This is a genomic window from Moryella indoligenes (assembly GCF_030812885.1).
GTDB classification, from domain to species: Bacteria; Bacillota; Clostridia; order Lachnospirales; family Lachnospiraceae; genus Moryella; species Moryella indoligenes.
The window spans coordinates 1-57,671 of the sequence record NZ_JAUSTO010000012.1; the positions used below are offsets into that span (position 1 = coordinate 1).

General features: G+C 51.9%; 45 protein-coding genes (1 of these 45 running past the window's edge). 8 read left to right on the plus strand and 37 right to left on the minus strand.

The genetic code is table 11. From position 1 onward, the window contains the following. Positions 1-211 precede the first annotated feature (211 nt). From J2S20_RS08955 to J2S20_RS08970, 4 genes are all read right to left on the minus strand, one after another. Positions 212-1,510, minus strand: a complete 1,299-nt coding sequence (locus J2S20_RS08955) for a TRAP transporter large permease (protein WP_307255078.1) — start codon at positions 1,508-1,510, stop codon at positions 212-214. Beyond that, complete coding sequence (locus tag J2S20_RS08960) at positions 1,507-2,001, minus strand: TRAP transporter small permease (protein ID WP_307255079.1); 495 nt, start codon at positions 1,999-2,001, stop codon at positions 1,507-1,509. The genes J2S20_RS08955 and J2S20_RS08960 overlap by 4 nt, the downstream gene beginning before the upstream one ends. Positions 2,002-2,106: 105 nt before the next feature. Beyond that, positions 2,107-3,180, minus strand: a complete 1,074-nt coding sequence (locus J2S20_RS08965; protein ID WP_307255080.1) for a DctP family TRAP transporter solute-binding subunit — start codon at positions 3,178-3,180, stop codon at positions 2,107-2,109. Positions 3,181-3,279: 99 nt separating this feature from the next. Next, positions 3,280-4,008 carry a GntR family transcriptional regulator gene (locus J2S20_RS08970; RefSeq protein WP_307255081.1) on the minus strand — a complete coding sequence of 243 codons (729 nt, stop codon included), beginning with the start codon at positions 4,006-4,008 and terminating at the stop codon, positions 3,280-3,282. 224 nt (positions 4,009-4,232) lie between these two features. Here J2S20_RS08970 and J2S20_RS08975 point away from each other — a divergent pair, with 224 nt between their 5' ends. Together J2S20_RS08975 and J2S20_RS08980 are read left to right on the plus strand one after the other, a co-directional pair. Then, positions 4,233-4,868: a class II aldolase/adducin family protein gene (locus tag J2S20_RS08975; RefSeq protein WP_307255082.1), complete on the plus strand. Its 636-nt coding sequence runs from the start codon at positions 4,233-4,235 to the stop codon at positions 4,866-4,868. 35 nt (positions 4,869-4,903) lie between these two features. Then, complete coding sequence (locus J2S20_RS08980; RefSeq protein WP_307255083.1) at positions 4,904-6,424, plus strand: xylulokinase; 1,521 nt, start codon at positions 4,904-4,906, stop codon at positions 6,422-6,424. 261 nt (positions 6,425-6,685) lie between these two features. Here the strand turns inward: J2S20_RS08980 and J2S20_RS08985 are convergent, their stop codons facing one another. From J2S20_RS08985 to J2S20_RS09035, 11 genes are all read right to left on the minus strand, one after another. Beyond that, positions 6,686-7,555: a bifunctional 5,10-methylenetetrahydrofolate dehydrogenase/5,10-methenyltetrahydrofolate cyclohydrolase gene (locus tag J2S20_RS08985; RefSeq protein WP_307255084.1), complete on the minus strand. Its 870-nt coding sequence runs from the start codon at positions 7,553-7,555 to the stop codon at positions 6,686-6,688. A gap of 22 nt (positions 7,556-7,577) precedes the next feature. Further along, on the minus strand, positions 7,578-8,342 hold the full coding sequence (locus tag J2S20_RS08990; protein ID WP_106611739.1) for a sulfite exporter TauE/SafE family protein: 765 nt from the start codon (positions 8,340-8,342) through the stop codon (positions 7,578-7,580). Positions 8,343-8,567: 225 nt separating this feature from the next. Beyond that, entirely contained in the window at positions 8,568-9,515 is a 948-nt protein-coding gene (locus J2S20_RS08995) for a D-2-hydroxyacid dehydrogenase (RefSeq protein ID WP_307255086.1), read from the minus strand. A 224-nt stretch (positions 9,516-9,739) separates the two neighbouring features. Next, positions 9,740-11,095, minus strand: a complete 1,356-nt coding sequence (gdhA, locus tag J2S20_RS09000) for an NADP-specific glutamate dehydrogenase (protein WP_106611426.1) — start codon at positions 11,093-11,095, stop codon at positions 9,740-9,742. Between the two features lie 218 nt (positions 11,096-11,313). Next, the gene (gene gltS, locus J2S20_RS09005; protein ID WP_307255087.1) at positions 11,314-12,507 is read right to left on the minus strand and encodes a sodium/glutamate symporter; all 1,194 of its coding nucleotides are present in this window, start codon (positions 12,505-12,507) and stop codon (positions 11,314-11,316) included. 135 nt (positions 12,508-12,642) lie between these two features. Further along, positions 12,643-13,617, minus strand: coding sequence for a DNA-binding domain-containing protein (locus tag J2S20_RS09010; RefSeq protein WP_307255088.1), 975 nt, complete (start codon positions 13,615-13,617; stop codon positions 12,643-12,645). A gap of 2 nt (positions 13,618-13,619) precedes the next feature. Then, on the minus strand, positions 13,620-15,002 hold the full coding sequence (locus tag J2S20_RS09015) for a sensor histidine kinase (RefSeq protein WP_307255089.1): 1,383 nt from the start codon (positions 15,000-15,002) through the stop codon (positions 13,620-13,622). Between the two features lie 5 nt (positions 15,003-15,007). Further along, positions 15,008-15,520, minus strand: coding sequence for a hypothetical protein (locus J2S20_RS09020; RefSeq protein ID WP_106611423.1), 513 nt, complete (start codon positions 15,518-15,520; stop codon positions 15,008-15,010). 179 nt (positions 15,521-15,699) lie between these two features. Beyond that, positions 15,700-17,232, minus strand: a complete 1,533-nt coding sequence (nhaC, locus tag J2S20_RS09025; RefSeq protein ID WP_106611422.1) for a Na+/H+ antiporter NhaC — start codon at positions 17,230-17,232, stop codon at positions 15,700-15,702. 130 nt (positions 17,233-17,362) lie between these two features. After that, the gene (hutH, locus tag J2S20_RS09030) at positions 17,363-18,895 is read right to left on the minus strand and encodes a histidine ammonia-lyase (protein WP_106611421.1); all 1,533 of its coding nucleotides are present in this window, start codon (positions 18,893-18,895) and stop codon (positions 17,363-17,365) included. A gap of 342 nt (positions 18,896-19,237) precedes the next feature. Further along, the gene (locus tag J2S20_RS09035) at positions 19,238-22,117 is read right to left on the minus strand and encodes an AAA family ATPase (RefSeq protein ID WP_211292136.1); all 2,880 of its coding nucleotides are present in this window, start codon (positions 22,115-22,117) and stop codon (positions 19,238-19,240) included. A 156-nt stretch (positions 22,118-22,273) separates the two neighbouring features. Here J2S20_RS09035 and J2S20_RS09040 point away from each other — a divergent pair, with 156 nt between their 5' ends. Then, positions 22,274-24,298, plus strand: coding sequence for a urocanate hydratase (locus J2S20_RS09040; RefSeq protein WP_106611736.1), 2,025 nt, complete (start codon positions 22,274-22,276; stop codon positions 24,296-24,298). 114 nt (positions 24,299-24,412) lie between these two features. After that, on the plus strand, positions 24,413-25,669 hold the full coding sequence (hutI, locus tag J2S20_RS09045) for an imidazolonepropionase (protein ID WP_106611420.1): 1,257 nt from the start codon (positions 24,413-24,415) through the stop codon (positions 25,667-25,669). Between the two features lie 83 nt (positions 25,670-25,752). Here hutI and J2S20_RS09050 read toward each other — a convergent pair whose 3' ends face one another. The 4 genes from J2S20_RS09050 to J2S20_RS09065 form a co-directional block, all read right to left on the minus strand. Further along, positions 25,753-26,442: a hypothetical protein gene (locus J2S20_RS09050; protein ID WP_242934035.1), complete on the minus strand. Its 690-nt coding sequence runs from the start codon at positions 26,440-26,442 to the stop codon at positions 25,753-25,755. A gap of 67 nt (positions 26,443-26,509) precedes the next feature. Then, entirely contained in the window at positions 26,510-27,352 is an 843-nt protein-coding gene (locus J2S20_RS09055) for a metal ABC transporter permease (protein ID WP_106611418.1), read from the minus strand. Then, on the minus strand, positions 27,349-28,068 hold the full coding sequence (locus J2S20_RS09060) for a metal ABC transporter ATP-binding protein (RefSeq protein WP_106611417.1): 720 nt from the start codon (positions 28,066-28,068) through the stop codon (positions 27,349-27,351). Before J2S20_RS09060 ends, J2S20_RS09055 begins: the two co-directional genes overlap by 4 nt. 18 nt (positions 28,069-28,086) lie before the next feature. Further along, positions 28,087-29,322 carry a metal ABC transporter substrate-binding protein gene (locus tag J2S20_RS09065; RefSeq protein ID WP_151154466.1) on the minus strand — a complete coding sequence of 412 codons (1,236 nt, stop codon included), beginning with the start codon at positions 29,320-29,322 and terminating at the stop codon, positions 28,087-28,089. Between the two features lie 285 nt (positions 29,323-29,607). Between J2S20_RS09065 and J2S20_RS09070 the strand changes: the two genes are divergently transcribed. The 3 genes from J2S20_RS09070 to J2S20_RS09080 are packed head-to-tail and all read left to right on the plus strand — an operon-like array spanning position 29,608 to position 33,311. After that, on the plus strand, positions 29,608-30,111 hold the full coding sequence (locus J2S20_RS09070) for an RrF2 family transcriptional regulator (RefSeq protein ID WP_106611415.1): 504 nt from the start codon (positions 29,608-29,610) through the stop codon (positions 30,109-30,111). 37 nt (positions 30,112-30,148) lie between these two features. Further along, a complete protein-coding gene (locus J2S20_RS09075) occupies positions 30,149-32,056 on the plus strand; it encodes an acyl-CoA dehydrogenase family protein (RefSeq protein ID WP_106611414.1) in 1,908 nt (635 codons plus the stop codon). Between the two features lie 37 nt (positions 32,057-32,093). After that, the gene (locus J2S20_RS09080) at positions 32,094-33,311 is read left to right on the plus strand and encodes an FprA family A-type flavoprotein (protein ID WP_307255096.1); all 1,218 of its coding nucleotides are present in this window, start codon (positions 32,094-32,096) and stop codon (positions 33,309-33,311) included. Between the two features lie 125 nt (positions 33,312-33,436). Here the strand turns inward: J2S20_RS09080 and tpiA are convergent, their stop codons facing one another. The 5 genes from tpiA to J2S20_RS09105 form a co-directional block, all read right to left on the minus strand. Beyond that, positions 33,437-34,192: a triose-phosphate isomerase gene (gene tpiA / locus J2S20_RS09085; RefSeq protein WP_106611412.1), complete on the minus strand. Its 756-nt coding sequence runs from the start codon at positions 34,190-34,192 to the stop codon at positions 33,437-33,439. 13 nt (positions 34,193-34,205) lie between these two features. Then, positions 34,206-35,423, minus strand: a complete 1,218-nt coding sequence (locus J2S20_RS09090) for a phosphoglycerate kinase (protein ID WP_307255099.1) — start codon at positions 35,421-35,423, stop codon at positions 34,206-34,208. Between the two features lie 180 nt (positions 35,424-35,603). Then, on the minus strand, positions 35,604-36,632 hold the full coding sequence (gap, locus tag J2S20_RS09095; RefSeq protein ID WP_106611410.1) for a type I glyceraldehyde-3-phosphate dehydrogenase: 1,029 nt from the start codon (positions 36,630-36,632) through the stop codon (positions 35,604-35,606). Positions 36,633-36,750: 118 nt separating this feature from the next. Then, positions 36,751-38,421: a Na/Pi cotransporter family protein gene (locus tag J2S20_RS09100; protein ID WP_307255101.1), complete on the minus strand. Its 1,671-nt coding sequence runs from the start codon at positions 38,419-38,421 to the stop codon at positions 36,751-36,753. A 209-nt stretch (positions 38,422-38,630) separates the two neighbouring features. Continuing rightward, complete coding sequence (locus tag J2S20_RS09105) at positions 38,631-39,110, minus strand: NUDIX hydrolase (RefSeq protein ID WP_307255102.1); 480 nt, start codon at positions 39,108-39,110, stop codon at positions 38,631-38,633. Positions 39,111-39,511: 401 nt separating this feature from the next. Here J2S20_RS09105 and J2S20_RS09110 point away from each other — a divergent pair, with 401 nt between their 5' ends. Beyond that, positions 39,512-40,411 (plus strand): DMT family transporter, encoded by a 900-nt coding sequence (locus J2S20_RS09110; protein WP_307255103.1) that lies wholly within the window; start codon positions 39,512-39,514, stop codon positions 40,409-40,411. On the opposite strand, the gene J2S20_RS09115 is transcribed toward J2S20_RS09110, so the two are convergent. The 13 genes from J2S20_RS09115 to J2S20_RS09175 form a co-directional block, all read right to left on the minus strand. After that, on the minus strand, positions 40,386-41,453 hold the full coding sequence (locus tag J2S20_RS09115) for a M24 family metallopeptidase (protein ID WP_307255105.1): 1,068 nt from the start codon (positions 41,451-41,453) through the stop codon (positions 40,386-40,388). The two genes, J2S20_RS09110 and J2S20_RS09115, sit on opposite strands and share 26 nt — an antisense overlap. 76 nt (positions 41,454-41,529) lie before the next feature. Beyond that, entirely contained in the window at positions 41,530-42,414 is an 885-nt protein-coding gene (pepI, locus tag J2S20_RS09120; protein ID WP_307255107.1) for a proline iminopeptidase, read from the minus strand. 49 nt (positions 42,415-42,463) lie between these two features. Then, complete coding sequence (locus tag J2S20_RS09125; protein WP_106611404.1) at positions 42,464-43,063, minus strand: helix-turn-helix domain-containing protein; 600 nt, start codon at positions 43,061-43,063, stop codon at positions 42,464-42,466. A 55-nt stretch (positions 43,064-43,118) separates the two neighbouring features. Next, positions 43,119-44,087 (minus strand): ABC transporter ATP-binding protein, encoded by a 969-nt coding sequence (locus tag J2S20_RS09130; protein WP_307255109.1) that lies wholly within the window; start codon positions 44,085-44,087, stop codon positions 43,119-43,121. Continuing rightward, the gene (locus J2S20_RS09135) at positions 44,084-45,112 is read right to left on the minus strand and encodes an ABC transporter ATP-binding protein (protein ID WP_307255111.1); all 1,029 of its coding nucleotides are present in this window, start codon (positions 45,110-45,112) and stop codon (positions 44,084-44,086) included. The genes J2S20_RS09130 and J2S20_RS09135 overlap by 4 nt, the downstream gene beginning before the upstream one ends. Positions 45,113-45,121: 9 nt before the next feature. Continuing rightward, positions 45,122-46,090 (minus strand): ABC transporter permease, encoded by a 969-nt coding sequence (locus tag J2S20_RS09140; protein ID WP_307255112.1) that lies wholly within the window; start codon positions 46,088-46,090, stop codon positions 45,122-45,124. Positions 46,091-46,101: 11 nt separating this feature from the next. Then, positions 46,102-47,019, minus strand: coding sequence for an ABC transporter permease (locus tag J2S20_RS09145; protein WP_106611401.1), 918 nt, complete (start codon positions 47,017-47,019; stop codon positions 46,102-46,104). Between the two features lie 93 nt (positions 47,020-47,112). Then, the gene (locus J2S20_RS09150) at positions 47,113-48,768 is read right to left on the minus strand and encodes a peptide ABC transporter substrate-binding protein (RefSeq protein ID WP_307255114.1); all 1,656 of its coding nucleotides are present in this window, start codon (positions 48,766-48,768) and stop codon (positions 47,113-47,115) included. A gap of 154 nt (positions 48,769-48,922) precedes the next feature. Next, positions 48,923-51,382, minus strand: a complete 2,460-nt coding sequence (locus J2S20_RS09155; protein WP_307255116.1) for an excinuclease ABC subunit UvrA — start codon at positions 51,380-51,382, stop codon at positions 48,923-48,925. Then, a complete protein-coding gene (locus J2S20_RS09160; RefSeq protein ID WP_307255118.1) occupies positions 51,351-53,447 on the minus strand; it encodes a zinc-ribbon domain-containing protein in 2,097 nt (698 codons plus the stop codon). The genes J2S20_RS09155 and J2S20_RS09160 overlap by 32 nt, the downstream gene beginning before the upstream one ends. A gap of 71 nt (positions 53,448-53,518) precedes the next feature. Beyond that, positions 53,519-54,136 (minus strand): TetR/AcrR family transcriptional regulator, encoded by a 618-nt coding sequence (locus J2S20_RS09165; protein ID WP_106611399.1) that lies wholly within the window; start codon positions 54,134-54,136, stop codon positions 53,519-53,521. Between the two features lie 32 nt (positions 54,137-54,168). Then, the gene (locus J2S20_RS09170) at positions 54,169-56,106 is read right to left on the minus strand and encodes a CapA family protein (RefSeq protein WP_307255120.1); all 1,938 of its coding nucleotides are present in this window, start codon (positions 56,104-56,106) and stop codon (positions 54,169-54,171) included. Between the two features lies 1 nt (position 56,107). After that, positions 56,108-57,671: the 3' portion of a DUF3160 domain-containing protein gene (locus J2S20_RS09175; protein ID WP_307255122.1), read on the minus strand. Its footprint extends 830 nt past the window's final position; only the last 1,564 of its 2,394 coding nucleotides appear in the window; its start codon lies beyond the right edge, outside the window; the stop codon is at positions 56,108-56,110.

The window sequence follows — 57,671 nt, forward strand, 5'->3', positions numbered from 1 at the left end:
CATCATCAAAAAGAGACCAGCACCAGCCAGTCTCTTTGTAAACCGGAATGCAACCTCCCGGAGGGTATTCATTTATAAGCAACTATGGACTCAGGGCAGGGTGAGAGGGGTTGCATCTCGTTTTACAAGTGAGGGTTCCATCTATGGAAACTTAATTCTTTACCAGCTCCCCCCATTGAGCTCTATAAAAAGGCTTCATCCTACTATCAGGTTATACGCTCCCCCCCAACAAACATGGCAATAGCTCTGTTATCTGCGGTACAGCAAAAGTAAGCACTGCCATAACTGTAACTGTTGCAATTACATAAATGGTATCCGGGAACGCCTCATCTATTTTCATATTTAATACACGACACGAAGTAAATAAATTAACTGACAGAGGAGGCGTTAAGCTTCCCACCATAAGCGCCATGAGCATCGCAATTCCAAAATGTAAAGGACTCATTCCAATGGACACAGCAATAGGTAATAATATCGGTGTCACTAAAATAATGATGCATACAGTTTCCATAAAAGTCCCTAATAACAATAGCAGCAAAATCATAAAGGCCATTATCATATATGGATTATTTGTTACATTCAGCAGCCAAGTTGCAAACAGGGCTGGAACATTTTGAATCGACATAATCCAACCAAAAGGGGTTGCCATTGATATGATAATCATTATAACGCCCGTTGTAACAACACTATCTGCTGCAACTTTCACAAATTCATTAACAGAAAGCTCTTTATAAACAAACGTTGCAAGAATAAACGCATAAATTACGGCCACCACCGCAGCCTCTGTCGCAGTACATATTCCGGAAAAAACACCTCCTAATATTGCAACAGGCATCAATAGAGGAAGTAACGCGCTGACAATTATTTCAACTCTTTCCCTTGCTGTATAGACATGCTGATCTTTATTCTCTTGTTTTTGTCTTTTAGAAGCAAAAAAGCCATTCATAATGATCAACGAAACTATACATAATATGCCTGGTAGTACACCACCCAAAAACATATTTCCCACAGATACACCTGAAGCTTGTGCATACACGACCATTACAATACTTGGAGGAATAATGCAGGCCATGGTGCCCCCCGCAGCAATTAGGCCAGCAGTAAGCGCCTTGGGATAACCCGATTCAATCATTGAAGGCCCCATGATCTTTCCAATTGCCGCTGCAGAAGCTACTCCTGATCCAGAAACCGCTCCAAAAAAACCACAGGCCGCCATTGCCGTTGCCCCCAATCCCCCCGGCACTTTTCTTAAAAGCATATTAGCCAGTTTAATAAGTCGGGGAGTAGTTCCATAAACCATCAACGAGCCCGCAAAAATAAACATAGGCATTGCTAACATATTAAAACTCTTTGCACCCCCAACCATCCTTTGCACAACAATCGATAAATCCGGACCTCCATCTATCCACAACAAGGTCATACAGGATATGCCAATTGAAAACGCCACAGGAACGCCAATAACAAGACAAATCCCTAAAGAAATGAACAGTGACATCAGCCCTGCGCTCATTGATTAAAAGCCTCCTCCATAAAAGAAACATCTCTTCCCATCATTTTGCAAATAACAACATACAAATGCGCCAGATAAAATGCAATCATCAATATTGATCCCAGCACAATAGCCAAGTAATTGATGCTCATTGGTAAATGTAATGCCGCTGTATGCATTGAAAAATTCTTTAGTACTCCTAAATACGAGTATCTTATAACTATACTCAGAAAAGCTATACTTATTAAATCATCAATCATCTCAAAAATACTATATAGTTTGTTCGGTAATAGCCTGATAAAAAAATCTATTCTAGTATTACTATTATTAATCGTCGCTATTGCAGCTCCAAAAAAAGTCACATAAATCATTAATATACTCGCAACTTCTTCAACCCAAGTAAAGGAATGACCAAAAAAATTACGATTAACAACCTGCATCGCCACTATAACTGTCAAGAAGCAAATCGTAAAACAACTCAGTAATCTCAACCCCTTTTTAATGATTTTCAAAAAGATCAGCAATTTTTGCTCTCCCTTCCTGATAATACAGGCTTGTTTCCTTCCCGAAGCGAAACAAGCCTGTATTATTCCACAACATTTAATATCATGTAAACATTATTTATTAAAAGACGTCGCTAAATCAATCCACGATTGACCATCTGAATATTTATTTGCAAAATCCTGCCAGATAGGCTTCATGACATTCTGGAACGCCTCACTGTTTACATTATTTACTTCCATTCCTGCATCCTTTAGCATATTCAAATACTTTTCTTCATCATTTTCTTTCAAATCAATTTCCTTTGCCTTAGCTGCTTCTTCCACAAGAATATTCTGATACTCCTGTGGAAGACTGTTAAACCAATTGGCATTACAGACAAAAGGAGCTGCATCATACATATGTCCGGTCAAAGAAAGATACTTTTGGACATCCTGTAAAGAAGATGTATAAATATTGGCCAGTGGGTTTTCCTGCCCATTGATAGTTCCATTTTGCAACCCTGTATATACATCTGAAAATGGCATAATTACAACCGATGCATCAAGAGCATCATACATAGCAACCTTCATTTCATTCTCATTGGTTCTAAATTTAATTCCTTTGACATCCTCCGGCTCCGCGATTGGACGCGTATTATTTGTCATATGACGATATCCCGATTCCCAAATTGAAAGCACTTTATATCCCATAGGTTCAACCAATTCCGAAGCATATTTTTCTCCAAGTTCTCCATCCCACGCTTTTCTAGCGTTATCAATATTTGTAAAAAGAAATGGTAATAACGCAAAATTCACTTCCGGATTAATGCTTGAAAAATTAGCCGCTCCCATTTGAACACATGCTTCTGTATCTCCATTTCTCACCTGCTCCACAAGGTCCGTCTCCCCGCCGAGAGCTGAATCCGGGAAAATCTGAACTTTAATTCCTCCATTAGTTCTTGACTCTACGGCTTCTTTAAAACTCTGCAAAGCAATAGTTGAAGGATTTGTCGAAGATACAGCCGAACCTATATTCATTTTATATACATTGACGTTTCCATCAGGGCTTTTTTCTCCTGCAGTACTTCCTGCATCAACACCTGTACTACTCTCTGGCACTGTAGTTTGATCAGGGCTCTTCACTCCGCACCCCCATAATGACGTCAGAGCAATAGCTCCTGCAATAACACACACTATAATCTTTTTCACAACACATTCCTCCTTAATATATTTTAACTCGTTAGTAACTGTATATGCACTCAGCCTAATTTCTTAAAGCTGAATTTACATTTAGAATATCTGTGTTCTTTACGTCTCATATACTCTTTTGATATTCCTCAGTTTCAAGCATTTCATCTGAGTTTCTTCATCAATAACGTAATCGTCGCACGCCCTCAAAATATGTCTAATTACTGCATTAATCATCCGACGTGCATCCAATGCACGTATTGCATCTGCTATAGCTTGATGTTCTATAAGATTCGCCTCCAAAATACTAAGTTTTAATGGAGCATGTGTTGATTCCAAATATGCCAAATAAGTAGTTTTATTTGTGTCAAGTTCCATATAATACTGATAAACCTTTTCATTCCCACAATATCTCATGTAACACCGATGAAATTTTGTTTCATTAATCACCCAGTCCTCATACTGAATGCTGGCTCTGGCGGAAATTTGTTTCCTCATCTCTTCCAAAACAGCATCCAATTCTGCAATCATCTCCGTATGTTCGCGAGCTTCTTTAATAATATTATCCGCATAAAATATCTCACACATAAGACGTGCTTCAAGAGCATCAATCAGTTCAGAATTCGTGTACCTTTTCACAATCATGCTGCGTCTTGGCAAATCCTCAACGTATCCTTCCGCCACCAAACGATTCAACGCATCCTTTATTGGAGTATGGCTAACACCAAGCTCCTCTGATAACTCTCGTACAATTAATTTCTTTCCTGCAGGATATTTCCCTGTATAAATCTTATTTCTAATTGAACTCGCTATATTATCCACCAATGATCTATCAATATTTTTATCCACTTCGCCCTCTTTTTTACCTAAATTTTTTTATTTATTTGCATACTATCACATTTCAAACCTTAATTAAACTCTATTTTTAGTCTAAATTATTATATATTTTTTGTATAATATCCACAAATATATCGCTGCTTTTTTATTTATATATATATTAATTTAATTATTTGTTATAATATCGATATGTAGTTTTTACTTATATTTTTTACCCAAATTTATGGAGGCAACAAGTGAGATCAACAGATATAATTCCAAAATTATTAAACTATTGCCATATGATTCAAGCAAAAGGTTTAACCTGTGGCTCAGGCGGAAATATCAGTCTTATGTGTGATGACGGCGTACTCATAACTCCTTCAGGAAAAAGTTTTGAGTCGCTTTCTGCTTCTGATTTTGTTTTATTACGCGAGGATGGCTCTTACCTTTCATGTAACGGCCTTGTTCCTTCAAAAGAATGGAGAATGCATTTAATGTGCTACAAAAAAAATACTGTCAGGGCCGTCGTACATTTACACAGTACATTTTCTGTTATTCTGGCTTGCTCAAATAACATTAATAAAGAATGCGCCATCCCAATATACACCCCCGGTTACGGTATGCGCGTTGGCCGTTTACCGTTAATCCCATATGCAACGCCTGGATCTCAAGAGCTTAGTACAATGGTTTATTCAGCATTAAAAAGCCACAAGGCTGTGCTACTGCAAAATCATGGATATATAGTCACCGATAGTTCTTTGGAATCTGCAATTAATACAGCTGAAGAAATCGAAGAAGAGGCAAAATTACACGTGTTTTTACGCGGACAAGGCATAACCCTAACCGGTGTTCAACAGCAACAGTTGGGAATCACAGATCCAATCATATAACTTCAGACAACTTCTGTTATTCAAAAGGAGCTTTCATGAAAAACCATTCTGCTATTACATTATTAGGAATTGATATCGGCACTACCGGCACTAAATGTACCCTTTATAATAAAGATAGCACTATAATAGCACAGGCCTACACCGAATACCCTATGATACACCCGCGTCCCGAATGGACCGAGCAGAATCCTGACGTTTGGTGGCAGGCAACCTGTTCCAATCTAAAACAAATTTTCGCTGATAAAAAGATTAATCCAGCTGAGATTGCAGCCATTGGGCTTAGTTGTACCAATGCAATCACCATAGTAGACAAAAATGGCATTCCTTTATATAACGCAATTGGTCACCAGGATAAACGCGCAGACAAAGAAGTTGAATGGCTCAAAAAAAATATCGGCAATGACCTTATCGAATCTCATTGTAACAATCAGTTAGCTAAGGGCTCTTTTAGTTTACCTTCTATAAAATGGTTTTTTAATCATTTCCCAAAATTATCTACCAAAGCATATAAAATATTAATGCCCAGTGGGTATATAATATATAAACTAACCGGAATATTTTCGATGAATATTCCCAGAATGAGTTTAACTCTATTAGGAAATATCCATACCGAACAATGGGACGCAGAGATTGCAAACAAGGCCGGAATCCCCGCAAGAATTTTACCTCCGCTATACGAACCTACAGACATAGTAGGCGTTGTAACCGAAACCGCCGCAAAGATAACCGGATTAACTGCAGGTACACCAGTGTGCGCAGGATGCCTCGATACAGTCGTCTCTACCCTCGCTTCAGGGGCTGTCAACGTTAATGATATGGCTATTACCATTGGAAGCAGCGCACGAATCTGTTATATTTCTGACCAGCTACCTCTTAATCACAAATTATTAACCACAAGATCTCCTTACAAAGGTCTTTATACTATAATACAGTCCACGGATAACGCCGGGGTTTCATTACGTTGGTTCCGAGATGTTTTTGGACGGGCAATAGAATCCGATGCCCGCACACGCGGTTGGAGTATCTATGACTATATGGATTACATGGCTGCACAGGTTTATCCCGGTTCTGGTGGCTTGATTTATCTTCCCTATTTAAATGGAGAAAAAGCCCCTATTTGGAATTCTAAAGCCAAGGGCGTTTTTTTTGGCATTTCCTTGGACACCACATATGCCACATTTATACGCGCGATAATGGAAGGTGTTGCTTTTTCAATCAAACACTGTTTAGAAGAATTCCCAAAGTCAAATCCCTCCAACGCCCCTATTCCCATTGGGGGCGGCGGTGCCCAAAGCCAAATATGGTGTCAAATTATATCTGATGTATTAAATCTCCCCGTAATACAATTAAAAACATCAGAAACAGAAACCCTTGGCGATATGATAATTGCTGCGCAAAGCGTTGGAATCAAAGAAATCACCAACGAATACGGAAAAGAACTTGCCTCACACGGAGCTTTAATAGTTCCCAATATCGACAACGCAAAATTGTATAACCGCCAATATCAAAAATATAAAAATATATATATTCATTTAAAGGATGATTTTGATACTTAATTTCACAGTATAAAAGCTCTGATTTTAGAAACGAAAATGTTCTTCGTAGTCATGGCCACCAGCCTAGCCGGTGGTTTTTATCTAAGGCTAAAACCGATTGGTGTCCCACCTAGGTTTTTGTTTCCTGTTCACTTTTCGTGTTCCGAAAAATGAGCAGGAAACATGCCATACCAACAAGCGTGGGGGCTGTTGTTAAAAAAAAACAACAGCCCCCACTAAGAATTATTCAAGAAATCTCTCAATATTAGTCCAAGCGCAAAATTACTTCACCACCAATTCTCTCTTCATCACCCGCTCTGCGGCCTCCACCACATGCTTGGCGAGCACTGCCGAGGTCACAGTTCCGACCCCGCCCGGCACCGGGGTGATCGCCTCCACGACAGGCTCGACCTCATCAAAGCATACATCTCCGCAGATGTTTCCGTCCTGATCCTGATTGATTCCGACGTCCAGCACCACCTGCCCCGGAGACACATATTCTCTCGTCACCAGCCCGGCGCAGCCTGCGGCGGAGATCAGGATCTCCGCATTTCTTGCGTGTGCGGCGGTGTCTACCGTATCAATATGGCACATGGTCAGTGTCGCGCAGCGGTTTAAGAGCATGGCTCCGACCGGTCTCCCGATAACCAGGCTCGCACCGATCACTGTAACACGGGCGCTCCTTACCTGATAGCCATAAAAATCCAGTATCTCCATGCATGCCTGCGCTGTGCTCGGCGGAAAGCTCCCCTTCCCGCCGGTAAACACATCTCCCAGTGCTCCGCGGGTGATGCCGTCCATATCCTTCTCCGGATTAAGCAGTGCGCATACTTCACGCTCCGCCTCCGGATCCGGAAGCGGGCGAAACATCAGACAGCCGTGAATCTCTTCCCGCTCATTGATCTCCCGTATACAGGAGAGCAGCGCCTCTCTCGAACAGTCTTCCGGGAGCACATAGCGCTGCACTGCGATGCCCAGCTTCTCACAGCGTTTTCCAGCGCCGCGTTCATAGGCCACATCCGCCGGGCGCTCCCCCAGCCGCACAGTCGCAAGCGTCGGCACGACACCTCTCTCCCTAAGCTTCTTCACCCGCTCCGCAAGCTCCGCGCTGATTGCTGCGGCAACCGGAGCGCCCTTCAGTAATCTTGCCATACCTTCTCCCTCCGCCACACTTCTACAGCAACTCCGACACTACCTTCAGAAACAGCAGAACCAGCACTGCCAGCATGATGGGCCGCACAATTTTACTGCCCTTCTCCATCACCATTCCTGAGCCGATATAAGCCCCCAGCATATTGCAGAGCGCCGCGGCTGCCCCGAGCGGAATGAGCACGGTCCCGTTCATCAGAAAGATCACCAGGGAGGTCAGGTTGCTGGTGAGATTGATCGCCTTTGTCTGTCCATTCGCAGTGGCCATGCTGAGCTTTGAAAAAATTGTCAGCAGCACTATGAGAAAGGTTCCGGTCCCCGGGCCATACAGCCCATCATACATCCCGACCGCAAAGGCAGCGAGCGTCGCGCTGATATAGCTCCTCCGGGTGATGCGCTCATGTTCCTTCCCGATATCCTTCAGTATGTGCTTGTTCAGTACGGCAAAAGCAACAAGAGGCAATATTGCCAGAAGAATAACCAGCATCACCCGCTCGTCCAGGCGGAGGGAAATGTGTGCGCCCAGCGAGGAACCAACGACCGCCGCTACAATTGTCGGCAGCGCCAGACTCCAGTTGATCATCTTCTTTCTCGCAAAACGCACAGTGGCGAGCGTAGTTCCGCAGGCGGAGGAGAGCTTGTTGGTTCCAACCGCGAGGTGCACCGGCAGGCCCGCAAAAAGGAAGGCCGGGAGCGAGATTAGCCCGCCTCCGCCTCCGATGGCGTCTACCAGACCCGCCACAAAAACCAGCGGGCATACAATCAAAAACGTGAGCGGTGTGAGTGACATTTCATTTCCGTCCTTTCCTGCCTGAGCGATGATCTGATATCTGCACAAGAACCCTGATTTCAGGGCTTCATTATAGACCCGGAATACCTCTTCTGTCCACGCCAAAACAGCAGGCATCACTGTGCCGCAATATCTCTTTTCAAAAGTCCGCCTAAAAGGGACATCGCCGCCTGCTCCACAGGAGCAGGCGGCGATGTCCTCTATATTTTGACTCTCATACCCTCATCAATTAAAACCCATAACTTCCTTCACTTTGCCCGTGATGTAAACGCCGATATCTCTTGCCGCATCCGTAGACTGAGCGCCGAGATGCGGAGTGATAATAAAGTTATCACAGTCAAACAGCGGGTTTGTGAACTCATCGTTTCCGCTGAGTCCGCTGCCGGCAAGCTCATTCTCCAGAACGTCAGAAGCATAGCCGCCAATTCCGCCTTCCTTCAGAGCCTCACACATATCTGCCTCATTGACGATGCCGCCGCGGCTCATGTTCAGAACCACTGCGCCGTCCTTCATCATCTTAATGGACTCCTTATTGAAGAGATCCTTGGTCTCCGGTGTCAGCGGAACGTGGATGGAGATAAAATCGGAAGCCTTGATCAGCTCCTCAACACCCATTCCCTTTGCGCCCTCTCTCTCAAAATCCTCCGGCTTTAAGTAGGGATCGTAGGCAACGATATCCATCTTGAACGCCTTGCCCAACTCACCGACACGGCGGCCAATGCGGCCAAAGCCCATGATGCCGAGCGTCTTTCCGCGAAGCTCGCGGCCGATGTACTTGTACTTATCCCAGATGTGGTTGACCTTCACATCATAGTTTGCCGGGATGGTGTTTCTGGAGATGTCGAGCATCTTGGAGATCGTGAGCTCTGCGACCGCATTTGCATTGAGTCCGGGTGCGTTGAAGACCTGGATGCCCTTCTCCTTCGCATACTCCATATCGACGTGATTCAGGCCAACTGCGCAGACACCGATGACCTTCAGCTGCTTAGCTGCGTCAAGGATATCTCTGTCAATCTTCGGATCAACGCGCATAATCAGCACATCGACATCTGCGATCTCCTTTATCATCTCTTCCTTGGAGAGCGGCTTCCCATCAGAGGTTTTGACCTCCATATATTTCTTCAGCTCTTCTGCGATTCCGGCATATACCGCATCGGTAATCAAGCATTTCATAGTACAATTCTCCTTTCGCGATTTATCTGCTGTTCATCATTGCACGGCCGTACCCGGCTCAAGGCCAAAGCTCTGTCTGATAGTCAAATGACCGGGCCCTGAGGGCCCGGTCACACTCAATCCTCCGGATCAGCCCGTAGAACAGGTTCCGATCCAAGGGGGTGACCGGAACCTGTGCGGAGCTTATGAGCTCACCTTAAAGTGAACCGAGCGAAGCGCATGGATTAATATGCGCGGCCCTGCTTAACCATAGCGTTGGCAACCTTCTCGAAGCCAACAATGTTTGCGCCTGCAACGAGGTTGTAGCCGAGGCCGTACTTCTTGGCAGCCTCTGCGGAGTTGTCATGGATGCCCTTCATGATTCTGTGCAGCCACTTATCAACCTCTTCGCCCTCCCAGAACAGTCTCTCGGAGTTCTGAGACATCTCAAGTGCGGAAACGGAAACACCACCGCAGTTAACAGCCTTGGACGGAGCAACGATCATGTTCTTCTGCTCCATGAGGAACTTCAGAGCTTCGTTGGTGGTCGGCATGTTCGCAACCTCGATGTAGTACTTGATGCCGTTTGCAACGATCTTCTTTGCCTGCTCAAGGTCTACGTCGTTCTGAGTCGCGCAGGGCATAACGATATCAACATCCTTCAGGCCCCACGGCTTCTGGCCCGCAAAGAACTCAACGCCGAACTTGTCAGCATAATCCTGAACCTTGTTGCGGCCGGAAGCTCTCATCTCAAGCATGAAGTTGATCTTCTCCTCAGTCACAACGCCCTCCGGATCATAGACATATCCGTCCGGTCCGGACAGGGTAACAGCCTTTGCACCGAGTGCAGCGAGCTTCTTGCAGACGCCCCATGCAACATTACCAAAGCCTGCAACCGCAACTCTCTTGCCCTTCATCTCATCCTTCTCGTGCTCGAGTACGGACTGGAGATAGTAGACAGCACCGTAGCCGGTAGCCTCCGGACGGAATGCAGAGCCGCCGAACAGCGGATCCTTACCGGAAAGAGCACCGTTCGCATAGGAGCCGGTCAGTCTTCTCCATGCACCGAACATATAACCGATCTCACGTCCGCCGACACCGAGGTCGCCAGCCGGGCAGTCAACATCCGGTCCGATGAACTTATAGAGGCCCTGCATGAAGGACTGGCAGAATCTCTGGATTTCCTTATCGGACTTGCCGTTCGGATCGAAGTCCGCGCCGCCCTTTGCACCGCCGATCGGCAGGGTGCTCAGCGCATCCTTGTAAACCTGCTCAAAACCGAGGAACTTGACAACAGACATATTTACGTTCGGAGCGAAACGAAGGCCGCCCTTGTACGGTCCAATTGCAGAGTTGAACTGTACTCTGTAACCGGTATTGACGTGAAGCTTTCCGTTATCATCCTCCCACGGAACGCGGAACATGATGGTTCTCTCCGGCACTACCATTCTCTCGAGGATTGCATTCTCCTCATACTCCGGATGCGCATCAATCAGCGGGCTGAGAGAAGAAAGAACTTCCTCAACGGTCTGGCAGAACTCAGGCTGATCGGCGTACTTCTTCTTGACGTCTTCAATCACTCTCTCGATATAAGCGTTCATGTAACATTCCTCCTATAAAATTATAAAGGTTAATGTGTTCATGGTGCAATTCATCTAGCGATGAATCATATCATAGCTTCCATTATATACTATTTCTACAGGAACGGTTATCAGACTTCTCTATGCGGTTATCGCGGATAGCGATAGGCAACCCGTTAACGCGCTGAACAGCTGACGTCTTCTGCACTCCGGAGCGTCCCATTCCCGCTTATGCTGTTTCAAAGAACATTTGCAAATCCTGTAATAATCGCCGCATTTAAAAAGTCAATAAAGAGCGAACCGACCAGCGGCACGATCATGAAGGCCACTGGGGCCGGGCCGTAAGCATTGGTGATCGCCTGCATATTTGCCATGGCATTCGGAGTTGCCCCCATGCCGAAGCCGCAGAAGCCGGAGGATATCGTCGCTGCATCGTAGTCTCTGCCCATAACGTTAAAAACTACGAATGAGGCATAAAGGAACATGATCACCGTCTGAAGCAACAGTATCACCACCATGGGAAGTGCCAGAGATACCAGCTGCCAGAGTTTCAGATTGATCATTGCAAGGCCGAGGAAAAGGGACAGACAGACATTCCCGAGCGTTCCCATTTCCTGCATGGGCATCTTCACTCTGCGCATCTCCTGCACATTGCGGATGATGGCTCCTACAATCATCGCGCCGATATAGCCGGGGAGCGTAATCAGGCGACCGAGCAGCGCAGAGACAATGGTTCCAAGTCCCACACCGACGACGATATATATCGCCGCGTCCATGATATTTTCCTCTGTCAGGACCTCTGTATCCCCCACCGCAGCAGGTGCATCTGCGAGCTGTCCCTGCGCGCGGAGCCCCGCGGACTTCAGTCCGTAGGAGCGGATCTTTCCGTACGCAATGGGACCGCCTATCATACATCCCGCGATGAGACCGTAGGTTGCAGCCGCCACTGCAACAGTCGTTGCATTCTCAACACCCAGTCCTTCAAGGAAGGGGCCGAACGAGCCCGCCGTTCCATGTCCGCCGACCAGTGGGATGGATCCCATGGCAAGCCCGATGCGCGCATCCAGTCCGAACAGTTTCGCGCCAATGCCGCCGATTACATCCTGAATTGCGCACATCAGCACGGCAAGAAGAAGAAATTTAATTACCCCGATGCCGCCCTTCTTCAGCATGCCGAAAGCAGCCATGTAGCCCACGCTGCAGAAAAAGCCTGTCATAAACACATTCTGCAGCGTTGTGTCCATCTCAAATTCCACAACACCCGCGCTTCGCAGCACCAGATGCAGGAGCGCGAAAATCAGCCCGCCGACCACCGGCGCCGGTATGCAGTAGCGCCGCAGAAATTCAACGCGCTTCACCAGCACCCTTCCGATGAGCAGCATAATAACCGCAAGACCAAGCGCCTGATACATATCAAGTTTCAAAACCTGCATAGCAACCTCCTCCTTACACCGCAACTCCGTCTCTGCACACTCATGCCGGCAGCAAACGCGCTCCGACACCCTCCCGTGCAGTGAGCTCTCTCTGTATCCAGTGTATGAAAGGGCTACAAAAAGTTACAGAAAGCTTCAGAAATTCTTCAGATTTCTTTCAGCAATCAGCATAAGACTATCAATAAAGGTCTTTATTGAGACCTTTCCACCAGCCGCCCGCTTTCCACGCACATAATCCATCTCCGCGCGCACCTCCTCAAAGGAAAAGAGCGTGCTCGCATACTCTGTAAAAATGTCGTTCATAAAATCCTCTATGCCCAGATGGGCGAGGTTGGTGAGTCCCACTGAAATCGCGCGGCGCATCCGCTGCTCCATGCTCTTCGGCGCATCGCTCAGCTCGCCGCAAATATCACGCACGCTCTCCCGACTCATAAAGCGCCCCTCCTCCCTGAGCATCACGCAGATGCGGATAATGTCAGCACTCCCCTTCTCTCCCGCCATGCCCAGTTTTCCAAGAATTTCTGCGACCTGACGCTCAAAGCCGTTCCCGCGGGACGACACGCGCCCTGCGCTCTGCTTTCCACCGGAAGCCTCCGGCCTCCGCGCCACTGCGTCTTCCGAATACTGTGGCCCCTCCGGGTACCGTGTGCCTTCTGGGTACCGTGTGCCCTCCGGGTACTGCGTGCCCTCCGGGTAAAACATACTCCTCAGATGTGCGATGGTTCTCTCATTTCGGAGCTGCTTTGCCACTGTTGCGATCACAGAGCTGACCTCAATGATATTAATCGGCTTATTGATAAAGAACTCCACACCCGCATCATAGGCCTTCGCGATCATGTCCTTGGAAGAGACCTGCGAGATCATGATGAATTTTGCATGACAGCCGAGCGCACGAAGCTCCCGCACCAGCGCAACGCCATCCTTCCCCGGCATCAGAAAGTCAACGAGGACAATGTCCGGCGCTGCCGCAAGTATCTGCTCTGCCTTCGGAAGATGTCCCATTGTGCTGCCGAGCACCACACCGAGCTCATGATCCTCTATCATATCCTGAAGGATCTCTATCATCGTATCATCGTCCTCAACGATATAAATTCCCGGCTTCTCCTTCATGCTCAATCCTCCTCTCCCTTCTCTGTTCGCCGTGCCGCACGCAGCTTCACCCTCTCCTCATAGCTCTGCCTCTCCGTGTCTGTGAGCTCCAGCACAGCCGCGGGAATTTCCACTGTAAAGGCTGCGCCGTGCCCGAGTGTCGACTCCACAGAAATCACGCCGGAGAGCCTCTCCTCCACAATATTTTTCACTCCTGCAAGCCCAACTCCCCGATAGATATTTCCCGTCTTCTCATCAAACTTACTGGAATAACCGAGCCGAAATATCTTCTCCCAATTCTTTCTGACTATGCCCGGACCGTCATCTGCGACACGGAAGATATAGCTCTCCCCCTCCTTCCACTCCATCACAAAAATAGTCCCGCTGCGCCGTATCCCCTCAATCGCCTCAATGGCATTGCTGGCCAAATTTTTCAGTATCATCATGAGCGCGTAATGCCTGCCCGTCATAAAATCATCGCGGCAATCAAAGATCAGTCGAATGTTCAGTTCTTTCTCCCGGAGTACGCCGTGCAGTGTCGCCTCAAGAATTTCCATCAAATCGCGAAAGTGCATATGATCCTCATCATACTCGCTGTTAACTGTCTCCTCCACCCCCTGAATAATACGGAAATAGTCCTTCTTGATCTCATGCACATCCCGCGCAATATCAAAGGCCATGCGCCCCAGCTCCTCGGAACCTGCCTGCTGCATGATCTCGCTCAGCCTGTAGGCGTTCCGCATCACCCGCTCTATCTCATCTGAATTCTTATGCATAAGATAGAGCTCATTTTTGAGCCCTGTCGTGATCAGAAACAGACGCTGATACCTCTGTTCCTGTTCATTCCGCACCTGCAGCTCGCGGTACTGTCTGTCCAGAAGCAGCAGTCCCAGTACCATCGCCGTGCGGGCCAGCGCAATGAGGAATAAACTCTCAAATGCCTGCAGATCCGGCTTTTGTGCATGAAGCAGGCTGATGCGGAGCAGTATCTCCGCCATATTTGCACCGAAATCACTGAAAAAAGCCGCGACAGTGACACGCGGCGTCGATGCAATATTGCGATTTCTGATCTGCAGCTGAAACAGCAGTCCGTAAAAAATGTAATAGAGAGCGCCCGGAACCAGCTGCAGCACCGCTGCCTCCAGGCCCCTCCGTTCAAGCAGCAAAAGCAGCAGACGAAACAGAAATACAATTCCGGAGCTCCAGAGACAGATGGACAGTGTAGGCAGCTGGATTCCCACTGTCATCAGCAGCACCGGAAGCAGAACAACAGAGGCAGATATGCGAAAGTCACTTAAAAATACATTCAGATAGAGCTGTGACATCACCGCAATCAGCGTTCCGATCAATATGCTCCGTCGCAGTGGATGGAACTCAAAGGGTCTGCGTCCCGGCCCACAATCCATCGCCCTCATTTCTTTCTGCCGTAGTAGCGCGGCACGCTCTGTTCCCTGCCCTCATCCGATTCCGCCACTCTGATATGATGCTTCTGGCGCCGCGCAAGATCCATAATTTGCTGAGACTCCTCCCGCGTAAAGAAGAGGCGCTTCACCCTGTCGCCGTGGCCAAAATAAAGTGCCACCAGTGTCGGATGCTTTAAGTCCTCTCGCACAAGCGTTGAGATCTCATCCCAGCTGCAAAGTTCATAATGCGTCGTGATACGCATCTGATAATAGGTCTCCACTCCGCGCTCCGTCACCACCACCTGTTTCTTCATGAGCAGCACAAGAATATAGAGCAGCCCGAAGAGCAGGGCAATGCGAAATCTTGTGATGAGCCCCCCCAGCACCAAGAAAGCGCAGAGGAACCAGCAGCCGTAGCGCACCCACGCCTTTCGGGGCTTCAGTTCCCTCGCCTCGATCACCAGACCCTGAAGGTCTTCCCATGGAAGTCCTTTTTTATTTCTCTCTTTCTCTGCACTCATACTCCGATATCCTTTCTCTGTACGAATTTTTATTTTATCTGCGCACCAGCAGCGCCGGAATTTCCTGTGAAGTGAAAAACGGATGTGCCGACATCGTCAGCACATCCGTCAGTTTCATTTATAGTACCACAGAGCTTTCTGTCACAGCAAGCCTGTGTGCTCGTTCTATACACAAATCTTTACTTCGCCGGAACCGGAGCCTTTCCTGCTGCGCGGAGCGCCTCGAGATTCTTCATAGCGATCTCATGCGCCTCCTCCGGAGCACCTGCCGGCTTGTGCATGGTGGTCTTTCCGAATAGATTCGTGTATGCGCCGTCAGCCCAGAAGATATTCCTGCCGAGGAAGGCGGTGATTGCCGCATAAATCGGGTTCAGAAGGTTCACAAAGGCATAGGGGAAGTACGCGAAGGGATGTACACCCAGAACGCCCATCTGGTATGCACCGCAGCCTGTCCAGGGGAACATGACCGCCCAGAGCGTACCTGCATCCTCAAGAGTACGGGACAGCATGTTGCGCGCAAGACCCATCTCATCGAACTTATCCGAATACAGCGGTGCCGGAACACCGATACCCAGGAACTGGTCACACATAGTTGCATCGCAGAACAGGGAGGTGAGCAGGGTAGCAAGAACCAACTGACCAACGCTGTGGAGCTTGTGCTTCAGACCGCCAAACAGGGACTCGACGCAGCCGCAGCGCTCAAGCGCGCCGCCGTAAGCAACTGCAAGAAGGATCAGATTGATGGTCCACATCTGATGATCCATACCGCCGCGGTTCAGGAGCTTATCCGCGATCTCATTTCCGGTCTCAACAGAGAAACCGTAGTGCAGCGCACCAAAGATATCTCCGATATTGGTCATGCCCTGTGTGAACATCGCAAAGAGAACACCGCAGAGTACGGAGATCGCGATCCCGACGAGTCCCGGGACCTTCATGACGCAGGCCAAAATAACCACAACGATCGGGAGGAGAAGCAGCGGGCTCAGGTTGAAGTTTGCAGCAATTGCCGCCTGGAGATCCTTTGCGACACTCGCATCATAGCCGGAGATATTTCCGCTCATACCGAGAATGGTGTAAAGAATCAGAGCAATCACAAAGGTCGGAGCTGTGGTGGAAACCATGGCCGTGACGTGATCGAAGAGGCCGGTTCCGGAGACAGCTGCCGCAAGGTTGGTGGTGTCGGACAGCGGGGAGAACTTATCGCCGAGGTAAGCACCGGAGATGATCATACCTGCGGTGATGGCCGGGTTGATGCCGAGACCCGCACCGATTCCGAGGAATGCGATACCGACAGTAGCAGTTGCAGTCCAGGAGGAGCCGCAGGCAAGACCTACGATCGCGCACATGATGCAGCCGACCGGCAGGAAGAGCTGCGGGGTCAGAAGATCCAGGCCGTAGTAGATCAGAGCCGGGATGGTTCCGGACATGATGAAGGACGCGACCAGAAGTCCGACGGTGCAGAGGATGAGAATCGCCTCCAGCGTCGCATTCAGACGATCCAGCATACCGGCGAGTATGTCGGAGAAGCTGTGTCCGCAGAGGCTTCCGATGATGCAGGCCACACAGATGGATACCGCCAGCGGCATATGTGCATCCGTATAACCGGTATCTCCGACAAAGCCCATCAGCATCAGTCCCATCATGACGACAATCGGAATGATCGCCTCCACGACATTGGGGAGTCTTACCGGTCTCTTTGTTGTTTCACTCATAACTTTGAACCCCTCTTTCTTATGATGTTGTTTCTCCAGTTCCACTTTACTTAAATCTTACAGCCGAATCCTGCATCATTCCGGGTCCGGCTGCAACAAACACGGTAACTATGAGCGCTCAGCGCGTGAATTAATACTCGATCTCTCCGCCGATCGCCTTCTCAACTGCCTCGAGAAGGGAACCGTCCTTGATGATCTCCTCGCAGTAGTTGATATCACCATAGAGCTCTCTGTCCTCATCCAGAGTCGCAACCTTCTTGCGGATGAGATCATAAGCCGCCTGTGTTCCCTTACCAAGGCCCTTGTTGCCTCTCAGATCAATACCCTGGCAGGCAACCATAAGCTCCATAGCCAGAACTCTTCTCACGTTGCGGCCAATCTCAGCAGCCTGTCTTGCAGCGATCGTACCCATGCTGACATGATCCTCCTGACCTGCGGAGGAAGGAATGCTGTCAACACTTGCCGGGTGCGCGAGAACCTTATTTTCAGAGACCAGAGCCGCTGCGGAATACTGAACAATCATGAAGCCGGAGCAGACGCCGCCACGGGTGGTAAGGAATGCCGGAAGCCCGCTGTAAGCCGGATTCACGAGGCGCTCAATGCGGCGCTCGGAAACATTGGCCAGCTCAGACTCCGCAATCTTCAGGAAATCAAAGCTCAGTGCCATCGGCTGTCCATGGAAATTACCGCCGGAGATTCCTGCCCGATCCTCCTGGAAGATGATGGGGTTATCCGTCACGGAATTGATCTCGATATCAACATGATCCGCCACATAACCTATGGCGTCCTTGGATGCGCCGTGAATCTGCGGGCTGCAGCGAAGGGAGTAGGCATCCTGTACGCGAAGCTCACCCTGCCTCGTGGTGTTCTTGCTGCCCTCAAGCAGTCTCCTCAAGTTCTTTGCAGTGACAGTCTGCCCTCTGTGCGGACGAACTGTATGTACGCGCTCCTCAAGCGCATCCATGACCCCGTTCTGTGCCTCGTAGCAGAGCGCATCTGCAATATCAGCGACCTTCAGAAGACGAATTGCATCATAGAGTGCGAGGGAGCCTACAGCTGTCATAGCCTGCGTTCCGTTATTCAGTGCAAGACCTTCCTTTGCGGAGAGCTCCACCGGCTGAATCCCGGCGCGCTTCATTGCCTCGCCGCCATCCATGAGCTCGCCCTCAAACCATGCCTTGCCAAGGCCGATCATGACCAGAACCATATGAGAGAGCGGAGCCAGATCACCGGAAGCGCCCAGGGAGCCCTTCTCCGGAACAAACGGCGTCACACCCTTGTTCAGCATATCAATCATGGTCTGAAGGGTCTCGAGACGGATGCCGGAAAAGCCCTTGGACAGATTGTTGACTCTGAGCAGCAGCATGCCTCTCGCAATATCCTCTGCAAAGGGATCGCCGGCACCGACCGCATGAGTGATGATGAGGTTCTTCTGAAGATCTCTGCACTCATCTGTGCTGATCACTACATCACTGAATTTGCCGAAGCCGGTCGTAATTCCGTAAACAACCTTCTTCTCTGCAACCAGATCGTCTACAATCTTGCGGGAAGCGAGAACCTTCTCTCTGCTCTCCTCCGAAAGCTCTACCACTGCATGATTGCGGCAGACAGCTACGATCTGATCTACAGTGAGATCCTGACCTGTGATAATTACCTTCTCCATGTCTGTATCCTCCTAATTTGTGCTTCGGCTGCGGACTCTCTCAAGGCGCACCGACTCGACCGTTACCAAAAGCTGATACAGATATTGTAATAAAGGTACGTCTAAAAAACGTCCATTTTATAGACGTTTTTTAGATCTTTTTATACTTTCTTTATATTTTATGGTGATTTTAGTAAATTTTTTTTGTGATTTTAAGGTATTATTTCATCACTTTAACCTGATAGCATTCTACCACATTATCACACTATCAGTCCAGAGTTCTTTGTATTTTTTCGTCTCAGACAAACAAGCCTGCTCTCCCGTCTCCGTAGTTCGCAGACATCCCCGGACAGCTGTTCTGCATTATATCCCCAGCTGCGTCTCAGTCTCCCGAAGCAGCTGCTCCGTCAGAGGATTCCCTATCTTTTCTGAAATAATCTTCGCCTTCTCATAGTGAATACGCGCAGCATCGCGGTGCCCGTCCGCAAGAGACACCAATGCAAGATAGACCTCCGTGCGCTCCAGACCCCAGCGATAGCCATTCCGTTCAAGACTCTCTCTCGCCTTATCAAGATAGATATGGCTCTCCGTATAGCGTCCCTGCAGATACTTCACCTGTCCGATATTTGAATAGATCTGTGCCATCCCATTGGTCGCCACCGGCCCCTGTCCAATATGCACTGCCTCATTGTAGTATTGCAGCGCCTGCTCATACCGCTCCTGCCAGCGATAGATGTCCCCTATATAGGAGTAGCAGGCCGCGATACTCGCCTTGTACTTTTCCTCTCCCCCCTCCCGCTCTGAAAGCAATCGGAATATTGAGATCGCTTTGCCAAGTATCTCCTTTGCCATAGCGTATTCCTGGCGCCGGATCAGATACCAGCCGCGAAGCCTTAAGAAGGTCGCGTACTCGTCCCGCTCCTCCTCTCCAATGATTCCAAGTCCCATGGAGACATACTGATCTACCTTCTCCACCGCATTGGTCTGGATGCCATGAAAGATATGCTGTCTGTAGCAGGCCAGCAAGGTCTTGCGCGCATTCAGACGCCTCGCTATCACCATACTGCGCTCTATATTCGCGATGCCGGAATCATACTCTCCCGCCGCAATATCGTGACGCCCCATAATGTAGTGCATCTGCATCTTCATTTCATTGACCTCGCGGGAATTGTCCTGAAGCTGTATCACCTGCTTCGCAAGCCCCAGCATTTTCTCCGCCTCCGCCATAACTGCAAAGCTGTCGCCCAGATCCGATACGTCACTGTGAATAATAGGAAAATTCTCGTTAATAATTGTATAAAATTCCTGCAGGTAGCGTATCTGATACTGAAAAGCCCGCACCTCATTGTGCGCTCTGCCATAGTGATAGGCAATCACCGGAAGCTCTGCAAAATTGTCCCCATAGCGCTGCTCATAGTAATTCGCCAGCATTTTATGATACAGCTGTGTTTTTCCTGCGCTCTGATGCTCATAGATATATTCCTGGAAAATGCGGTGCACAAATTTATAGTACACCTCCCAGCCGACCAGCACCTCCTGTACCAGATTTCCTCTCTGCAGTCGATCCAGCGCACGGATAAGCTGCAGACGATCCACACCATTCAGCAGAAGCTCCAGCTCCTCTATGCTGATCTTTTCCGGGAAGATCGCCATGCATCCAAGCACTTCCCGCTCCTGATCCGTGATTCCGGAGAGACGGGAACTGATAACCAGGTTGATTTTCGGCGTCTTCTCAAGCGTAAAGCCCTTCTCCCGGATAATGGCGATCATCTCCTTTAGGAAAAATGCATTCCCCTCTGTCAGCTCATAAATCTCCTGACGCTCCTCCGGCCGGCTCTCCATCTCCGGAAGCGCGCGAAGCAATATCTTTTCTGTCTCCTCCTGGGAAAAGGGCTGCAAAGCTATGAAGCGGATACGATCCTCTCGGACCAGCACCTCCAGCTGATGCATAACTGCCGCCTCATAGCTCCCCTGATAGGTGCAGATCACCTTCAGACGATCCGGAGAGATGCTTCGAACGAGCCGCACCAGAAGCTGAAAGCTCACCTGATCCATCCACTGAATCTCATCAAAGGCCAGCAGAATTCTATGTTTCTCACTGATCCTTCGAAAAAGATCCAGCATGCTCTGCTCAATTAGCTGGTAGCGCATATGCCCGCTCTCCCCGTCTGCCGAGAGCGCGCCGGAGAGTCCGGGAAGGTTTCGCATACCTTCAGGTATCATACCGGACAGCGCCCCTTCTTCAGCCAGCTGCCGGACATCCTGAAAAATATCGTTCCACGGACTCAGGAAAAACTCTGCGCCCTGTCGATAGCACACCGCCACAAGCGAAATCATCTTGGTTCCGGCGGAAATTCTGCGACAGCAATCCAGAAAGCGACTTTTTCCGACGCCCTCTTCCCCCTCAACCGCGATAAAGTTCATGCGATCACCGTTCTCCTGTGCCAATATACCGCTCACCTGAAACAGCTCCCGCTCGCGTCCTACATAGTCCACCTCGGCTATGCCGTTCCCGACACTCGGAACCCGCTCCTTCATATTAAAAATACGGTGAAAGAGCTCCCTTGTTCTCGCCGAGGGCTCCTCGCCGACATCCTCCTTCAGCACCTTCACAAGATCATAATAGAGACGTATCGCCATGTGATAGCTTCCATTTCCCGCATAGAGATTCATGATCTCATAGTACAGATTTTCATTATAAGGATCATTTTTCAAAAGTATATTTCCACAGGCCTGCATCTTTGCGATGTCATGCTCCCGCGCTGCCGCCTCCAGCCCGCGCTGCGCGTCGAGCGTTGCGGCCTCTGCAAGTGAGGCGCGCACAGACTCTGCCCACTCTTCAAACTCATAGCAGTTTTTGATAAAAAAGTGGTCCAGAAAGACAGCGCCTTCCTCCCGTTCCGATTCCGGTGCATCCAGGTCAATATGAATCTTTCTTTCCGGGTTCAGACTGATACCTGTGTGTCCGCTGGTGAGCAGAGCCTCCCGGCCGAGCACCTGCCGGACCTGATAGATCGCGTCTCTCAGCTTCTTCTTGCCCGCACTCTCTCCCTCGTCACCCCAGAGCAGACTGATAACCTCCTCCCGCGTGACGCTTTTTTTGACACAGAGATAATAAAAGAAGCCCTCCGCTTTTTTATAAGGAAAGGACAGTTTTTCCATCCCACGCTTTACTTCCGGATTTCCGCAGAGTCGCACCGTAATCGCATCCATCATTCGCACCTCCATCTGTACATCACCCATTATATTCTTTCTTATATGAAAGCGTCCAGTAAAAATGTCGAAAACTTCTTCTGTACAGAGTGGTAATTTGACGTTTTTTTGACTGCTCGCAGTTATACTGGTCTTATACAAAGTAATTATCAACAGAATCATCTACGAAAGGAAGGCACCGCTATGATGACGAACAAAGAAATTGGCGCTTGCATGACGGTAAAGCTGGACCCGGTACTTCCGGAGTATCCTACTTTTAATCCGCTGATCCGCCGTGCTCCGAAGAGAGATCTGGAGCTCACCGAGCATGAGATGAAGCTCGCGTTAAAGAACGCGCTCCGCTATATCCCGGAGGAGCTTCACGAGCAGCTGGCTCCCGAGTTCATGGAAGAGCTTCTGACCCGCGGCCGTATCTACGGCTATCGCTTTATGCCGAAGGGCGAGATCCACGGCAGACCGATTGACGAGTACAAGGGAAACTGTGTACAGGGTAAGGCGTTCCAGGTTATGATTGACAACAACTTAAGCCATGAGATCGCACTCTATCCCTACGAGCTCGTCACCTACGGCGAGACCGGCGCTGTCTGCCAGAACTGGATGCAGTATCAGCTTCTCAAGAAGTACCTCGAGATTCTGACCGATGAGCAGACCCTCGTCGTCATGTCCGGTCATCCGCTCGGACTCTTCCACTCCCACAAGCAGGCTCCGCGTGTCATCATCACCAACGGCCTCCTGGTCGGTGAGGCGGACAATCTCCGCGACTGGACCAGAATCACCGCTATGGGCTGCTCCAGCTACGGACAGATGACCGCCGGTGGCTGGATGTACATCGGACCGCAGGGCATCGTGCACGGAACCTTCAACACCATCCTGAATGCAGGCCGCAAATACCTTGGCGTTCCGGAGCAGGGCGACCTCTCCGGTCACCTCTTTGTGACCTCCGGACTCGGCGGAATGAGCGGTGCGCAGCCGAAGGCCATTGAGATCGCGCGCGGTGTGGGTATTGTCGCTGAGGTCGATGCCTCCCGCATCGAGACCCGCCACAGCCAGGGCTGGGTGAGCCGTGTTGCAGAGAGTCCGGCTGAGGCATTTGAGATCGCACATGAGTACATGGAGAAGAAGGAGCCGATGTCCATCGCATTCCATGGAAATATCGTTGACCTCCTCCAGTACGCAGTTGATCACAACGAGAAGATCGAGCTTCTCTCCGACCAGACCTCCTGCCACGTTCCGTACGACGGCGGCTACTGCCCGCAGGGTCTTACTTTTGAGCAGAGAACTGAGATGCTGGCAAATGACCGCGAGCAGTTCATCAAGCTTGTAGATCAGACCCTGACCAAGCACTTCCACCTCATTCAGGAGCTGGTAAAGAGAGGTTCCTACTTCTTCGACTACGGCAACTCCTTCATGAAGGCCATCTTCGACGCAGGCAACCCGGATATTGCCAAGAATGGTCACGATACCACCGAGGGCTTCATCTTCCCGTCCTATGTTGAGGATATCATGGGACCGATGCTCTTCGACTACGGCTATGGCCCGTTCCGCTGGTGCTGCCTCTCCGGCAAGCATGAGGATCTCCTGAAGACCGACCACGCTGCCATGGACATTATCGATCCGAACCGCCGCTTCCAGGATCGTGACAACTGGGTATGGATCCGCGACGCAGACAAGAACGCTCTCGTCGTTGGCACACAGTGCCGCATCCTCTATCAGGATGCACTCGGCCGCCGCGACATCGCTCTGAAGTTCAATGATATGGTGAGAAAGGGTGAGATCGGACCGGTCATGCTGGGCCGCGATCACCACGACACCGGCGGCACCGATTCTCCCTACCGTGAGACCTCCAATATCTACGATGGTTCGCAGTTCACCGCAGATATGGCTACGCAGTGCTACGCGGGTAATGCTGCGAGAGGCATGAGCCTGATCGCACTCCACAACGGCGGCGGCGTAGGCATTGGAAAGTCCATCAACGGCGGCTTCGGCCTGGTTCTTGATGGAAGCGAGCTCACAGACCAGATCATACGCGAGTCCATTCCGTGGGATACCATGGTTGGCGTCTCCAGACGTAACTGGGCAAGAAATGAGCACTCCATCGAGACAGTCGCTGCATACAACAAGCAGTTTGCAGATTCCGACCACATCACCATCCCGTTTGTTGCGGACGATGCGCTCGTTGAGAAGACCTATAAGGCTGCAATCAGCAAGTAATTTCAACTGAATATCCTGTGCGCGCACAGCGCACCGAGGAGGGGGGGGTCTGGCCGAAAGCTGTCCCCCCTCCTTCGGGATATCAGACACAGACAAGACAGACAGGAGTATACTATGATAAGACGTTATATTCGCCACGCTTCCGAGCTTGTTACCTGCCACGGAACTGCTCCGAAGCACGGAAAAGACATGTCCGACATCGGCATGATGAAAGACGGAGCCGTACTGATGGAAGATGATAAGATCGTCCTTGTGGGCAGCACCGAGGAGCTGGACCAGAAGGTCGATCAGGCCTCATGTGAGGTGATCGACGCAAGTGGCAAGGTTGTGATGCCAGGCTTCGTTGATTCTCACACGCACTTCCTCTTCGGCGGCTATCGCGCGGACGAATTTACCTGGCGCTTAAAGGGCGACAGCTATATGTCCATCATGGAGCGCGGCGGCGGCATCAACGCAACGGTTGTTCCTACCAGAAACGCCAGCGTTGAGGAGTTCGTAGAGCTGGGACGCGAGCGCATGAACCGCATGCTGGAATTCGGCGTCACCACAGTCGAGGGCAAGAGCGGCTACGGCATGGATCATGACACCGAGCTCAGAATGCTCGAGGCCATGAAAATCCTGAACGAAAGCCATCCGGTCGACGTCGTCTCCACCTTCTTGGGACCGCACAGCGTGCTCCCGGAGTACAAGGGCAGGGAGAGAGAGTTTCTGGACTTCATGCTCGAGAAGGTTATGCCGGAAGTAAAGGAGAAGAATCTCGCTGAATTCGCAGATATCTTCACAGAGAAGGGCGTCTTCGATATTGAGGATTCCGCCTACTACCTGGAGCGCGCCAAAAAGCTCGGCTTCAAGCTGAAAGTCCATGCAGACGAGATCACTCCGAACTTTGGCGGCTCTGAGATGGCCGTAAAGGCAGGAGCATTCTCCGCAGACCATCTCCTGAAGGCATCGGACGAGGGGATCCGCATGATGGCAGAGAGCAGCACCATCAGCACCCTGCTTCCGCTGACCGCCTTCTGTTTAAAGGAGCCCTATGCGCCGGCAAGAAAGATGATTGACAGTGGCTGCGCCGTAGCACTCGCCTCTGACTTTAATCCGGGCAGCTGCTTCAGCAACAACATTCCGCTCATTGTGGCTCTCGGCTGCATCTACATGAACATGAGCATCGAGGAGGTGATCACTGCCCTTACCATCAACGGCGCTGCAGCTGTGGACCGTGCGGATCGTATCGGCAGTATCGAGCCAGGCAAGCAGGCGGATATCATTTTCCTGAAGTTCCCGTCCATCAGCTTTATGCCTTATCACACCACCATTAACCTTGTCGACACCGTCATTAAGAGCGGCAAGACAGTCTACGAAAAGCAGTGGTAAAGAGCTTTTGCAATTCAAAATCCGCATCAGGAGGCACAGTGCTTCCTGATGCGGATTTTTCTTGATTTCATCACAGTCTGTACTTACTCCACCACTGCATTCGACAGCACAGCATACTGATATCCGTTCTCTCCGTAGGTATCGAAGGTGCCACGCACTGTGACCTCTTCACCCTCCGCCGGGTACTGACTCTCGTCTGTCAGATGAAATTCTATGCCCTGTGCACAGCAGGCTGTCGCGTCCTGAACGATACAGGAATAATACTTCTGTCCCGTCCCGCTGTCTGTGTAGATCGCCGTGATCCCCCTCATGCGTATGGTCTTTCCCATATAGTCCTGCGGAAGCACCATAATATTGTACACCTCAGAAAAAACCATGGTACTGCTGAGCATCGTCAGGTCAACATCCACATCTGATTTGAGATCATCCGTACCCGGGATTCTCCTCTCTGTGGCGGCGCCGTGTCCCGGCAGAACATCACCGGATGAGACAGGCGCATCTGCGGCGGATTCAGCTCCGGCACTGCTCTCTGTCATGCCCTCCGCCTGTTCAGTCACACCCGAGGTCCCCGGTGCTGCAGCGTTTTCCTTCTCAATCCCCGCAGCGAGTGCATCTGCAACGCCAGATGTAGCACTGACTGCGTGATTTGCATCCGCACGTGCCCCGCTATTCTTCCCGCAGGCGGTGAACAAAAGGGCCAAAAGTACCAAAAACAGACAGCGCGTATGCCTTAAGCCTCTCTGTCGTATCAGCCGTGAACTTCTATCAGCCATCTCCAAATTGATCTGTCTCAACGCTCCGTCCTTTCTCTCATGCCTTCTACACTCTCTCGCTTCTCTCTTATACACGGCCTCTTCTCAGCGCAGATACGGCGCAGCACAGCCCGAAGGCCAGGACATCTGCTGCTACAATCGTAGAGCCAACCGGTGTACCTGCCAGAATCGACACCAGTATTCCAAGCATGGCGCAGCTCACGGAGAGCGCAGCAGAGAAAAGAGTCACATTTCTGAAGTTATGAAAGATCCGCATTGCCGAGAGCGCAGGAAAGATCACCAGTGCCGAGATCAGAAGGGAACCGACGAGATTCATCGCCAGCACAATAATCACCGCAACAGTCACCGCAATCAAGAGGTTATAGGCATCAACCGCGGTCCCGGAGGCCCGCGCAAAGCTCTCGTCAAAAGTTACCGCAAAAATCTTCTGATAATAGAGCACAAAAAGACACACCACGATCACCGAGAGTACAGCGCAGAGCTTCACCTCCCGGCTGGTCAGCGTAAGGATGGAGGTGGAACCAAAGAGCGTGCTGCACACATCTCCGGAGAGATTGGATGAAGCCGAGAATACATTCATTAGGAGATAGCCGAAGGCCAGCGCCCCGACAGAAAGCATTGCAATCGCAGCGTCGCCCTTTATCCTGGCATTCTGCCCTGTGCGCAGCAGAAGAACTGCGCAGAGTATCGTAACCGGGAGTATAAGCACCATTTGGTTTGTGAGTCTCAGAACCGTTGCAACAGACATTGCCCCAAAAGCAACATGAGACAGCCCGTCTCCGATGTAGGAATAACGCTTCAGCACAAGTGTCACACCAAGAAGCGAGGAGCTCAGTGCAATCAGCACACCGACCGCCATAGCGTAGCGCACAAAGGGATATTGCATATAAAAAACAATTTTCTCTATCATTTCTGTCCTTCCGCCATCACGCTTTCTTCCCGGAGAAACCACTCACCAATTCTGCTGCTGCGGTACTGCTCCGCAGTCCCGAAAAAGACATTTTTTCCGATATGAAGTATGTGGCTCGCATAACGGACTGCCGCCGTGATATCATGAGAGATCATGATAATCGTGATCCCCTCCTGATTCAACCGCTGAATCAGACTGTACATATCTGCCGTCACCTTCGGGTCAAGACCGGATACAGGCTCGTCCAGAAGAAGCAGCTTCTGAGTAGCGCACAGCGCACGGGCCAGAAGCACCCGCTGCTGCTGCCCGCCGGAAAGCTCCCGGTAGCAGCGCTCAGCCAGATCCTCAATGCCCATGCGCTCCAAGTTTTTCTTTGCAAGCTGTTTCTCAGCACGACTGTAGAAAGGCCGCAGCCCCGTACGCCCCTGACAGCCGGAGAGAACAATCTCTCTCACGGAAGCCGGGAAATCTCTCTGCACTACAGTCTGCTGCGGCAGATATCCAATTTCATTGGGCATGAGCCCATCTCCAAGCTGCACCGTCCCTTTCAGTGGTTGCAGGAGATGCAGGAGTGTCCGCATCAGCGTAGTCTTTCCGGAGCCGTTCTCTCCGACGATACAAAGATAATCTCCTGCATTCACCTCAAAATTCAGATGCTCCAGTATCGCACCTGTGTCATATCCCAGGGACAAATCCCTGCAGCTGATTTGAGCCATGCCCTGCGCCTTTCTTTCTTACTGAAGCGCTGCCTTCAGCACCTCAAGATTCTCTGTCATGATCGACAGATAGCTGACCCCGGCAGCAACATCCTCTGCATCTGTAGCCTGCATGGAATCCATGGTCAGAATCTGCTGATCCTTTGTCTTCGTGTTCTCCTTGATAGTCTCAGCTATCTTGTGTTCCGGACCCTCAATCGTCATGATGGCCTTCAAACCAAGCTCATCAACCTTCTGCGAGAGGAAGGAGATTGTCTCAAAACTCGCCTCTGTCTCGGCAGAGCAGCCGACAAAGGCTGCATAGTAGTCGAGACCGTAATCGTCCACCAGATAGCGGAAGGGGAAGCGATCTCCAAAGAGCAGAGTTTTCACTGCGGCGCCGTCCACCGCCGCCTGATATTCCTGATCCAGGCTGTCCAGCTTCTCACTGTAGCTCTTCAGATTCGCCGCATAACTCTCTGCGTTTTCTGCGTCAAGCTCCGCGAGCGCCTCCTCAATTGCGGTGCAGAGAACCTTTGCATTCCTCACAGAGAGCCATACATGCTCATCATACTCCGGCTCATCACCGTGGTCATGATGATGCTCGTGCTCCGCCTCCCCATGCTCGTGGTCGTGCTCTGCCTCGGCGCTCTCATGCTCATGGTCGTGATCCCCGTCCTCGTGGTCGTGCTCTGCCTCGGCACCCTCATGCTCATGGTCGTGATCCCCGTCCTCGTGGTCGTGCTCTGCCTCGGCACCCTCATGCTCATGGTCGTGATCCCCGTCCTCATGGTCATGCTCCTCACCGTGGTCGTGGTGATGCTCGCCCTCCTGCATACCTTCAACCATCTCCTCCTCCTTGACATTCTCGCCAAGCGTCTCAAGGAGATTAATCACCTTCATATCTTCATTGGTCGCTTCCTTCAGCGCATCTTCAACCCAGCCGTCAGACTCGCCGCCGACATAGATGAAGAGATCGCTGTCTGCAATTTTCATGATATCTTCCGCAGTCGGCTGATAGCTGTGAAGATCCACGCCGTTATCCAGCAGCATCGTCAGCTCCGCATGCTCCGCATTGGAGCCAAGAATCTCCTTCACCCAATCATACTCTGGATAGATCGTCGTAACAATACTGAGTTTTCTGCTCTCCTCAGCCTTTGCCGCAGTTTCAGCCGCAGTGGTCGTTGCCGCACTCTTTGCACTGCTTCCGCAGCCCGCAAGCGCAGACACAGCCAGCACAGATGCCGTCATAATAGCCGCAATATTTTTCTTCATAACTCTCTGCTCCTTATCACCCTTTTGAAAGCTTTCCTGTTCTTAACCCCAGTACTTCCGGCGCTGTAAAATTTGATTACGCGTTCCTGCGCGCTCACATGATGATTTCAACTCGCGAAATTGAAAACTGTTTTCAATATTATTCCTGTCACTGCAATTTGTCAAGGAATTTGAGAAAGAGTTTCATTTTCATTCTTTTTTCCTGAGTCTTTCCCGGATACAGGCCGAAAAGATTGTTAAAGTTTTAGTAATTGTTGACTTTCATAGTCAACAATACTATAATACATGCATAAGAAACAGGAGAAAAACACCTTTTCTCTCATTTTTTTCAGAAAAGAGGGGATATATCTGCTGATCACCAGAGAAGTCGACTATGCGCTCCGCATTTTGCGAGACCTTTCAGACGGAAATCTGCACGTCATGAAGGAGCTCTGCGAACGGGAGATGGTTCCGCACAAATTTGCCTATAAGATTATAAGAAAGCTTGCCGATGCCAAACTGATTCAGGCTACCAGAGGTGTAGGAGGCGGTGTGCGGCTCACTGCCGATCTCAGTCAGATCACACTGTACGATCTGCTGAAAATCATCGATCCGGGCCGTCATATCAGTGCCTGTACGGCAGCAAACTACCAGTGCGAGTGGCGTGAGCGGGACAAGCGCATCTGCCGCATGCACATTCAGCTATCCCGTATTGAGCGCGTCTTCAATACGGAACTGAAGCGCAATTCTCTTCAGACCCTGCTCTTCGGAGATGATCTTCCGGAGAATTCCGGCACAACAATGAAATGACATCATATAATTTATCTAAATATAAAGGAGGCGAACTATGTTATTTAAAACAACTGAAGCCCATGAGGCGCTTCGTGCAGAGATCCGCCAGTTTGCGGAGGCCGAAGTCAAGCCCTACGCATTTCAATGGGATCAGAACAACGAATTCCCCACAGAGGTTGTCAAAAAGATGGGGGAGCACGGATGGATGGGGCTTCCCTATCCGAAGGAGTACGGCGGCGCGGGACTGGATGTCCTGAGCTATGCAATCGCAGTCGAGGAGCTGTCCCGCGTGGATGGGGGCGTCGGCGTAATCCTCTCCGCACATACCTCTCTCGGCTCCTGGCCAATCTTTGCGTTCGGCACAGAAGAACAGAAGCAAAAATATCTCGTTCCATGCGCAAAGGGTGAAAAAATTGCGGCCTTTGGATTAACTGAGCCAAACGCCGGCTCCGATGCAGGCGGGACCGAGACCGTAGCAGAGCTGAAAGGCGACTACTACCTTCTGAACGGTGAAAAAATCTTTATCACAAACGGCGGGCAAGCAGACGTCTATGTCGTATTTGCAGTCACAACACCGGGCATCGGCACAAAGGGTATCAGCGCCTTTATTGTAGAGCGGGGCATGGAGGGCTTTGAGTTCGGAGATCACTACGACAAGCTCGGAATCCGCTCCTCCGCAACTGCCCAGCTTCTCTTCAATGATGTCAAGGTTCCGAAGGAGAATCTCCTCGGCAGAGAAGGGCAGGGCTTTAAGATCGCTATGGCAACACTGGACGGAGGCCGTATCGGCATAGCATCCCAGGCTCTTGGTATCTCCCAGGGCGCCTTTGAGAGTGCCGTAGAGTACGCGAAGGAGCGTGTCCAGTTCAACAAGCCAATCGCTTTCCAGCAGGCCATCTCCTTCAAGATCGCGGATATGGCGACAAAGATCCGCTGTTCCCGCTTCCTCGTGTACAGCGCAGCCGATATGAAGGAGGCGCATGAGCCTTATGGTATGGAAGCTGCCATGGCAAAGCAGTACGCCTCCGACACTGCAGTGGAGGTGACCAATGAGGCACTTCAGATCTACGGCGGAAATGGCTACCTGAAGGGCATGGACGTGGAGCGTTTCTACCGCGATGCAAAGATCACAACCATCTATGAGGGAACCAATGAGATCCAGCGCGTCGTCATAGCTTCTCACATACTCGGCAAAGAGCCGAAGCAGAACATCGTACTTCCTCTTTCCTCCAAGCCGAAGGATGTCACCGGACCGCGCAAGAAGATCCTCTTCAAGGAAGGCAGTGCAGAGGAGCGCGTCGCAGGCCTCGTCGAGAATCTGAAGCAGGATGGCTACGACTTCACTGTCGGCATCCCGATCGACACTCCGATCACCAAGGCTGAGCGCGTCGTCAGCGCAGGTCAGGGTATCGGCGACAAGAGCAATATGAAACTCATCGAAAATCTTGCAAAGGCAGCCGGCGCAGCCATCGGTTCTTCCAGACCGGTCGCAGAGAAGCTCCACTATGTACCGCTGGATCGCTATGTGGGTATGTCGGGTCAGAAGTTCCTGGGCAATCTCTATATCGCCTGCGGCATCTCCGGCGCAATCCAGCATCTGAAGGGACTTCGCGACGCGTCTACCATTGTTGCAATCAATAAAAATGCAAATGCACCGATCTTCAAAAACTGCGACTACGGCATCGTCGGCGATGTAAATGAGGTGCTTCCGCTGCTTACCGCCGCACTCGATACCGGCAAGAAAAAGGAAGCTCCCGCAATGAAGAAGATTCGCAGAGCCACCCCGAAAAAGGAGCGTCCTGCATACAAGCTCCACGTCTGCGACGGCTGCGGCTACGAGTACAATCCGATGCTCGGCGATCCCTCCGCAGATATCGCGCCCGGAACCACCTTTGACAAGCTGCCTGAGGACTGGGTATGCCCGGAGTGCGCGGAACCAAAGGAAAATTTCGTAGAGGTCTGAATACATAACCCATTTACACGCATAAAGGAGGAACCGTATGCATTGCGTAAGAAAAATTACAGATGATCTGTTCTGGGTCGGCGCCAACGACAATCGCCTGACACTGTTTGAAAATATCCACCCGATTCCGAGAGGTGTGAGCTACAACTCTTATCTGCTTCTCGATGAGCAGAGCGTCCTCTTCGACACCGTTGACTGGTCCGCCTGCCGTCAGCTTCTCGAAAACGTTCGCTTTCTTCTTCAGGGACGCGAGCTCGATGTTCTCGTCATCAACCACATGGAACCGGATCATGGTGCATCTATCGAGGAGGTTCTGATCCGCTATCCGAAGTGCAAGATTATCAGCACTGAGAAGTCCTTCATGCTCATGCACCAGTTCGGCTTTGACATTGACAGTCATGAGCAGATCCAGGTCACCGACGGCGATACTGCCTGCTTCGGCCGGCACACAGTGGCCTTCGTGACTGCTCCCATGGTCCACTGGCCGGAGGCGATGATCACCCTTGATACCACAAACGGCGCGCTCTTCTCCGCAGATGCCTTCGGCTCCTTCATCTCTCTCAATGGAAAGCTCTTCAACGATGAAGTGAATTTCGACCGCGACTGGATCGACGAGGCACGCCGCTACTACACAAATATCGTCGGGAAGTATGGCCCGCACGTACAAAAGCTCATCGGCAAGGCAGCTCCGCTCCTCGACCAGATCAAGTTTATCTGCCCACTGCACGGCCCGGTATGGAGAAGCAATATCGACTACATTCTCGACAAGTATCAGCACTGGAGCAGCTATGAGCCGGAGTCCAAGTCCGTCATGATCGTCTATGCCTCCATGTACGGCAACACCGAGGCGGCTGCCCAGGCGCTCGCGGCGAAGCTCTGTGAGCGCGGCATCACAGACATCGCGGTCTACGACGTCAGCAAAACCCACGTGTCCTATCTGATCGGCGAGGCCTTCCGCGTGAGCCACATTGTTCTGGCCTCTGTGACCTACAACCTCGGCATCTATCCGGTAATGCTGAACTTCTTAAATGACATGAAGGCGCTGAACCTTCAGAACCGCACCTTTGCCATCGTAGAGAACGGCTCCTGGGCCGTAAAGTCCGGAGATCTCATGTATCAGTTCCTTGACGAGCAGATGAAGTGCATGACCATACTGAACGAGCGCCTCTCTCTTGCCTCCTCCTTGAAGGAGTCTCAGGTGGATGAGATGGACAATCTCGCAGATTCCATCGCGGCAAATATGCGCGAGAACTAAACGCTGAAACCACGTCCGGCGGGATTTATGATTGGAAGCATACGCCGCTGGGCAGAGCGAAAGCAGCAGCAGGGCAGAGGAAAAATCCTCTGCCCTGTCGCTGCTTTTTTCACTTCATGTTTTACTTAAGCGTTCTTATAATTCACGATTGTTCCAAAATCCGGCTTCAGAGCCGCACCGCCGATCAGACCACCGTCAATATCCGGCTGTGCGAGCAGCTCCCTGCAGTTGCCTGCGTTCATGGAGCCGCCATACTGAATGCGGATTGCCTCTGCCGTCGCCTCGTCATAGAGTGCTGCGATGGTTCGACGGATGCCGCCGCAGATTTCTTCCGCCTGAGCGGTCGTCGCAGTCTTTCCGGTCCCAATGGCCCAGATCGGCTCGTATGCAATGACCACGCCCTTCGCCTGCTCCGCACTCACGCCGGAAAATGCGATCTTGATCTGCATATTGATCCAATCCATCGTGATACCGGCCTCTCTCTGCTCCAGACTCTCTCCACAGCACACAATAGGCTTAAAGCCGTGTTCCAGAAGCTTTAAGAGCTTTTTATTGATGATCTGATCTGTCTCCGCAAAATACTGTCTCCGCTCAGAGTGACCTATAATCACGTACTCAACACCTGCATCCTTCAGCATCTCCGGGGATATTTCTCCTGTGAAAGCACCCTTTTCCTCAAAATAAACATTCTCCGCGCCGAGATGTACAGCGCTTCCCTTCAGCGCCTCCCTCACGGGGATAATGTCAATCGCCGGAACACAGTAGACAACATCCACCTCCGGGTTCTCAACCAGCGGGGCGAGCGTCTTCACCAGCTCTATCGCCTCAGACGGTGTCTTGTTCATCTTCCAGTTCCCAGCAATAATTTTTCTTCTGCTCATGCCTCTGCTCCTCTCAGTCACGATTGTCTGCCGCAGCTACGCCCGGAAGCTCCTTGCCCTCAAGGAATTCCAGAGAGGCACCGCCGCCGGTAGAAATATGGGTCATCTTGTCCGCAAAGCCGAGACGCTTCACCGCACTCACGGAGTCGCCGCCGCCGACCACAGTCGTAGCGTCCGGAAGCTCCGCAACTGCTTTGCATATCTCCAGCGTTCCGACTGCAAAGTTTTCAAATTCAAATACGCCCATGGGACCATTCCAGACCACGGTCTTTGCTCCCTTCAGCGCATCCTTGAAGAGCTCCACGCTCTTCGGGCCGATATCCAGCCCCTCCCAGTCATCCGGAATCTCAGAAACCGCCTTGCGCTCTGTGTCGTTTTTGAACTCCTTTGCAATTACATTATCGACAGGAAGCAGAAGCTTCACGCCCTTCTCCTTTGCCTTTGCAACCATATCGAGCGTGTACTGGAGCTTATCGTCCTCACAGAGCGATCTTCCGATCAGATGTCCCTGTGCCTTGCGGAAGGTGTAAGCCATGCCACCGCCAATAATCAATGTGTCCACCTTGTCCAGAAGATTATTGATGACATTCAGCTTGTCAGAGACCTTCGCGCCCCCCAGAATCGCAACGAAGGGGCGAACCGGATTCTCCACCGCCTGCCCGAGGAAACGAATCTCCTTTTCCATGAGATAGCCTACTACGGACTCTGTACAGTACTTCGTCACGCCGACATTGGAGCAATGAGATCTGTGGGCGGTTCCAAAGGCATCATCCACAAAGATGCCGTTGTCGCACAGCGCTGCGAGCTCCTTTGCGTAGCTCTCTGCAGCCTCATCCTTTCCATACTTTGTCTCTTCTATGCGGTAACGGGTGTTCTCAAGCAGCAGAACCTCGCCGTCCTTCAGCTCTGCAGCGAGCTTCTGTGTCTCCTCTCCCGTGACGCGCGGATCAGAGACAAATTTCACCTCCCTACCGAGGCGCTCGCTGAGTGCGGGCGCAACCGGCTTCAGGCTCAGTTCTGGAAGCGGTTCTCCCTTCGGTTTTCCGAGATGGGAGCAGAGTATCACTCTAGCTCCCTGCTCCAGCAGCTTCTTAATGGTCGGAAGTGCGCCATCAATGCGGTTATAGCTCTGAATCACACCATCCTGAATTGGTACATTAAAATCACAGCGCACCAGCACTTTTCTGCCCTTCAGCTCCTTCAGATCGTCCACTGTCTTCTTGTTTAACATCGCTCTCTCCTTTTTCACTGCATCATAAAAAGCGGGAAGCTCTTTGCGCACAGACTTTTGCCTGTATCATCACACCCGCGCATCCGCTGTACCAGACACAAAAGGGTCCGGCCCCAGAGCCGGACCCGCTATGAGTCACTTTTCAGCTGATGCTGTAATCACGAAATGAATTCCGTCGAATTATGCCAGCTCCGCAAAATACTTGATGGTGCGAACCATCTGAGAGGTGTAGGAGTTCTCATTGTCATACCATGAGACAACCTGAACCTGGTACAGATCCTCACCGATCTGGCTGACCATGGTCTGCGTCGCATCAAAGAGGGAACCGTATCTCATGCCGATGACATCGGAGGAAACGATCTCATCCTCATTGTAGCCGAAAGACTCGTTCGCAGCTGCCTTCATCGCAGCGTTGATCTCCTCCTTCGTAACATTTGCCTTCTTCACAACTGCCACAAGGATGGTGGTGGAACCGGTTGTCACCGGAACACGCTGTGCAGAGCCGATCAGTTTTCCATTCAGCTCCGGAATGACAAGGCCGATCGCTTTTGCAGCACCGGTGCTATTCGGAACAATATTCGCAGCGCCCGCTCTGGATCTTCTGAGATCGCCCTTTCTCTGCGGGCCATCGAGAATCATCTGATCTCCGGTGTACGCATGGATGGTGCTCATGATTCCAGACTGAATCGGAGCGTAGTCGTTCAGGGCCTTTGCCATCGGTGCGAGGCAGTTGGTGGTGCAGGACGCCGCGGAAATGACATTGTCCTCTCTGGTCAGTGTCTTTTCATTGACGTTGTACACGACGGTCGGAAGGTCATTTCCTGCCGGAGCGGAGATAACAACCTTCTTTGCACCCGCTGCGATATGTGCGGATGCCTTCTCTTTGGAGGTATAGAAGCCCGTGCACTCAAGAACAACATCGACACCGATCTCACCCCAGGGAAGATTCTTCGCATCCGCTTCCTTATAGATGGTGATCTTCTTTCCATCGACGATAATGTGATCCTCACCGGCCTCAACTGTGTGTCTGCCCTCACCGATGCGGCCCATGAAGCCGCCCTGCGCGGTATCGTACTTGAGAAGATGCGCGAGCATCTCCGGCTTCGTCAGATCATTGATCGCAACAACCTCATAGCCCTCTGCCTCAAACATCTGTCTGAATGCAAGACGACCAATACGTCCAAAACCATTAATCGCAACCTTTACCATTGGATTACCCTCCTGACTCTCATAGCAGAAAATGTTAAATAATAGTCAATTTACTTCAAGCTTATTGTACTCGCCGCTCCCGCAAAAAGCAAGCTTACAGTGAAAATATATGTCTGCCTCACATCTCATTCATGATATATTCCGCCATGTTCTCAGCGTGGTCAGAAATACGCTCCAGATTATCGATGATTTCTATAAACACAAGACCTGCGGCCGGATTGCACTCTCCGCGGGACAGACGCTCAATATGCCTCTCCTTCTGCTCATCGCGAAGCGTGTCCACAAGATCCTCACAGACACTCACCCTGCGTGCCAGCGCAACACTGCGCTTTGCCCGGGCCTCCACAGCCGTTCCGAAGGCTTCCTTCACCGCTTCAGTGATCTCCCTCAGATCCGCGCGTCCCGTCGCGGAGAGCTCAAGACCTCTCTGTCCCAGAATCTGCACATTTTCCGCAATATTTTCCGCGTGATCCCCGCTTCGCTCAATATCTGTCAGCGAATTAAAGAGATTCGTCACCACAAGCTTCTGATGATCATTCACAGACAGTGTGCTCGCGTGCACCAGATACTCTCCCAGCTCTTTATTGATCTGATTCAGACGCTTCTCCTCAGCAAAGATCTGCTCTATCGTTTTTTCATCTCTGGTGAAACAGACCTCACAGGCGCGGTCAATATTCTCCTGTGCAAGCCGCCCCATATTTGCGACCTCATTGGAGAGCGCCGCAATTGCCATTGCCGGCTGACCGAAGATACGCGGATCCAGATGCGTCAGCGGCTGCTCCTTTGCATACTCCTCAGCAGCCTCATCCTCACCCGGACGCTCCCGCACAACAATGCCGGAGAGCTCCACAATATGATCCGCCATCGGGAACACCAGCAGAGTCATAATGCAGTTAAAAAAAGTATGAAAGAGAGAAATCTGCACCGGAGTGATGCTGTGATGTGCGATCTGCGGAAGAGCGGTGAAGAGCAGGGTACCACCAACACCGAAGAGAACTGCTCCGATCACATTAAAGCTCAGATTCATCACCGCAGCCCGCTTTGCCGTGCGGGAGCTGCCCACCGCAGACATCATACCTGTCACGCAGGATCCGATATTGCCGCCGAGCGTGATGAAAACAGCCGCATTGGCTGTGACCAGCCCGTTCATGGCAAGGGTCTGCAGAATACCGATGGATACCGAGGAGCTCTGCAGCAGTCCGGTAATCAGGGCTCCGGAGAGTATGCCCAGAATCGGATTATACCCAAGTGCAGTGAATACCTCAGCAAAGATCGGTGCATCTGTGTAAAGCGAAATCGCGTCCGACATAAAACTGAGGCCCTGAAACAGAAGACCGATTCCGATGATGATCTCCGCCCCCACCTTCTTCTTTGGGGATTTCGCAAACATCATGATGCCCGCGCCAATCCCTGTAAGCAGCGGCGCATAAAATTCCGGGTTCAGTACCTTTAATGAATCCCCCAGCTGGCTCAGCGATACGATCCAAGCGGTGACCGTGGTTCCGACATTGGCGCCCATGATAACGCCGACTGCCTGACCGAGCGTCATCAGTCCGGCACTGACAAAACCGACAACCATGACTGTGGTCGCTCCGGAGCTCTGAATAATGGCCGTGATCGCCGCACCGACAAGCACCGCTGTAAAGCGATTGCTCGTCAGCATGCCAAGAAAATCCTTCATACGGTTACCGGCGGTCTTCTGCATTCCGTCAGCCATAAGGTGCATGCCGTAGAGGAACATTCCAATGCCGCCGATAAACATAAACAGATTTGTGATATTTTCCAGCATAAGTCTCCCGGGGAAGCGCTTTCCCTCTCTATCTTCTCTTCTTCTCTACAAAAAGCAGTGTAGCACACGGCCTAAATTTTCCGCAATTCTGAAGACTGCACAAGAAATAGCAGGCACGCTTCCCCTGCGTAGTCGTTTTGATAAATAAGCCCTCCTACTGCCCCAAACTGCCGTGGAAACGCTTTACTTTTCACTCCGGAGACTATAGATTAAGAGGATAAGCTCTCCAGCCTTTTCCCGTTCAGCATGGCCTGCACCAGCATATCCCCCTCATAGACCAGCTTCAGAGAAAAAAAAGGGACAGCAGAGAGCAGCAGCTTTAAAAATATCCTGTCTCCCTCCCAGAGATTCAGATCCATCACCTTCTCAATAGGAATCCACTCTGCGACGCCCTCATCACAGCTGTGGTACTCCCCTGAGAAATCTGAGGAGGTAAAGAGATGCATATGCTCGGATTCCCAGCGGTCGGAAACAAAGGTGATGATCCCGCGATACTGCCAGGAGTGAAGCAGATAGCCAGTCTCCTCCTGCACCTCTCGGCACAGGCATTCTTCTGGGCTCTCGCTCTCCAGGAACTTACCGCCGACGCCGATCCATTTGCCCTCGTTCAGATCGTTTTTCTTCCTGATGCGGTGCAGCATGAGCCAGCGGCCTTCCTTTTCGATGTAACAGAGCGTTGTACTGAACATATGCTCCTCCTTTGTGCTAATACGGATATCATACCGTCTTGCTGTTTTATCATCTCGTTATTTTACCATCTCGCTTCCGCTCGATGGGTTTTCTCGTCAAGACTTCTCCTGCGCAAGCGCGAGGAGTCTTTCCTCGTTATTTTACCATCTCGCTTCCGCTCGATGGGTTTTGTCGTCAAGACTTCTCCTGCGCAGGCGCGGGGGGTCTTTCCTCGTTATTTTACCATCTCGCTCCCGCTCGATGGGTTTTCTCGTCAAAACTCCTCCTGCGCAGGCGCGAGGAGTCTTTCCTCGTTATTTTACCATCTCGCTTCCGCTCGATGGAGTTTCTCGTCAAAACTCCATTTGCGCAAGCGCATGGAGTCTTTCCTCGTTATTTTACCATATTTTCGGAGGTCTTTATGTCTTCTATTCAAAAGCGTGGTCTCATCTGCGGGGTGCTGGGTGCGGCGTCCTGGGGCGCATCCGGAACCTGCGGTCAGTTTCTCTTTCAGAACTACCCCGTGGACTCCTTCTGGCTCACAGCTTTTCGCATGAGCTGCTCCGGAGCCATACTCTTTGCACTCTCCTGGCTGCGACAGAAAAATGAACTGAGGCGCTTTCTCACGGACCGCCGTTCGCTCGCGGAGCTCGCTGCCTTCTCTGTATTCGGTCTGCTCTTAAGCCAGCTCGCCTACCTCACCGCGATCCAGTACTCCAACGCCGGTACCGCAACTGTACTGCAGAGCCTGAGCATCGTCCTTATCACAATACTCTTTTATATCCGACGTCGCACACTGCCTCCCAGAATGCAGCTGCTTGCGATCCTCCTCGCTTTTCTCGGCATCTTTTTCGTCGCGACACAGGGAAACCCCGCGACGCTTGCCATCACGCCGCCGGGGCTTATCTGGGGTCTCGCTGCCGCCGCCGGTGCCGCAGGATACTGCCTGCTCTCCGGTTCTCTCATCGACCGCTGGGGAAGCACAGCTGTCTGCGGCAGTGGTATGCTGATCGGCGGTCTGGTGTTTTCGCTGGTGACCGCTGTGTGGAAGCTCCCGCCTCTGGATCTCCGCGGCTGGATACTCATCGCCTGCATCATCCTGCTCGGAACCGTCATCGCTTACACACTGTTCCTTCAGTGCATTCACGACTTGGGCCCGGTGAACGGCAACCTCCTCGCCGGAATCGAGCCGCTGACCGCAACTGCGCTCTCTGCCCTCCTCCTGCACTCCCGCTTCACAGCTGCCGATCTCATCGGCTTCGTATGCATCCTCAGCGCGGCGGCAATGCTGAATCTCACAGCTCAATCAGATCCCGTGTGAAACGCACCATATTCTCATAGCCCTCTTCTGTCACCAGGAGCTGGTCCTCGATGCGAACGCCGCCCCAGCCCGGAATATAGATTCCAGGCTCGATGGTGCGGACATTTCCCGCCGGGATCGGGTCAGTGTCCATCATAGAACAGAAGGGCCCCTCGTGTACAAAGAGGCCGATTCCGTGCCCGATGTTTGTATACTGATAGCCCATATACTCCGTGTCCCGGATCGCCTTCAGTGAGGCCTCATAGATCTCTCTTCCGGTGACGCCCGCCTTCGTGACGGCGAGGGAATCCTCCACCATGCGCTTCTCCAGCTCATATACCTCCCGCTGCTTTTCCGTGGCCTTTCCGACGACCACAGTTCTGGTCATGTCGGACATGTAGCCATGCACCTGACAGCCAAAATCCATCAGCACAAAGTCACCGTACTCCACGGCCTTCTCTGATGGAATGCCATGGAGAAGAGAGGTTCTCGCGCCGGAAATCAGAATATTTCCATAGGGCATGGTGTCTGCCCCCTCCTGCACCATATACAGAGAAAGCTTTGCGGCAAGCTCCTTCTCCGTGACTCCCACCCGTATCTCCGGCAAAAGCTTCTCCAGCGCGCGGCAGGATATCTCACAGGCAGCGCGCTGATACTGTATCTCCTGCGGCGTCTTAATGCGGCGCATCTTCTCTATGACATCCACTGTCGGAATGAGCTCTCCGCGTATTTTCCCAGAGAAATCCTGATAGAAGGCGTAGCTCAGGCGATCTGCTTCGAAAGCAACTGTTCGGCAGTTATTTTCCTGCATGAGAGCCTGCACCGCATCCCCGATGGTTCTCCCGGGCTTTCTCCAGACACATATCTCATAGTCCGGGCACTCAATCGCAGCCTGCTCCGTGTAGCGCGGATCTGTCAGAAAGTAGTACTTGTTTTTCAGAATCAGCAGGTAGCTGTCCGCTCCGGTAAAACCGCTGATGAAGCGCAGGTTTTCCTGCTTTGCGATAAAAAAACAGTCGATTTTCGCTTCTTCCATGTAGCGCAGCAGCTTCTCTTCATTCATTTCAATGCCCTCTCCTCTCAGAATTTCAATTCAAAATATTGCTCGGGAAAGTGCCTCCGGCGCTCCCCGCATAGCTTCAATCGTACTGCTCCATCCACTCATTCAGCAGCGCACAGTAGCGCTCATTGTCCTCGACAAAACACATGTGACGACAGCCGGGGAAGAGCTCCCAGCGCGCATTCGGAAGCCCGTCGTACATAGTCTTCGCAATGAGCGGCGTGCAGAGATCATTTGTCCCGCTGATGATGAGGGACGGTATCTCTATCTCCCGAAGCCGCGACCGGTACTCCCAGTCCTTAAAGATTCCAGTTGCCTGAAACTCATTCTCGCCCTGCGTAGCAAGATAGGCGCTCCGTCCTGCCCTCTTTGGTCTCCTGAGACACTCCGGGCTCTCCGCTGTCGGCGCTCCGGCGCAGAAGAGCTCCATATAGTGCGCCTCCGCCCTCTTGTACAGCTCCCCGCTGTAATCCCCGCTCTGCTCCGCCTCACGGACAGCTGCCTGCTCCTCTGCCGGCAGAAAGGCAAGCTGACGGTGCTGTTCCTCTGCCCAGAGTGCGCAGGAAGGAAGCGAACTCGAGAGTATTAATGACTGAACCCCCTCCGGTCTGTAGTTGCAGAGGTATTCGATCGCCAGCATCCCACCCCAGGACTGTCCGAGCAGATGCAGCTTCTCGAGCTTCAGCGTCTTTCGAAGCAGCATGAGCTCCTCATCCCATGTTTTGTAGGTCCATAGCTCCGGATGTTCTCCCTCAACCCACGAATTCCCGCAGCCGAGCTGATCGTAGGAGATCACCTCTCTGCCTTCCTCTGCAAGACAGTCCAGCACCTCAAAGTAGTTGTGTGTGGAGCCCGGCCCTCCGTGGAGCAGCAGCAGAGGTTTCTTCCCGCCCCTGCTCTCTCCGACTATACGGTAGTAAGTCTGATAGCCCAGATATGGAATATAGCCCTCCCGAATCTTCATGCTCTCTCCCCTTTCTGCCTCCTGGCGACATGAACTCACTCCGTCTCACTCAGAATATCAGCTTCACCTCATTGTTTGTGCGGAAGGGATTCGGAGAATTGATCGTCAGGATTTTTGTGATGCAGTTGGTAGGGTTCACCCAGTTGTGCGGCTGCTCCGAGTGGATCTGCACGCTGTCCCCCGGATTCAGCAGGTAGTGCTGCCCGTTCAGATATACCTCCAACACCCCTTCCATCACATAGACAAACTCCTCTCCCTTGTGCTGGTACAGCTCAAATTCTCCAAGATCACTGTTCGCAAAGGGCATCAGATGAAAAATGCGCGGCAGGCAGGTAAACTCCCCCACGTTATTGCTCAGAATATACTGGACGATCTGCGGGCTCACCTGAGAGCACTGCAGCTCAAAGCTCCGGCACACCGGCTGATCCTTCCCCGGCGCCGGCACAGAGGTAAAAAAGGAGGAGAGATCCGCGTCCAGTATCTCCGCGAGTTTCGCGAGAGAATCTATGGCAATTGTGGACTTCCCGTGCTCCAGTTGAGAGAGAAAGCCTATGGACAGACCTGATTTCTCACTCAGCTCCTTCAATGTATACTTTTTTTCTGTTCTCAGCGCCTTGATCTTGGTGCCGATTGAAATACTGTGCTTCATACTTCCTCCTGTATTTTTCACTGTCACAACGCATCATTGACCCTCGCCGCGTACATCACGATATCTGGTGGCAGGCAACAAAATGTCCGGGGCTCACCTCTCTCAGCTTCGGAAGAGCTTCTCTGCAGCGTTCCGTTGCGTAGGGACAGCGCTCCGCAAAGCGGCAGCAGTCCGGCGGATTCACCGGACTCGGAACCTCTCCCCTCACCATGATACGCTTCTGCTTTCGCACGAGCTGCGGATCCGCAACCGGAATGGAGGAGAGCAGCACCTTTGTGTAAGGGTGCAGCGGGTGCGCATAGAGCTCCTCCGTTGTGGTAAATTCAACCATGGTTCCCAGATACATCACGATGATGCGATCCGAGATATACTTCACCACACTCAGATCATGTGCGATAAAGAGGTATGTGAGCGCCATTTCTGCCTGCAGCTCCTGCAGCAGGTTCAGCACCTGTGCCTGAATCGACACATCCAGCGCGGAAATCGGCTCATCGCAGACCACAAATTCCGGCTCCACCGCGAGCGCTCTGGCAATCCCGATGCGCTGCTTCTGTCCGCCTGAAAACTCATGCGGAAAGCGCGAGAGATGATCCCGGTTCAGCCCCACCTTCTTCAGCATTTCCACTACTCTCTCGTCCATATCCCGCTCGGTGCAGAGCCCGTGCAGCCGCATGCCGTAGCCTACGATATCCTTCACCGTCTGTCTGGGATTCAGGGAGGAGTGCGGGTTCTGAAAGATCATCTGTACCTTCTTATGAAACTGCTTCTCCTCACTGCCCTTCAGTGAAAATATATCCTGTCCTCGGTAGCTCAGGCTCCCGTGTGTAGGCTCGTAGAGCTTCACCAGACAGCGACCTGTCGTTGACTTCCCGCAGCCGCTCTCTCCCACCAGTCCCAGGGTCTCCCCGCGGTAAATGTTGAAGCTCACGTGATCTACCGCCTTCAGCAGTTTCTTTCTGCCCAGCTGAAAATACTGACATAGGTCGTCCACCTGAAACAGAACTTCTCTCTCTTTCTTATTCATGCTTCCCCTGTCTCCCTCGTCCTGTAGCGCTTTCGAAGATCCACCTTCGGAGCTCCGGGATACTGCAGCCAGCAGGCAGATTTATGTTCCTCACTTAAGCGTATCTCCTCCGGCGCCCTCTCATAACAGATCTGCATGGCATGTGCACAGCGCGCCGCAAAGGGGCAGCCCTTCGGCGGTGCAAAGAGATCCGGCGGTGTGCCCTCAATCGGAATCAGCTGACTCTCCTTCGCAGTGTCCAGCGTCGCGATCGAATGCAGAAGGCCTGAGGTGTATGGGTGAGCCGTCTCATAAAAAATCTCATCCACTGTCCCGCGCTCTGCGATCTTTCCGCCGTACATGATGAGAACGCGGTCGCACATCTTTGCAATTACACCCATATCATGCGTGATCAGGATGATGGAGGTATTCATCCGCTCTCTCAGATCCCGAAGCAAATCCAGTATCTGCGCCTCTATGGTCACATCCAGAGAGGTCGTCGGCTCATCCGCAATGATGAGACTCGGCTTTCCCACCATGGCAATTGCAATCATGACGCGCTGCTTCATACCGCCGGACAGCTCGTGCGGGTACTGCCTGCAGCGCCGTTCCGGCTCGTTAATGCCGACTGCTCGGAGTATCTCCAGCGCTCGCTCGCGGATTTCTGCCCTTCTGAGCCTGCGCCCGGCGAGTACTTCCTCAATCTGACGTCCCACCGTCATCGTCGGGTTCAGGGAGGTCATCGGATCCTGAAAGATAAAACCGATCTCTGCACCGCGTATGCGCCGCATCTCCCCGGCGCTCTTTGTCACCATCTCCTCGCCCTTGTAGCGTATGGAGCCGTGCTCAAAAAAGCCCGGCGGCTCAGGATTCAGCTTCAGAATACAGGAGCAGGTCACGGACTTCCCGCAGCCGCTCTCTCCCACTATGCCTAGTATCTCTCCCTCTTTTACATGAAAGCTCACATCCCGCACGGACTGAACCACGCCGCCATAAGTATGGAAGGAAAATTTCAGCTGACTCACTTCCAGTAAATTTTCGCTCATATTCCCTCCTTATTCCGTGCCCCGAAGACGCGGATCGAATGCATCCCGCAGACCATTGCCGAGCTGATTCAGCGCCAGAACCGTGGTGCAGATAAAAAACGCCGGAACATACAGCATATGCGGCGCCACCCGCAGCATCTTGGTGCCCTCCTTTGCGAGCACGCCCCAGGAGGCCTGCGGCGGGGAGATGCCCAGACCGATGTAGCTTAGGAATGCCTCCTGAAAAATAGCACTCGGGATCGCCATTGCCAGATTTGTGATGAGCAGCCCCATAATGTTGGGAATCAGCTCGCGGATAATGATGCTGAACATCGGCTCTCCCATTACGCGGGCAGCAAGCACAAATTCCTGCTCCTTCAGCCGCAGCACCTCACCGCGGGCAAAGCGGCAGGTACCCGCCCAGCCAACAATGGCCAGCGCCGTAATCAGCGAGCGGACCCCCGGCCCCAGCACCATCATCACAAGGATATTGACAATCAGCGAGGGAATGCCGTAGATCACATCAATGAGCCGCATCACGATCATATCCAGCTTTCCACCGCAGTAGCCGCAGATCCCGCCTATAACTGTTCCTATCATGCTGTTCAGCAGCGCAGCAATGATTCCGATCGACAGTGAAACGCGCGCTCCCATCCACACCCGCACCCAGAGATCTCTCCCGAGTGCATCCGTGCCGAACCAGTGCGCCCCTGAGAAGCTCTGCTTCATCGCATAGGCATCCTGCTCGTCAAAGCCATAGCGGCTCAGCGCGGGAGCGAATACCGCCAGCAATCCATATAGTATCAGCAGACAGAGACTGAAATATGCCACCCTGTTGATCCTGATCCTCCGCCACGCCTCCTGCCAGAAAGTGAGACTCGGCCGGGAGATCGATTCCATTTTTTCAAGGCTTTTTCCCACATGAATAAAATCCTCTGCTGTAGGGATATAATCCTCCGCCGGCTCTGCAGAGAATTCTCCTGCTTGTATCATATTCATTCTCTGCCCTCCTACTTGGATATCCGGATACGCGGGTCTATTATGCCATAGAGTATGTCTACAATCATATTGCACAAAACCAGAAAGGCGCCATAGAAGGCTGTCATTCCGAGTATCATCGAGTAGTCATTGTTCTGCACGCTCTCAACATAGTACTTTCCCATCCCGGGAATCGCAAAGATGGACTCAATGACAAAGGTTCCCGTGAGCACCGCCGCCACGGTAGGCCCCAGAATTGTGACGACCGGCATGATCGCATTGCGGATCTGATGCCGCCAGGTGATTGCAAGGCCGGAGAGTCCTTTGGCCCTCGCTGTCTTGATATAGTCCTGCTGTACTACCTCAAGCATGCTGGCCCGCATGATGCGGGAGACCGAGGCCATGGTATAGAAACCAAGACCCACCGCCGGAAGTACTGTGTAACTCAGTCCCTTATACTCCGCAATGGGAAGCAAGCCCCACTTGATGGCAAAAAAGTATTGCAGCAGAGCACCCATGATAAAATCCGGCACGCTGGTGCCGATCACTGCCACGACCACGAAAAACAGATCTATGCGATTTCCGCGGTTTAATGCGGAAATCACGCCAAACACAAGTCCGAATGACACTGCCATGACCAGTGCCCGGATGCCAAGATCCGCTGAGTAGGGAAAGCTGCCGCGCAGCAGATCATTCACTGTCCGTCCCGGATACTTTGTGGAATAGCCGAAGTTGCCGTGCAGCAGATTTCCGAGATAAGTCATATACTGCTGCAGCAGAGGCTTGTCGAAGCCATAGTATGCTGCAAGATTTGCTCTCGCCTCCGGTGTGAGCTTGGGATTATTGAAGGGCCCGCCTGGCATCATCCTCGCCATAAAAAATACGACGGTGACAAGAACCCATATCGTAAGCAGGGATATGACCGCCCGCTTAAGGATATATTTTTTCATAGACTACCTTTCTTTTGAAAGACGGGATGCAAGCCTGCTTCCGCATCTGCATCCCGCTCCCTGTCAGAATTATCAAAACTTTAAAACAAAGGCTTACTGCTTGTCCACATACATGTAGTTGTAGTTCAATCCTACAAAGTAAGCACTGAGACCGGTGACCCCCTCCTGTACCATGTAACGAACCTCTCTCAGCTGCAGCGGAATGAGTGCGCCGTCCTCAAGGAGCGTCTGCTCTGCCTTGAAGAGATTCTCCATTCTCTCGGCCCCCTTTGTCGTTCTGGAGGCATCCATGAAGCCATCATAGGTATCGCTGTGATAATTCAGATAATTGTAGCTGCTCGTGCTGTACCAGAGCTCCAGATAGCTGTAGGGATCCGAGTAATCCGGCGCCCAGCCGCTCATGATGATATCGTACTCATCATTGTTCGGAACGAGCATGGCGTTCTTGGTTGCATAAGGAACCATGTTGATATCAACCTGTATACCGAGATTCTTCTGCAGCATGTTGGCTACGATCTGTGCCTCCTTCGTCGCCATGTCCGAATCTGTCACCACCATCCTGAGCTTGATCTCAGACGGATCAGAGATCGAGAGCTCCTGCAGTGCCTTTGAGAGATAATCCTTCGCCCTATCAAGGTCGGCCTTCAGCGGGAAGAACTCCAGCGGATATTCCTCACCATAGGTCTTCTGAACCCCATGCACCTGCGGAAGTACATACCTCTGATTTGCCTGATACAGACCACTGTGTGCAAGGAGATTATACTCCTCCCTGTCGATTGCATAATTCATGGCCAGACGGAAATTCTTGTTGGCGATAATCGGATTTCTAAAGTTTGGACCAGCGAAATCATTGGCGCCGCTGTAATAGCTCTGTACCTTGTCGCTGTACTGCTCGACCAGATCTGTGGATACTTCCACCAGATCCAGCTCTCCGGATTCAAAGAGCGATACCGCGGTGTTGTTGTCTGCAACCGTCTTGATCTCAATGCCGTCCAGATGGATTGCATCCGCATCGTAGTAATTTTCGTTCTTTTCCATGGCAAAGCGGCCATTTGTAAACTCTGTGACCATAAAGGGGCCATTATAGACCTGCGTGTCCGCGGAGGTACCGAACTTCTCGCCATACTTTTCCACAAGATCCTGTCTCACCGGCATAAAGGAACACATGCTCAGCATTCCGAGAAAATAATCTGCCGGAGTTTCAAGCTCCACTTCAAGAGTGAAATCATCCGTGGCTTTTACCCCCAGCTCCTCCGGCGGAACCTCTCCCGCCGTGATCGCCGCGCCGTTCTTCAGCACCGCGCCGATGTAGGAGGTCGCCGATGCAGACGCGGGGTCGCAGAGGCGTTTCCAGCCATATTCATAATCATGCGCTGTCACCGTCTGACCATCCGACCACTTGCCATCCTCTCTCAGGTGGAAGGTATACTTTAAGCCGTCCTCGCTGATATCGCAGCTCAGTGCCTCAGCCGGTCTGATGTCTCCATCCACATTGCGGTAGAGTCCGTCAAAAATATGGTAACAGACCGTCGCATCCGGAACGGAGTCACATTTATCGGGATCAATAATCGTAATATCCGCTGTATTCGAGTAGCGGAATATCTTCTTCCCTGAAGCCGATCCCCCGCTCTGCTGTGTCTCAGCACCGGCCGCAGCTGTTGTCTCCACAGTCGTGGTAGGAGTGGAACATCCCACAGTACTCAGCATTGCAAGCGTCAGTATAAGCGCAAGTGCCCCTTTTCTTCTCATACAGTTTCCTCCTTTGCAGTGTTTGCGCGGTAAATCGCTGATGCTTATGTATCATTATAATACTTAAACAGTGCAGCGCAATCTATATATGCGTGAATTCTCCATTCACCTCTTCCAAGCCAATGAAACTCCCAGATAGCCGGCATGCATTCGCTCACAGCTCTTTTGCAAGATAGGGAGCCGTGATGCTGTTTCCACTCCTCAGAAGCTCTGCCGCAGTTCCCGCAAAAAGGCAGTCCCCTCCGTCCATTCCACCGCCCGGCCCCATCTCGATGATATAATCCGCCTGCTTCATGACATCCAGACTGTGCTCAATCACAAAGAGCGTATTGCCATTGTCCACCATGCGCTGAAAAAGCCCCATCAGGCGCCGTATATCATTCAGGTGCAGTCCGTCCGTCGGCTCATCAATCACAAATATTCTGCCTCTCTCTTCCAGCTGACTCGCAAGCTTCACACGCTGCAATTCTCCGCCTGAGAGGGTCGTCATGGACTGATCCAGCTTAAGATACCCCAGACCGACACGAATCAGCACATCGAGCTTCTCTGCAAATATCTTATCCTGAAAGAAGGCTCTCGCCTGATTTACCGTCATCCCCATGACCTCCGCAATATTCTTTCCGCGAAACCGGTAGCGCAGAGCCTCTTCGGAATAGCGGCTCCCATGACAGGATTCACAGACAGTCTCTATGGAATCCATGTAGGCCATGTCGGAGACGATGATGCCCTTGCCCTTACAGAGCGGGCAGGCCCCCTTTGAGTTAAAGCTGAACCAGGAGGCACTCACGTGATTTTCCTTCGCAAAGAGCGCACGTATCGCATCTGCAATCTCCAGATAGGTTGCGGGCGTGGAGCGTAGATTGATTCCGATACTCTTCTGCTGTATCATAATGATTTCATTTCTGCCCGCATGATCCCTCTCATAGCTCCCGCGAAAAGCCTCCATGAGAGAGCTCTTCCCGGATCCGGCCACGCCTACGATCACTGTGAGCACCCCCAGCGGAAGCCGGAGCGTGAGATCCCTGAGATTATGAAGCTCTGCGTGTGAGAGTGTGTACCAGTCCCGCGGTCTCCGACAGCTCTGCCTCATCGGGAGGCGCTCCCGGAGCATCTGGCCCGTCAGCGTATCCGAGCGCAGCAGCCCCTCATAGCTCCCCTCATACATGATATTCCCACCGGAAATTCCTGCTCCCGGCCCCATATCCACGATGTGATCCGCAAGTCGGATGATCTCCCGGTGATGCTCCACAATGAGCACGGTATTTCCGTGTGCCTTCAGCTTTTTCAGGGAGTTTTTGAGATTCTGTATATCCTTTGGATGCAGACCCACACTTGGCTCATCCAGCACATAGAGCATATCTGTGAGCGGAGAGTTGATGTAGCGGGCTATCTTGATGCGCTGTGCCTCTCCGCCGGAGAGCGTGTCTGTTCCGCGGGACAGAGAGAGATAACCCAACCCTATCTCTGTCAGCGCAGAGAGCCGTTTTGTAATCTCGCGCTTCAGATCCACCGCCAGAGGATCCTCAATGCGCTGCACAAACTCCGCCGCCTCCGGAATTGGCAGCTCACAGAGCTCCGCGATATTTTTCCCCAGTATCTTACAGCTCCGCACCCGCTCGTTCAGGCGACTCCCGCCGCAGACCGGGCAGCTGTGCTCGTGAAGCATTCCATCCAGATATTTTTTGTAGACCTCTCCCTCCCTGGAATTAATGATGCTGCGGTACATGCGGGGATAGATGCCCTCAAATTTTGCGGTCTTCGGCCAGTTCGCGGGCGGGTTTTTGAGCCGTATCTGCGGAGAATAGAGAAAGAGCTCCAGCTCCTCGGGCGAGTAGTCGCGTATCTTTTTATTCAGATCAAAGAGTCCGCTGTAGGCGTAGCGCTTCCAGCGCCAGGCGCCGGTGGTAAAGGCCGGATAATTGATGACCCCCTCATCATTCAGGCACTTGTCGAAATCCACCAGCTTATGAATATCCAGATCCCGCACAAAGCCCAGCCCGTCACAGCGCTCACAGCTCCCTGCGGGATGGTTGAAGGAGAAGGTATCCGAGTAGCCGACAAAGGGCTGCCCCACGCGGGAATAGAGGAGCCGCAGCAGCGCATAGATATCCGTATAGGTTCCGACTGTGGAGCGAGAATTCGCCGCCGGCTTCTTCTGATCGATCACAATGGTCACCGGAAGATTCTCAACCTGCTCTACCTTCGGTCTGCCGTACTTTGGAAGAAACTGCTGCACAAAGCTTGGAAAGGTCGCATTCAGCTCACGCCGGGAGGCCGCCGCTATGGTATCGAGGCAGAGCGAGGATTTTCCGGAACCGGAGACACCGGTGAATACCGTGATTTTCTTCTTCGGGATGCGGAGCGAAACCTCCCTCAGATTGTTCTCCGAGGCACCCCTGATCTCAATATATCCCGCATCTGTGTTCTCACCGGCGCTTTCCCTGAACTGCTCCGCTTCAGCCCCCTCTGCGCATCTCTTCTCCTGCATCTCCTTCATCCTTTCCTTCTGAATGATATCAAATGAATCGCTGAAACCCAGAGGCTCCAGCGATCCCTTGATCAGCACTTCCCTTTCCCTGCTCTTAATAAAGCCACCATTCGGTATTTTCCGCATCCTTATAGTAGCGCTGTATAGGGTTGATGCTTCCGTTTCGCATCTCAAACACCTCCCACACCGTGCCGGGTACCGCTGTCGGCACATGGAAGGTAGCAATAAGACCATTTTCCGAATACACATCCACTCTTGCATTGGAATATGACATTTCATAGCTGTCAAAGCGATATTCCCGGAGATTGGTGTAATCCGTCACACAGTACTTGTAATAATCATTGCTGTTGTACGCCTTGATTGTAACCGTCTCCGGTCCGTATGAAGATTGATCATCCACATCGAGCTCATTGTCCGCTCCGTCGCGCATATTGCAGTACCAGACATGATCTGCTCTTCCGCCCACCACCGAGAAGAGATGCGAATCCAGATCATACGGGCGCTCTCCCCAGCTCAGAACCACTCTGTACTCACCGCTGTTCATCTTCGGTGTCGCGTAGAATTCATATACATTCATATCCTTGAACGCATTTGCGATAAAGTCATAGTACATGTTTTCATAACCCGGCGCCTGAACCTCCATGGTATATCCGCCGGTCGGAAGGCTGAGCTCAACGCTTCCATCCACTCCGGAAACCAGGCTCGAGAAGACATCTCCACTGCGATTATTGAGTCCCTCCCTGATGTTCACCTCGGCGCCCGAAAGCGGCTGCATACCGCTGCCACTGGTATTATAGTTGAGTGCATCTCCCAGTATCACCCTCACTCCGGCCTTGTCCTCATTTACATCAAACAGATAAGCACTGTCAACAAAGAGCTCCAGTGCGCCGTCTCCCGTATGCAGTGCATACAGGAGACAGTCCTTGTGTGCCGCCTGCGATATCTTCAGATTATAGCTGTATTCCCTCATGGGAACATTGATCGAGTACTCACCATTTCCGTTCGTCGTGGCATCATAAAGAGCTCCCCGGAAGTCCGAGGTGCACAGTGTCACCTGACTGCCTGCCACAGGATTGCCCGCCGAATCGAACACATTTCCCTTGATCTGCGTGATACCCTCCTGATTCTGTACAAGCTGATAGGTATTATACGCCGCATTGATGATATTTCTCTCCGCTGCATCAAAGCTTGCCCGGTCTGCCTCCGACAGCGAGCTGTAATAGATCATAGTCCTGGAATTAAACTGATTTTTCATCCGTCTTGCCTCAGCGGCTCCGAGAATATGGTTTCTGATATCACTTCCATTTATGATGCGCCAGGTGACGAGACAGTCGTTATGAAAGAGAAATCTCTCACCGGATTTGTCCGGCGTCGCATGAGAGGAAACATAATTATCCGTATAGTACTTGTACACAAAGCTCACCTTCGCATCGTTTGTGTAGTAATACTCCATGACCTCCAGCCCCTGATTCAGGTACTCAATACTGATAATCTTGTTAATGACATCGGAATACGGATTTTTATAAATTTCATATTCGATCTTATTGCCGGTGGCCTGTCTGATCCACTGCCTCCTCATCAGCGTGCACAGATTCTTATTGGCATAGCCACTGTGATTCTCATATCCCTCCAGTGCATAGAACACACTTTGATCCCAGGTGTATTCCGCATTGCGCGCGCCGGGCGCATAGTTATCATCATAGCTGTCCAGGCTGAGTGTATCATTCACACCGGAATTGCAGCCCACAATCTGATTCTTCAGGCTTTCCTCTTCCCCCGTAAGCTGCCTGAACGCAAATTGTGTCCCCGGCTGCTCTTCCGGACTCTCTCCCACAGCGCTCTGTCTCTCTTCCGCGCTCCCCTGACTCGCCGCAGAAGCTCCGCCGCCGGAGGTACGGGACGGAGCGCTCTGACCGCGTCCCACATTGGCCAAGGTTCCGGAGGGTCTGCTCATGGCGGACTTCAAATAATTCATACCTGCCACTGCTCCGATGGCAACAAATATAACGCACAGAGCTGCTGCCGCAATCCAGACTGTCGGACTTTTATCAAGCGGCGCTTTCTTTGCATCTGTACCCTTTGCGTAAGCGCCTCCTACATCCTCTGTCCGCGCTTCCTCCAGCTGTTTTCCACATTCTGTGCAAAACTTCGCGCCGTCCGGCAGCGACTCCCCGCAATTTTTGCAAATCATATGCCTTCTCCTTCGTCCTGTTTTAGCCTGTGCCTCACTTACATTTCCGCACTCCTTCTGCGGGAATCACCTCACACGTCGCCCTCCGCCGGACGCTTTTCCCCCGCTTCAGGCACGCGCACATGACCGAAGAGTATAGGCATGAGCCTCCGCGTCTGTTCTCCCAGAGAGTAGCTTCCATCACAAATGCAGTAGTCATAGATGATAGCCCGCTCACAGATGGAGTAGAGATGCGCAACCTCATAGTAGGGCATGCTGGTGATGATCTGGCCGCGCCGCTGCCCTTCGTCAACCAAATGGGTCACCATGCGGTAGTAGAAGCGGTTTTGATTCAGAAGATGCTTGTCCCCCTTCGTGACCACCTGCGAGGAATAGAGGTAGGCAAGCAATCCCAGCGGAATATCCTGCTCTATCATGTCGTGTACACAGTAGCAGAGATAGAGCAGCTTATCATAGCTGTTCATCTCAGGATCCAGTGTCTGCATGACTTCCTCGTACTTTGCATCAAAGATTTCATGCAGAGAGGCAAGCAGTGCATCCTTCCCGCTGAAGTAGTGATAAAAGCTTCCCTTTGAGCTCTCTGAGAGCGCCACAATATCATCAATTGTCGTGGCCTCATAGCCCTTCTCACTGAAGAGCTTCCAGGCCGCCTTTGTGATCTTTGCCTTGGTTATGTTTTTTCTCCCCATTCCCCTCTTCCTTTCCTCTGTGCGTTCGCGGCTCAGAAATGCAGTTCCTGCTTCTCCCGGTATCTCTCAAAGCTCTCCCACAGCTTCTTCAGCGAGAGCGCTTCTCCGCGCCTGCTGATAACATGCTGTGCTGCAAGTTCATCTGTGTAGTCCGAAAGAAAATAAACCTCGGTCTTTCCTTTCCCCCAGTGGCAGATCAGCGGAAGTAGTTCATACTCTGAGACCACTGTTCTCCCCTGCTTCTCCTGCTGCATTTTTGCATCAGTCACATCCAAGGCTGCGGCTGATGCTGCATTTGCTTCCATTTCATCCCAGGTCTTTGTAATCGTAATGCTCGCAGCTCCCCCGAGCACCGTCTCCGGTCTGTCCTGATTTGAGATAAAATTTCCCAGACTGCAAAACACCACTGCGGTATTCCCGGCCTCTGTTCTGACTCTACCATAGGGCTGCAGCACATGCGGATGCGTGCAGAGTATCAGATCTGCTCCTGCATCTGCCAGCTCCCGTATCCAGGCCTTCTGCTCCTCCGTAGGCTCCGGGGCATACTCCTCTCCTATGTGCAGGAAACAGATCGAAAGGTCTGCCTCGCGCTCCGCAACTGCCAGTGCTTCAAGGAGCTTCTGCTTTTCGGAAAGCAGATCAACCCTCCACTCCTCTCCCTCGGGCAGCCGCCTGCCGTTCAGCCCATAACTGTAGTTAAACAGGGCGAGGCAGATCCCATTTTTCCTCAGATACCGGATCTCTCCCGCCTCCTTCTCCGACTCATGGAGACCTAGCACGCAGACCTCTGGATGATTCTTCCAGAATTGCAGTGTGTCCTCTATCCCCTCTGTTCCCTGATCGAGGCTGTGATTATTTGCAGCCGTGACGATCTGAAAGCCTGCCCCGGCGAGTGCGCTTCCGACCTCCACCGGGGAGGCGAAATTGGGGAAATCACTGTAACGGCTCCTGTCCTCTATAAAAATCGTTTCCTGATTGACTGCTGCCAAATCATATTCCTGAATCCGCTCGCGGACATGCGCATAGAGCGGGGAGAAGTCATAGCTGCCTGTCTCCGGGTCAAAGGCATTCCTGTAAATGCCGGCATGAATCAGATTGTCGCCGACCGCGAGCAGAGTCAGTCTGCTGCTCTGCTCTCTGAAACCCGCATGCAGCAGCGGGTTCCGACCGGGCATCTCACCACGCGGTACACCTGCTGCTGCAAGCTCTGTCTCCGTCCTTTCCTCTTCCACGAGCTTCAGCCCAAATCCGCTCCACACAAAGTAGCTCTCTCTCCCATCCGGCTGCTGCACGGACAGTCTTCCGCTCTCATCGAGACTCCAATCCCGGATCGGAATGCTGCTGGCCGACGACATCCACATGGAGCGGAGCGCTCCCTGCTCAAAGCGATAGATAAAGACATGCTGGGAGTAATCCTCATCATTCTTTTCTATCCAGAAGGGCAAGTGATTTCCGAAGCTTCCCCGCTTCCAGACCAAAAGGAGCAGCTCCGGCTGCCCGTCCCCGTCTATATCTCCAAGCTGCATATCCGATACCTTCCAGCTCTTCTCGCTCTCAAAGATACAGCTATCCCCCTCGCCCGAATTCAGGCGGAGGCTGCTGTCAGCATCATATTTCGCCGCCCTCTCCGCTCCGTCCCTGTGCAGATACAGAGAGAAGCGCTGCTGATGGAGTTTTGCCGTCCCCTCCTGTCCTTCCCCCGGTAAAATTCGCAGCTCCTTTTCATGCCACTGTATCCACGGAGGAAGCAGAGCGTCAGTCTCACGCTCCATCAGCAGCTTCTGCACAGCGGCATCCGCCTGCATGATATCCTGTGCCGCAGATCGTTCTGCAGCTTGTGCTGCTTCCCTGCGCGGCACAACAGCAGTACAGCCTGAAAGCAGCCATGCCGGCAGCAGGAGAAGGAGCGCTGCGAACACTCCCGCAGCAGCCCTTCTGCACCCGCGCTGCCGGCTCTCTGCCCGTCTCATCTCACCAGTTCCAGTCACGGGTAAAGCTCTGCGTCCACTCCGGCTGTGAAAGCTGCCCACTGTTTCGGTAGACTCCGGATGCATCCTGCTGCAGTCCCATCATAATACGCCACTCCTCGTCGGTCAGCCGCCTGTCATACGGGAATTCATAGTAGCTGTAGACACTTCCCACCGCAATGCGGAGAGAGCCGTCTATTGGTACCAGCACATAGATGCATGCGCACTCCCCGGTGCCAAGCTCCAGAACTCTGCCATAGCCGGTCGCTACATCGGTGATCAGGGCCGACGGAAAGTTCCGTGTATATAGACCTGTACCCGCTGCTTCCGCTTCTTCCTGATATACTTCTCTCCAGAAATGCTCGATCTGGCCCCCGTAGGTTCGGATCAGCTCATATTCCGCATCCGTCCGGGGTGTATCCGCAAGCTCCTTTTCCGAGATTGTCCGGAGCTGCCCGATCAGCTGTTTCAACAGGTTCAGATTGTTTTTATCACTCTCGCCGAGAATCCCATAGCGCTCCAGTCCGCTCTCCGTCGCCTCTGACAGCGTGTAAAGGCGGCCCCAGAGCTCCGGCTCCGGCTCCACATAGCCCCGGTCATCCAGGAGCGGCGGATCATCGCTTCCCATTTCCACCATCACCTGCTTTGCGTACAGCACAGTATCGTGCTTCAGCTCCGTATAGCTTCCGAGAAAGCTCTGAAGATTCTTCCTGTTCCACTCCTCGCTCTGCATGAAGAGCGGGTAGCCACCATTCTTGTTCTCCAGCAGCGGACGCAGCGTATACAGCCAGCGGCTGTACAAACTTGCGTTCCAGAAGTCATCCCCTGCCGCAGCGAGATCCCTGCGCAGCCGTTCCATATGTTCCGTGTATCCGGGGAAGCGGTCTTCCCCTGCTGCTCTCAGAATATTCAGTGCCGCATCTGAGCCAAAGGCCGCCGGAACATCAAGCCCGGAGGGCAGATCTCTCTTCTCTCCGTTTATCTCCTGCACCTCGTTATACATCAGCTTCTGAAGGATCACCTCATCTGCGGAAAAGCGCTGTCCCATAAAGCGGAAGCCACGTATCTCATTCTCCCGCGCCTCTCCGGTATTTCTATCATGCAGAGTGCGGTTGATAAGGGTGTGAACATTCTCCTGCGCCTCTCCGGTATTTCTCTCATCTGTAAATACGGAATTAATCTTTGGCGGCTCTGCCATCTTTGTCAGCTCGTGGAACTTGCTCCAGCCCTGCTCATTTCCGATCAGCTGAGTGAGCTCGGCCTGCTCTCCATATGCAGCTTCAATCAGCGGTTCGTACTCATAATATCCGTTGTCATCGCTGCTTCCGGCGAAGAAGCTCGTCACGGTATAAAGGCTCTCCCAGCCGGAAAGCCCGTTCTCTCTCAGGGCAAGCGTCATAAGAAGCGCGGCGCGGTCAAGCACTTCCTTGCTCTGCGCGAAGTTCAGCCTTCCATACCACATCATCGCCCGGAAATATTTCTCCAGCTGCACATCGCCCGCATAGTATCCGCGCGGCATATACTGGGAGAAATCTTCGGGGTCTCCCGTGAGGGAGGGATATATCCCG

Bases quoted from the DNA above. Each gene is read 5' to 3' on its own strand.
- J2S20_RS09010 (WP_307255088.1), bottom strand. From the start codon at position 13,617: ATGAAGGAGAAGCCGGGAATTTATATCGTTGAGGACGATGATACGATG.
- J2S20_RS09140 (WP_307255112.1), bottom strand. From the start codon at position 46,090: ATGAATATGATACAAGCAGGAGAATTCTCTGCAGAGCCGGCGGAGGAT.
- J2S20_RS09150 (WP_307255114.1), bottom strand. From the start codon at position 48,768: ATGAGAAGAAAAGGGGCACTTGCGCTTATACTGACGCTTGCAATGCTG.
- hutI (WP_106611420.1), top strand. From the start codon at position 24,413: ATGATAAGACGTTATATTCGCCACGCTTCCGAGCTTGTTACCTGCCAC.
- J2S20_RS09050 (WP_242934035.1), bottom strand. From the start codon at position 26,442: ATGGCTGATAGAAGTTCACGGCTGATACGACAGAGAGGCTTAAGGCAT.
- nhaC (WP_106611422.1), bottom strand. From the start codon at position 17,232: ATGAGTGAAACAACAAAGAGACCGGTAAGACTCCCCAATGTCGTGGAG.
- J2S20_RS09170 (WP_307255120.1), bottom strand. From the start codon at position 56,106: ATGAGACGGGCAGAGAGCCGGCAGCGCGGGTGCAGAAGGGCTGCTGCG.
- J2S20_RS09035 (WP_211292136.1), bottom strand. From the start codon at position 22,117: ATGGGTGATGTACAGATGGAGGTGCGAATGATGGATGCGATTACGGTG.
- J2S20_RS09065 (WP_151154466.1), bottom strand. From the start codon at position 29,322: ATGAAGAAAAATATTGCGGCTATTATGACGGCATCTGTGCTGGCTGTG.
- J2S20_RS09070 (WP_106611415.1), top strand. From the start codon at position 29,608: ATGCATAAGAAACAGGAGAAAAACACCTTTTCTCTCATTTTTTTCAGA.
- J2S20_RS09130 (WP_307255109.1), bottom strand. From the start codon at position 44,087: ATGAATAAGAAAGAGAGAGAAGTTCTGTTTCAGGTGGACGACCTATGT.
- J2S20_RS08995 (WP_307255086.1), bottom strand. From the start codon at position 9,515: ATGAAATGCTTGATTACCGATGCGGTATATGCCGGAATCGCAGAAGAG.
- J2S20_RS09090 (WP_307255099.1), bottom strand. From the start codon at position 35,423: ATGTTAAACAAGAAGACAGTGGACGATCTGAAGGAGCTGAAGGGCAGA.
- J2S20_RS09165 (WP_106611399.1), bottom strand. From the start codon at position 54,136: ATGGGGAGAAAAAACATAACCAAGGCAAAGATCACAAAGGCGGCCTGG.
- J2S20_RS09155 (WP_307255116.1), bottom strand. From the start codon at position 51,382: ATGCGGAAAATACCGAATGGTGGCTTTATTAAGAGCAGGGAAAGGGAA.
- J2S20_RS09125 (WP_106611404.1), bottom strand. From the start codon at position 43,063: ATGAAGCACAGTATTTCAATCGGCACCAAGATCAAGGCGCTGAGAACA.
- pepI (WP_307255107.1), bottom strand. From the start codon at position 42,414: ATGAAGATTCGGGAGGGCTATATTCCATATCTGGGCTATCAGACTTAC.
- gdhA (WP_106611426.1), bottom strand. From the start codon at position 11,095: ATGAACGCTTATATCGAGAGAGTGATTGAAGACGTCAAGAAGAAGTAC.
- J2S20_RS08980 (WP_307255083.1), top strand. From the start codon at position 4,904: ATGAAAAACCATTCTGCTATTACATTATTAGGAATTGATATCGGCACT.
- J2S20_RS09135 (WP_307255111.1), bottom strand. From the start codon at position 45,112: ATGAGCGAAAATTTACTGGAAGTGAGTCAGCTGAAATTTTCCTTCCAT.
- gap (WP_106611410.1), bottom strand. From the start codon at position 36,632: ATGGTAAAGGTTGCGATTAATGGTTTTGGACGTATTGGTCGTCTTGCA.
- J2S20_RS09115 (WP_307255105.1), bottom strand. From the start codon at position 41,453: ATGAATGAAGAGAAGCTGCTGCGCTACATGGAAGAAGCGAAAATCGAC.
- hutH (WP_106611421.1), bottom strand. From the start codon at position 18,895: ATGGAGAAGGTAATTATCACAGGTCAGGATCTCACTGTAGATCAGATC.
- J2S20_RS09020 (WP_106611423.1), bottom strand. From the start codon at position 15,520: ATGAGTGCAGAGAAAGAGAGAAATAAAAAAGGACTTCCATGGGAAGAC.
- J2S20_RS09040 (WP_106611736.1), top strand. From the start codon at position 22,274: ATGACGAACAAAGAAATTGGCGCTTGCATGACGGTAAAGCTGGACCCG.
- J2S20_RS09080 (WP_307255096.1), top strand. From the start codon at position 32,094: ATGCATTGCGTAAGAAAAATTACAGATGATCTGTTCTGGGTCGGCGCC.
- J2S20_RS09100 (WP_307255101.1), bottom strand. From the start codon at position 38,421: ATGCTGGAAAATATCACAAATCTGTTTATGTTTATCGGCGGCATTGGA.
- J2S20_RS09110 (WP_307255103.1), top strand. From the start codon at position 39,512: ATGTCTTCTATTCAAAAGCGTGGTCTCATCTGCGGGGTGCTGGGTGCG.
- J2S20_RS08985 (WP_307255084.1), bottom strand. From the start codon at position 7,555: ATGGCAAGATTACTGAAGGGCGCTCCGGTTGCCGCAGCAATCAGCGCG.
- J2S20_RS09015 (WP_307255089.1), bottom strand. From the start codon at position 15,002: ATGGATTGTGGGCCGGGACGCAGACCCTTTGAGTTCCATCCACTGCGA.
- J2S20_RS09160 (WP_307255118.1), bottom strand. From the start codon at position 53,447: ATGATTTGCAAAAATTGCGGGGAGTCGCTGCCGGACGGCGCGAAGTTT.
- J2S20_RS09105 (WP_307255102.1), bottom strand. From the start codon at position 39,110: ATGTTCAGTACAACGCTCTGTTACATCGAAAAGGAAGGCCGCTGGCTC.
- J2S20_RS09060 (WP_106611417.1), bottom strand. From the start codon at position 28,068: ATGGCTCAAATCAGCTGCAGGGATTTGTCCCTGGGATATGACACAGGT.
- J2S20_RS08990 (WP_106611739.1), bottom strand. From the start codon at position 8,342: ATGTCACTCACACCGCTCACGTTTTTGATTGTATGCCCGCTGGTTTTT.
- J2S20_RS09055 (WP_106611418.1), bottom strand. From the start codon at position 27,352: ATGATAGAGAAAATTGTTTTTTATATGCAATATCCCTTTGTGCGCTAC.
- J2S20_RS09145 (WP_106611401.1), bottom strand. From the start codon at position 47,019: ATGAAAAAATATATCCTTAAGCGGGCGGTCATATCCCTGCTTACGATA.
- tpiA (WP_106611412.1), bottom strand. From the start codon at position 34,192: ATGAGCAGAAGAAAAATTATTGCTGGGAACTGGAAGATGAACAAGACA.
- J2S20_RS09075 (WP_106611414.1), top strand. From the start codon at position 30,149: ATGTTATTTAAAACAACTGAAGCCCATGAGGCGCTTCGTGCAGAGATC.
- J2S20_RS08955 (WP_307255078.1), bottom strand. From the start codon at position 1,510: ATGAGCGCAGGGCTGATGTCACTGTTCATTTCTTTAGGGATTTGTCTT.
- gltS (WP_307255087.1), bottom strand. From the start codon at position 12,507: ATGCAGGTTTTGAAACTTGATATGTATCAGGCGCTTGGTCTTGCGGTT.